We start from the raw sequence: 42,463 nt of genomic DNA on the forward strand, positions 1-42,463 counted from the left end.
CGACGAAACGACAGGTCACCACTCCCGCGGAATCACCGACCCTATGCCCGACCAGCGAAATCGCCGTCCTCAAGACCGGAAAGACAACAGCCACTAAGTCCAGCGCCTTCGACGAGGTGTACTCCAGCTCCGCCTGCTCCGACGCCCCGCAGTACAACAAGCCGCAGGCCAACGGCGAGGGAGTCGGCTACCAACGCTGGGGCGGGGCCTGCGGGGTCGGTCTGGAACGGTCGTACTACACGATCAACACCTCCGGCCTCGACCCGTCCATGACCGTCATCAAGGCGCAGGTGGACGTGAGCACCACCTACGCCGCCAGTCTCGACTGCTCCCACGACCAGCCGATCACCCTGCACACCACCAACCCCATCAACGAGAACACCGACTGGAACCACCAGCCCGACACCCTTGAGGACAAGGGTTACCCGGCCGTGAAGACCACCGTGCCCAGCGGAGCGAACAACAACTGCAGCAACAGCACCGCCCACTTCCGCGTCGACGACCAGGTCCAGAGGATCGCCAACGGCAACAAGAGCACCTGGACGATCGGCCTGTTCGGCAACGAGTCCAAGACCAGCTCCAACGACGACTATCTGCGCATGTCGCAAGTCCTCGCCCTGTCGACGAACTTCGACATCCCACCGGACACACCCACCAAGCTGCACGTCACGCCCAAGCCCTGGGGCGCGGACGGCAACTGCGTCACCGGCAGCGGGGCGATCGGCTGGATCGGCGCGACCACGTACAGCGACGCGGGCAGCAACGTCACCCTGCACTCCACCGTCGTCACGCACATCTCGGGCGAGCACGCCGAGGCGCACTACCACGTCTGGGACCGCACGGACCTCGACGCCGACGGCAACGCGGTGGACAAGGGCACTCCGGACAGCGGCATGGTCGCCTCCGGCCAGGACGCGGACGCACCGATCGGCTTCACTCTCAAAGACGGTCACGAGTACGGCTGGGACGTCTACGCCCAGGACAACTCCTCCCTCAAGATGAAGTCGGCGATCAGCGACCACTGCTGGTTCGACACGGACTTCACCCCGCCGCAGACGCCGACGATCGCCGACAACCCGCACTTCCCGCCCGTCGGCAGCGGAGCGGGCGACACCTACGCCGGCGACAAGACCGTCGCCGACTTCGCTGTCACAGCGGCGGACAACGCTCCGGCCGACACCTGCGATCCCGCGGGCTGCAAGTCCAGCGGCGTGGACCACTTCCTCTGGCAGCTCGACAGCCAGCCCACCGCCACCACCGGCGAGCCGGCGAAGGTGACGTCCACCAACGGCGCCACGGCCTCCGGGACCGTGTCGGTCAAGGTCACCGACTGGGGCGTACACACCCTCTACGTCGCCGCGGTGGACGCGGCGGGCAACATCTCGCAGAACCCGGCGAGTTACACCTTCACCGCGCCCTGGGACCCGAAGACGAAGATCGCCCCCGGCGACATCACCGGCGACGGCAGCCCCGACCTGCTCGCCACCACCAGCACCGGCGACCTCGAACTCGTCCCCGGCGACCACGACCCCGCCCAGGCCCCCGCACCCGCGCAGAACGGCCCTATCGACGCCAACCCGCCCGCGATCAGCGGCCCGGTCATCGTCTCGACCGCCGCCGGCGCACCCACCGGCACCTGGAACGACTACCTGATCGCCCACCGCGGCAACCTGCACGGCGACACCCACGACGACCTGCTGGCATACAACCGCAAGACGCAACAGCTGTACGTCGTCAAGAACGACCTCGACCCCAAGGACGACAGCGCCATCCCGCGCAGCCCCTACTCCACCTTCCCCGGCTTCGTCGGCCGCCGCTACGACGTCGTCACCAAGGACGAATGCGAATCCACGGACGTCGTCCCCGCAGACCGCTGCGCACAGGCGGGTTACGACCCCAAGGCCCCTTGGGGCATCTCCCAACTGGTCGCCGACGGCGACGTGTACGGCAACCCCGACCACCCCGCCGTCATCACGGTGGAGCACAACAAGCTCTGGCTCTACCAGACGTACGGCGCCAACCACCTCGGCAACCCGAGGCTGTTGGGCGACGGCGACTGGTCCGGCCTGACCCTGATCGCGCCCGGACGCGTCGGCGGTACCTTCACCGTGGACGACAACGGCAACGGCAAGGTCACCGGCGGCACCCCCACCCTGTGGGCCCGCGACGACGCATCCGGCACCCTCTACACGTTCCCCATCACCATCGACGCCACCACCACCCTGCCCAAACTGCTGCACGCCCCGGTCCACACCGCGTTCACCTCCGCCGTGAAGACGTCCTCCGGCGGCACGCTCTGCCTGGACGATGCGGGCTCCCACACCGCCGACCACACCAAGATCCAGATCTACACGTGCAACGGCAGCGCGGCCCAGAAGTGGGTCCTGCACGACGACGGCTCCCTGCGCGTCCTCGGCAAGTGCCTCGACGCGACCGACGGCGGCACGGACAACGGCACGCTGCTCCAGCTCTACAAGTGCAACGGCGGCGGCTCCCAGAAATGGACAACGGGCGCCTCCGGCAGCCTGGTCAACCCACAGTCCGGAAAGTGCGTGGACAACCCCGGCGCCGCCACTACGAACGGCACCCAGGTCCGCCTCTACACCTGCAACAACTCCGCCGCCCAGAACTGGACGAGCACCGCCACGGCGGGCTGGAACACCTACCCGGCCACGGCCCTGTCCCCGGTCCTGCCTATGCGCGACTACCCGACCGTCGCCTCACCCGGCGACGTCAACAGCGCCACGGGCGGACCGGACGGCAAGCCCGACCTCTACGCCACCGACACGGCAGGCCAGCTGACCGAATACCCGGGCACCACTCCATCCGGCACGACCGCAGCGTTCTCCGCCCCGGTGTCACTGGGCACGGTGACGGACACGGCGACCCACCGCTGGAACCTCGACGACAAGACGGGCACCAGCGCCGCCGACACCACCGGCAACACGCCCGCCACCCTGACCGGCGGTGCCGCCTGGACCACCGATCCCGACCGCGGCGCAGCCCTGAACCTGAACGGCACCACCGCCTACGCCGCCACGACCGCCCCCGGCGTCGACACGAGCGGCAGCTTCACCGTCTCGGCCTGGGTCAAGCTCAACGCCTTGTCGGGCACCAACTCGACCTTCCTCTCCCAGTCCGACGACCCGTCCGTCGGCGCCGCCAACGGCTTCCAGCTCTACTACTCCTCCGGCGCCCAGGTATGGGCCTTCGGCCGCCACAACGACGACACCAGCAGTACGTCGTTCACCGCGGCCTACGGAGCCAAGGCGGTGGCGGGCAAGTGGACCCACCTGGTGGGCGTTTACGACGCCGACGCCGACCAACTGCTCCTGTACGTGAACGGCCACCTGTCCGCGACCAAGCCGTACGCGGGGACGACCTGGAACGCGGCGGGACCCGTGCAGTTCGGCCGGCGCCTCTTTCAGGGGACGTATGGCGAGTACGCGAACGGACGGCTGAGTGATGTGCGTCTGTACGCCACAGCGCTGCCTCCGGCGGACGCGGCGGCGCCTGGGGGGAATGCGAACCTGGGCCAGCTCAGCTGAGAGAGCGAGCTCCCACGTACCCCGCGACTGAAGACGTTGACATGGCCGGGCTCTTTGGTCCCGGCCATGTAAGCCGCCGTTCCATGAACATCCATGGTGAACCCGTTGCGGTTCCCCCCGAGATGCAGGGTGTGTTGACAGAGGTCAGATGGGACTCTCTGTACCCACCGGCCGTCGCGGAACCTCATATCCACGCCGCTGTACGCCCGGCCCCAGCGGAGACCGGCAGCGTCTCCGCCCTCCTCGCCCTCCGCACCCACAGCGTCACGCAGCACTCACTGTCGACGGCCGGCGGCAAGCGCACTGAGGCGGTCGCCGATGACCGATACACCAGGGCGCGGCTCGGTCGCGTAGTACCAGGGCTTGCGTCGCCGCAGCAGCGCCTCGCCGTGCTCGCTCCAGGTGAATCCGGACTTCCGCAGCAGCTTTCGGAACACGGTGTCGACTGTCTCCGGGTGAGCGGCAGCCAGTCGGCGGATCGGCAGCGGCCCGATCGACTCCTCCCGCAGGTACGTGCGCAGCAGGTCCTGGTGCTGCCTGCGGCCCGCGAGCGCCGGGTCTGCGAAGAGGTCTCGCAGCTTGCCGTAGTCCGCGTAGAAGTTGAGCCCGTCGACCTGGTCGTAGATGACACCGATGGTGTCCGCGCCCGCCAGTTCCGGCGGCAACTCGAAGAAGGGCAGGTCAAGGCCGGGCAGCCGTCTGCCCTGAGCTCGGTCTGGCCGTCCGGCTACAGCGGTCTCTTGGCGGTGGCGGTAGTAGGCGTTGAGGAGGTTCTCAGCTTCGGCAGGCGGAAGCGCCAGTTCGTCGCCACCGCAGAACTCGACGAACGCGGCCCGGTCCTCCCACATCACCTGCCACCCCTGCTCGACCTTCCGGGGATTGCGGAAGACCAGTTCGGGTCGGCTGGTGGCCAGTTGGAGAGCGGCCTGGGCGATCTCGGTCGCACTGGCCCTGGCGTAGCTCGACATCGCCCCGGACACAAGCCACGCCCCCTCAGCCGCGTGGACGGGTACCAGGCAGGTGTGGAGGAAGTCCCCCTTGGACACTCCGCGGAATGCCGCCCGTCCGACGTTCGAGTACGTGCGGTATTCCAGGTCGTCGACCAGGTTCAGCAGAACGACGGCATCCTTTTCCTTGCACTGGATCTCGAAGATGCCCTCGACCGGGTCACGCCAGCCGAGCAGCATGTCCCGGTCGACCGCGGACAAGTCCTCCCGTCCGGCGACGAACCGGTCCACCACCGTCGAACCGTCCGGCAGCCTGTACCGCAGGATGAAGTGGTCGACGATCCGGATCGCCTCGAGCTCGTCCAGCTGCCGCTCGGGCCCTGCGGCGTCCAGCAGGAGCGGCGTCAACCACCGGTCGAAGCGGGAGCTCTGCCCGAAGGCGACCAGCTGCCCTTTCAACTCGGCACTGCGCTCGATGAGGTTGGTCAGCGATCGTTCGCCGACGTCCTTGTGCGTGCCCTGTTCGGCGTCAGCCATGTTCAGCCCTTCACACATCCGGTTTCGCGTGCCTGCGAGTGCCCGGCCTCAACCGGCCCAGTGACGGTACGCCTCGATCCACTGCGCCCCCTCGGGCGCCGGGCTGGGCAAAGGCAGATCGAGGATTCCGATCGACTGCCGCATGCCGCCATGAGAGCACAGAGCAACGATTCTCCCGTCCGGCGCCAGGTCGATGCCGCCCACGGTCACCTCGACGCCGAGGACCACGGTGGCGAAGGGCAGGTCGAGGTGCTCCTCAAGCATGGTGAACAGACCGGTCAGCTGCTCGTCATCGTTGTAGGCGTCGACGGTCGCCTCTTCGATCATGGCCTCGAGCTCGGCCGTGTCAAACGCGCTCATGGGGCAACACTAACGACCCACGTCGGCACTCGCCGTGGTCGGAGGAGGGCCCTATCGCTCTCGGTTGACGTTCTGCGCGTGGTGGGGGAAGTGGTGACCACGGCCCGACGAGGGCGTGCAGTACCCGGAGTTCTATCTGCGGCTGTCAAACGGCGGGCCTGTCGCCAAGGGCGCCCCACGGATGAGGTGGGCGACAACGGCAGCCGCAGCTTCGTCGTAGATGCTGGCCAGCCCGTGCGGCCCGAGGTCGTGCCATCGTTCGCCGGCCGGGCGGCGAGGGGTTCGTTTCGGTAAGGGGCTCTCGAGATCCTCTGTCCTGCACGCTGCGCCGCCCGCTCGTGGCCAACTGGCGAAGGAGCAGGAGCTTCCGGGTATCAGGGATTTCCGGGCAGGCGGCGGCGAAGCTCGATGCCGTGCTGGCTGAGGTGCACGACTCCGTCGCCCAGGCCCTGCTGCTGTTGCTGGTGTGCGCCGCTTGTTGCGGTGCACGAGCGCGGCGGCGCCCGCCGACGCGCAACAGGGACAACGGCGGCCCCGATCCCCCGGCGGCACGCTCCCGTCCCGTTCGCCCGCCGTCCCCTGTTTTCCTTCTGTTCCGGGGCGAGCGCGGGGGTGTGCAGAGGGGGATGTCCGGCTGGCGACCAAGCCGACGAGGGCGTGGTGACCTGCGGGGATGTCATCCGCGGCTTGGGAAGGCGCGCATCAGTTGGCACATCAGTTGCCGGCAGAGATGTCGACTCGGATGTCGCACCTGATCCGGGCGGTGTTGTCGCTTCGTGATCGCGGTCGGGCCTGCCTGGACGCAGGTGTGGTCGGTGTCGGCTGCTGCCGTGACTGATGCGTGCGGCGCCGCACAGGACGGGGCGCCCGTACAGGGGAGGCGGGCCGACGAGATGATCGACGTGGATCCGGGCGGTGGCGACCGGCTGGCGCTGGCCGTGCTGGTGCAGTACCGGATGGCCACCACCGAGCAGATGCACCGGGTGATCGCCCCCGGGGTGCGCATCGAGCAGAGCCGACGGCGGCTGGCCAAATTGCGCAATGAAGGGCTGGTCGAGCGCATCACCCTGCCCCAGGCGGGACGGCTGCGCGCGTGGTTGCCCACCTCCTATGGTGTGCGGTCTGAGTGGCCGGAGTTCCGCGGGCGGCGGCCACCGAAGGCGATCGCCGATCCGACCGCCGGACGGCTGCGGGTGGGACACACGCTGACGGTGACCGAGACCGCGCTCGTCTTCCTCGATGACGCCCGCCGCCGCGGTGAGCTGTGCCGGCCGCTGGACTGGATACCCGAGGTCTACCACTCTCTTGGGGGCGGCGAGGCCGTGATCCCTGACGCCCTCATGTACTACCGGAGTGGCCGTGAGGGCCCGGAGGGGTCGATGATGCGGGCGTTCGTCGAGGTGGACCGGGCCACCATGGGCCCGGAACGGCTGGCGGCGAAACTCACCGCGTACGCCCGCCTGCACGCTTACGTACCGGTGCCTGTGGGGCGCCGCCGCCAGCCCAGCATCGGGCAGCAACCGGTGCAGGAAGAATGGCGACAGGGCTATCCGCTCTTCCCACGCCTGCTGTTCGTGCTGGACGGCACCGGTCCCGTCGGCGTAGCTACCCGCATCAGTGCCCTGAACTTGGCTGCCAGGACTCCGACGCTGGCCCATTTCCTGCGCGAGGTGCCGGTCCTGACAGCGGCACTGACGGACCTGCGCAGCAAGGGTCCTGCCGAGCCCGTGTGGCATCCTGTCCAGGACCCCGACAGGATGGTCGCCTAGAGTCAACGCCGACCCGCCTAGACGGGCTGCGCAGCCACTGCGCAGCGTGCTGGTGGGGTGCCTGCGCAAAGTCCGACCACGGGCCGACCACGGCTGCGCAAGGCCCCGACCATGAAGGCGACCACGGTCGCGCACCCCCCAACCAAGAGCCGACGAAGGCTGCGCAATCCCCAACCACGAGCCCGACCATGGCTCCGACCACAGCCCTGCGCGGTGAACTGCGCAGGGACCGGGTTTATCGCCATGGTCCGGAAGCAGCGGACCGGGTCGAAGCGCTAGGCGCCAGTGGTGGTGTTCATCGCGTCCTTTCGGAAGGTGTCCGGCTGTGCGTACGGCAGGGGTAGATCGTTCTCATGTGTTCTGGTGTGCGGTGCGGTTCACGGCGTCACCCTGTCAGGAGCAGGCAGCGGTCTCAGGGGGCGGTGATCGCTGTGTTGACGGGGTCGGTGAGACGGACCAGGTGGATGCCTGCCGTGCCGTCCATCAGGCCGGCGCCGTCCGGCTCAACAAGCACCTGGACCACCACGGACTACGTTCAGGCAGCGTAGATGCGACGCGAGTTCGTCGTTGAGGCGGCAGCGGCGGCACGGGAGACGGTCTGCACGAGCCCTGCCCAATCGTGGCAGAGGGAGGCATCGGTGAGCTGGGCGAGCTACTGGTCGTCGGCCAGACATCCGACCAGGGCCTGCTCGACTTGCCGTTGCCGGGCACTGTCGCCGAGGGCGAGGCCGGCGAGTTGCTGAGCGCGGGCGATGCCGGGGGTGCCGTAGCACCAGGACGGGCGTCTCGGTCCTGGGCGCTGGAGTTCGCCGCGTCGGTGTTCGGCTCGGGTGATCAGGTCCGGCCACCAGGTGCGCGAGTCGGTGCCGCTGCGCCACCGGTCGAGCCAGTCGCAGATTCGGGTGATGGCTTGCGTCTGTCCGGGCGCCGTGTGGCCGTGTCGCAGGGCCGTAGCCAGCGCCAGCGGTCCGGTGATGCCGTGGGCGAGGCCGAAGTTGCCGTGTCCGCCGGGACCATCGCGGCGTCGGTCGCAGATCGGGGCTGTCTTCCGTCCACCAGCCGGGCAGATGTTGCGCTTCGATGATGATCGGTTCCGTCAACCGCGCCAAGTAGACGAGGACGTCCTGAAGTTCCGTCTTGTGGCCGCGGTGCAGGTGGTACACGCCCAGCCCAGTCAGTCCGCTGATGAGGTCGTACTCGCCCAGGGTGGGCAATCCGCCGTGATCGATGCGGGCGTGTGCCCGCTGGAGTCGTTGGCGTGTGACGTCGGCGAGGTGTGTGTCCAGGCTCGCCAGGGCGCGCGTAGCGGTGTTCGTGTGCGTGAAGCTGAGGACGTACGCGACGGCCGGGGCTCCTCGTACAGACCGCATGCTTCGGCGGCGGCCTGGATAGGGCCCTTGAGCATGGCGGCGGCCCATGGCCGGAGCGCGTCCCTGTCGTCTTCGCCGGTGTGGGCTCTGACGGCGTGCAGCAGGGCGACTCCCGCCGCGCCGGAGTACAGCGACTGGCCCCAGCCGGGCCCGGTGGGTGTGGGCGGCGCGTCGTAGTTCATCAGCGGCTCTCCCAGCCGGAACAGCTTCAGGTCGGTCATCAGCGTCCCCCTCCGTGATCACTTCAGGAGGAGCAATCGAAACCTGGATGCGGTATTCCAGTGGATAACCGTGCGTCGCGCCTGGTCGGGGCGGGGGTTGCTCCCGAAGTCCAGCTGGCCGATTCAGGGCTCGGCCCGTGCGAGCGAGCGGGAGGTCACGGCTGGTCGCAGCTAAGGCGGGAACACATCCGCTCAGGCAACTGCCCACGCGAGTGCGGCTCCTGGCTGCCTGCAGGACCTGTACGCCGAGCTGGACGACGCCCTCACCTGTTTCCCTCGCGACATGCGCGGTATCGGCCATCTCGGCACCGTTGACCTGGAGGTGCGTATCGCCTCGGCAGCCGACCCGGAGAAGGCTGGACCGCTGATCCGGCGGGCGTTCGAGGCGGCCTGACGCAAGAGGAAGTGCGGCTGGTGCCTCGGTTTCTCGATGCACCAGCCGCCCTTGTCCGTCTGCGATCCGTCGACCCCAGTCCGGTCGCTCTCATATTCCTCCGGTCCTGCCAGGACGAAGTCGTCCTTGGTCTGCTCCGCTCGGAGCCTCGCCTCAGCGACATCGGGGTAATGCGCGGACAGCTCGACCCCCACAAACTGCCGCCCCTCGCGCGAGGCGGCGACGCCTGTGGAGCCGAAGTGGCCGTCGATACACCATCTCGGCGGACGGGACCTCTTCATCCCTCCGCCCGATCAACTACTCGACCCCGCCGACAGGTTGGACAAGGCTCATTCTTCGGATGCCTTGTCGGGGCTGAATCCATGGGTCCAGTGAGCTTCGCCCACCACGTACTCGTGCACGTGGAAGCCGTCGGGGTGGTCCCGGAATCCGGGCAGGGTACGCGCCCGCTCGATGCGCTCTTCGGCCCCCCTGCGACTCGAGTACAGGCCGAGGAACGTGAAGCTGTCCTCGCTGTCGTCCCAGAAGAGGGGTTCACCGTCTTCCATGAAGTCGACGCCGGCAGTGGCACCTGGTTCGTCGGCGAAGTGATGCCTGTGCGCCAGAAGGTAGAGAGTCTGGTTCATTGCGGACCTCTCATGTCGGAGTTTAAGGTCGAGTATGAAAATGGACCCGTTCAGTCATGCTGCCGCCCCGCCGGGAATTCGGTGAAGAACCCTTCCCTCCAAAGGTCTTCGTCGACGACCACAGGGGAGATTTCGAAGCAGTCGGGCTCGTCGCGGAAACCTGGCAAACCCTTGGCCACTTCTCTCTGTTTTTCTGCATCCGCCGGGCGTGCATAGATTCCGATGATCCTCCATTCCTCTTCATCCAAGTGGAGACTGCCATCCGGATCTCGATGAATGATCCGTCCCTCCTCTTCTACAGCGAGATGACGCGCATGCCACAGTACATAGAGTTCACTGTCAGAATTCTCTTCGTGTGTCATCGGATGCTTTCCTTGATGAATATGGCGTCCGGGGGTGCGAAGAAAATTCACCCCCGAACGCCATCGGTCGGTCTACTTACTTCCGGTCAAGGTATTTCTTCGCCTTGTTGATTGGACCTCCGGGTCCCTTCTCCCGCTTCGTGGGAGGTCGACCGTATTCCTCCTCAAAGTACTTTATCGCAGACCACTCTGCCGACTTACCGGCGATTTTATGCTTGCCCCTCACGAAACTCGGTGCATCGCTTGCCCGTTCCTTGCCGGATTTCCTGGCTTCCTTCCACAGGATCTGGACCTTGTGGATCGCCCAGCTCTTCCCGTACCACCAGATCAGGGCAATGATCGCCACGACGGCGGCGACGCCGATGATGGTGAGCACCGTGCTGGCGCTCACTCCTCCCACCGCGAGACCGACGAGGGCGATCGCGGCCATTCGTCCGTCGAGGTCGACCATGTTGACCGGGTCGCCGCAGACGTAGTCGTAGCTGTTGCAACTGCCGCCGGCGACCGGGTCGACCTGGAGGAACCGACCGGTGCTGGGGTCGTACAGGCGGACGCCCATCAGCGTGAGGCCGGTGACGGTCTCGGACGAACGCTGCTTGCTGCCCAGCCAGTCGTAACGGGTGGCCGCCTGGCCCGCTCGCGGATTGCCGTACTCGTCGGCGTCGAGGACGGTCGGCGCCGCAGTGGTGTCGACCGGCAGCGCGAGGGTGACGTCGCTGTGCAGGTTCGACAGCAGGAGGACCGTGTCGCCCGTCTTGCTGGTGGTGGCGGCAAGATCGCCATCGGGTCCGTCGACGTTGCGAGTGAGGGCCCCGCCGGCGGTGTCCTCCACGATCCAGCGTGGGTCGTCCCCGTCGGAGTCGTAGTGGTTGAGCTTGGATCCGGTCCGGGTCCAGGTGCCGGAGGCGTTGGACTCGGTGGTCCAGGAACGGAACCGCAGGGCGGAGTCCAGGGTCCAGGTCTGGCGCTGAGTGCCGGCGGTCTGCTGCTGGACGAGGTCGTTGGCGAAGTAGGCCAGCGTGCTGCCCGGCAGTGCGGTGGTGCGGCCGAAGGCGTCGTAGGTGTAGCCGGTGTTCACCAGCCGGTTGGCGCTGTCGTAGGTGTAGGAGGTGTTCGTACCGCCGGTCGTGGTGCAGTCGGTGCCCGGGGTCGCGACGGCGGTCGCGAGCGTTTTGCGGTTGCTGTTCTTGTCGAAGGTGTAGGAGCGGGTGGCGCAGATCGCGTCGGCGCCCGTGTCCTGCACCTGGGTGAGGCGGCCGGCCTTGTCGTAGGCGTAGGCCTGGGAGGCCGTCACGCCGGGCGTGCCGGTGTGGGTGGCCACTTGGCCCTGCACCGTGGCGGTGACGCTGTCGGACACCAGCACGGTGCCGTCGCTGTTGCGGGTGTAGGTGCGTGCGACAGGACGTCCGGCCGGGTCCAGGTCCTGCTGCATGGTGTAGCCACCGGGCAGGCCCTGGCTCGCCACGGTGCCGTCGGCGTCGTAGCGGGCGGAGAAGGTGCCGGCGACGGAGTCGGTCACCGAAGTGGCCAGTCCCCGCGGGTCGATGGCGGTGTCGTAGGTGTACGTGGTGGTCGACGGCACGTTGTCGCTGACGACGGTGGGCCTGTCGAGCGCGTCGTACCGGGTACTGGTGGTACCGCCGTCGGCGTCCGTGTAGGACATCTGACGGCCTAGCTGGTCGAACGTCTTGGTGATGGTGCCCCCGGCCGTGGAGGTCTGCTTGATCTCATCGCCGGTGGCGGGGTCGTACGACGTGGTCGTGGCCGGGACGGCTGCCCCGACCCCGCCGGAGACGGTGACCGTGGTGGGTCGGCCGGCAGCGTCGTAATCGTTCGTGGTGGTGCGGGTGACGCTGTTGGCGGTTTCGGTGATCTTGGTGGTCTGCCCGTACGTGCCGTATTCAAGGGTCTTGACGGGAAGCTGCGTCGGGTTGGAGCCGCCGCCGGTGATGGCCGCGGCGGGGCCGGTCTGACAGACCGCGCCGGCCCATTCGGGCCTGCCGCCGCAGGTGCCGGTGCCGTCGCCGGTGTAGTAGCTGGTCAGGGTGGTTCCCGCGTCGGTGCCGGTGGCGGCGGGGAGCTGGGTCTTGGTGACGCGACCCTGGCTGTCGTACGTGGTGGTCGTGGTCAGCGCCAACCCGTCCGGGTCGGCGGTGGTGCTGGTGGCCACGCCCTTGGCCCAGTCGTAGCCGATGGCCGTGACCTTGGGGTCGGCGGTCAGCGTGGGCCAGGCCCTCAGCTGGGCGCCCACGGTCTGCTTCGTGACCTGGTCCTGCACTGCTGCGGTGCCGTCGGTGGGCCTGCCGCTGTCGTACTCCTTGAGGGTCTGGGCACGGGCGATGACCGTGCTGCCGGCCTGTGCGACCGCGGCTGTGCCGTTCATCAGCTTGGAGGCAAGGACGATCTGGTGCAGCGGCCCGTCTTCTTCGAGTTCGCGGGTGCCGGTGCCGTTGTAGAGGGTGCTGGTCGACAGGAGCTGGGCGCGTTCGGCGGAGGACAGGTTGACGATGCCGAGCGTGGTCAGCCGGGTCCGCTGGTCGGCGGTGGTGCCCAGGGCCAGTTCGCGGTTGCTCGCGCTCAGGCTGCGGACGGTGTCGCCGAACTGGTCGTACTCGGTGACGGTGATGTGGTGGCCCGGGATGACCTTGTCGACCTCACGGCCGGAGGAATCCAGGTAGTGGATGTCCGCCCGGGTGTAGCCGGTCGCGGTCAGGGTGCTGCCGTCGTTGCCCGCGGGCACCTGGTCGGCCGGGAACACCGCGGTGGCGTCGCTGGGCTTGTCGGTCTGACCCCATGAGTCCGTCGCGGAGGAGCCGAGATCCTCCGGGGCGGTCGCGCCGCTCAGCGGGACGCCGTAGACGACGCTGGTGACGGCGGTGCCGTTGGTCTGGCTCGCGGTGCCCGGCGTGAGCGTGGGGCGCGAGGCCTTCAGCAGCATGCCGTCACCAGCCGCCGGGTTGGATCCGGCCTGCCCGTAGGTGAACGTCCACGGCAGCTGACCGGGCGGGGTCAGCGTGCTGACGCGGCCGGAGCCGTCGTAGGTGTAGGCGGTCTTCAGCGCGGGGCTGATTCGCGGGTCCCACTGCTCGCGCAGCCGTCCGTTGCTGTCGTACGCGTACTGCGCGACGGTCTGCGCGGTGCCGGCGGAGGCGCCCGGCGGGGTCGACCACAACTTGATCGACGAGACCTGGTCCTTCACGTCGCCCAGCGCCGACGAGGTCGCGGTGGTGGCCGTTGCGTAGACGAACTCCAGTACGCGACATCCCTTGGTGGACGGAGTCGTCACACAGGTCGACGCGGAGACCGCCGACGTCGGCGCGATGATCATCTTGGGGCGCGAGGTCTTGTACTCGCCCAGCGTCACCGGCTCGACGACCGTGGTCGTCGTGGTGTTGGACAGGCCGTCCAGGTAGGAGGAGGCGGCGCTGTAGAGCGTCGAGCTGCCGCTGACGGGAGTGAAGGTGGTGGCCTCGCCGGCGGAGGTCTTCAGAGTGAAGGTCCCGCCGAAGCTGCCGGTGAGGTCGTAGTCCTCGGAGCCCACCTCGGGGATCCAACCGGTCTTCGCGGCGTTCTGGGTGAAGTCCAGGTGGCTGTCGTCACCGGCCGCGTACACGCTCACCGACGTCGGCGAGGTCTTCGACATGCCCGACCACGGCGTGGAGGTCTGCTCGCTGGAGGCGCCGTAGAGCCATTCCTTGCCGAAGATCGGCGCCTGCTGCCCGTCACCGCCGCCCGCCTGCGGGGAGCGCGACGACGCGGTGCGGTCGACCGAGAGGCCGAAGAACGAGGCGTCGTTGTCGGAAAGGGTGTAGTCGCCGTTCAGCAGGTTCAGCGAACCCGGACCCACCTCCTCGGTGGCGGCGCCGTCAGCGGTGCGGTCCACGACCGCGTCGACCGGGTCGGAGGACGCGGTCGCGCTGTTCGGGCCGGTGAAGTCGGCGCGGATCTGCACGGCGCCGTCGGGGTTGACGGTACTGGTGGCGTTCCAGGTGATCTTGGGACTCTTGCCCGAGGTCAGCGCGACGGGCCAGGCCGTCAGCGGCTGGCCGCCCACCGTCACGTCGCCGGCCGGGACACTCGTCCAGGTGTCCGCGTCACCGCGGCGCCAGGAGAACGTCACGTGGTCGTACTTGGCGCCGTCGGCCTCCGCGGTGAGCGGGAGACGGGCGGCGGTGCGGGTGCCCTCGTCGGGGCTGGTTACGCCGCCGGGGCCGACGTGGAAGGTGTAGGACACCGGCTCGGACTTGTTGTCCGCGCGGTCCGTCGCCCGGACCTGGAGGGTGTTGGTGCCCGCCTTGGCCGGCTTGACGGTGATGTTGACCGGCGTCGTTCCGCTGGTGGCGACCTTGGTCCAGGTGGTGCCGTCCAGCGACCACTCGACGCCGTTCTGATCACCGGACGGCGGCGTCACCTTGAACACGCCCGCCTGGCCGACACCCTTGACCCACGAGTCCGAGGGGTAGTCCGTGGAGGTCACCGCCGTGGGCGCGGAGGGCGCCGAGGTGTCCACGGTGAACGTGGCCCACGCCGACCAGCCCAGGTTGTAGTGGGTGCCGTCGTAGGAGTTGGTGCGGAACTTGTACGTCTTACCGTTGGTGAGCAGCCCGGAGGGGACCGTCACGGAGGCCGGCTGACCGCTGGGCACGTAGGGAGAGACCAGGTAGTTGCCGACCTGCGTGCCAGTGGTGGCGTCGTCAACCTCGAACGTGCCGTCGACCTTGTCGTTGTTCATGTCCACGAACGTGTCGCTCAGCGTCGGTGTGGTCGTGTTCACGAACCACGTCCCCGACCCGTCCTGGAAGAACGGCGGACCGGCCTGCTGGTCGGTACCCGTCTTGGGCCGGTAGTTGTAGGTGACGGTCAGCTTCGGCACGTTGGACGACGCGTTGGCCGAGTTGAACCTCTTCCACTGCATGACCGACGCCGCCGACGTCTCGTCCGGGGCGCGAAGCCCCATCCCGGACGTGGTGTTCTTCGCGGAGGCCCAGCCCTGGACGAGGTCCGTGACATCCGCGTTCACCCAGCCGTCCGGCGCCGAGGCGCAGCCGGGGTTGCCCTTGGTCTCCGTGGACGTGGCCATCTTCTGGTTCCACGCGGGCTGCGAACTCCACCGCGAAGCGGTCGACGCCTTGCCGGCGTCCCACACGTCCCAGGGGTAGGCCTTGCAGTCCGTGTTGCCGGAATGGAAGTTCCACAGCGACAGCTTGGCGCTCGAAACCAGCGAGTCGCTGATGGGCGCGGTGTTCCAGGTGATGAACGACCGCGCGATCCGTGCGGTGCCGTCGGCGTTCTTCGTCCCCGGGTTGCCGGCGTCCAGCTCCACATCGCTGGACCAGTCGACGGTCTCACCCTGCTGGACGTAGGTGTCGAAGACGTTCGACAGCGCGGACGTCGACGGGTCCACGGTCACCGGGAACTCGGTCGCCGGGTCCGCCAGGAACTTCGCGTCCGGCGTGAAGACCAGGCTGATCGTGCCCTTGGACTGCCGCACGGTGAGCTTCACCGGCGCCCGGTGAGTGTGCTCACCCGAAACCGGGTCGACGCGGGCGTCCCACATCACCGGCGCCGGCATGACCGCCTGCTTCTTGCCCTTCTTGTCCGTGAAGAGCAGGCTGCCGTCCTTCTGTTGGACGACCTTGAGACCCTTCGCCCTCAACGGCAGCGTGTACGAGTAACCACCGTCCTGCGGACGGGCATTGATGTTCACGAACTGCTCGAACCCGGTACGCGTCGCCTCCACGACGACGTCGCCACCGCGCACCGCACCACGGTAGGTGGCCCGGTTGCCCTTCAGTTGCGGCTTGGGCAGGTCGCCCTTCCACTGCAGACCGATCTGCCGATCACCCTCACCCAGGGTGACGAGATCCGTCGACGGGCCCGAACGTCCGCTGTCCGCAGACGCCTTGAACCCGGACCGGCCACCGGCCAGCCGCAGCCCCCGCGGATGCGCCTTCGGTGCCACGGAGCCATCACTCGCCTGCAGATCCAGGTCGACGGCACGCCAGTCGTTCCCGTCACGGAATCGCACCGGGCCCGCGGAAAGCTCCGTGGTCAGCGAGCCGTTCGGGTTCACCCACGTCGTCGATGTCTCCGTGCGCTCCCCGAGCGCCTCGACGCGCTTGCCCGACAACCGTGCCAGAACCCGCGCCGACGCCAGGTCCGCGGCCGATGACGGATAGCGCTTACCGCGCTGCGACGAATCCGACTCGGCCTTGTGCCCGGCCGAACCGGTGGCGAACGCCGGTGCCGTGTCCGCGAACGCCGTCACGGCCAGAGCCAGAGCGAGCGAGCCGGCTATACCCCGGCTCCATCCTCGCCCTGACTTCAGCAGGTCGGTTCTACGCCCGACCCACACTCTCTTCCCCACTCAAGCTCCTCATTCACAGAAGCCCCACAGACTGTAGGGCGCAGCGAAACATATCGGAACTCGAAGTGAAACAAACAAGATCAAATCGCCCGACCATGGAGGTAAACTCGTAAATCATTGGCAAAGAAAAAACCCAAAACGGGGAAAAGTCCTCACGCTGGGGAACCTCCGCGCAGCGGAATTCGCGCTCGGGCAGCCTGCTCAGGTCGACTCGCATGAAACAAGACATGGAGAGCGTGGCGGAAAATGATCTTTTCTAGCCCCCCTGATAGCCACGCAGATCGTCGACACCGTGGGTGTGCAGGTCGGCGCAGGCTCGCCGAGAATTGATTTTCATCGCGTGAATCGGCAACGACGCACACAGGGAAGAGGCGCTGATCGGACCCGAGGAGTCTCCCCGCAGTTGACGACAAACCATCCAAAAAGTCTGACCCTGGGCAACCAGGGGTCATTTTTTCCCGGGAGGGCGTCAATCAGCTCGGCTTGTCCGCCTTCAGCCAATATCCGTCGCCGCCTATGACGCGGTTGTCTCTGCGTCAAGTTGGGAACAAGCTCATCGATTTCGGACGGAAACCCGACTCCGGATCGACAACGTGAAGTGGATGCCGACGCCGAGAGTGGTCGAGGGCCGCTGCTCTCGCGAGGGACGGGGCGCCCGCTAAGACCGCACGATGATGTGGGGCTCCCTCACCCCTCTGACGGTACAGCTGGGCCAACGACCAGCACTCTCGCTGGTCATCAATCTTGGCGGCAGACGAGTCGGGCTGTACGCCGGGGAGAATCACCGCAGCGCTATCACCTGCGTAAACACGCAGGATGCAGCTCTCCATGGCTACCTTGATGGCTACTTACGCTGCCCATCCTGCCCCAGGCGAAGGAGCGTCTCCGCCACAAGTTCTGTAGCAGTCGAACCAGCTCAGAGTGTGGCAGACGATACGATTGATCGCTGCTGCGGCCCGATGTGCGCCGTTGATCACCAGGGGGAAATGTCGTGTCCAGCCGTGTTCAGCCAGTGCAGCAGGGCGACCCACGCCGTGTAGGTCCTTACCGCATCGTGGGACGACTTGGCGCTGGCGGCATGGGCACTGTGTATGCCGCGCTCAGCGCGGCAGGAGAGCGGATGGCCGTCAAAGTTATCCATCCGGCGCAGGCTGCGGATGATGAGTTCCGTGCTCGCTTCCGGCGGGAAGTACAGCTCTCGCAGCGGGTCATAGGGCCATGTCTGGTACCGGTCCATGACGCCGACACCGAAGCTGCGACCCCATGGCTTGCTACGCCTTTCATTCCTGGCCCCACCCTCGATCGACACCTGGCGGCCAACGCCCCCCTGGTCGGAGCGCATCTGTACGCGCTGGCAGCCGGCACCGCAGCCGCACTGACTGCGGTGCATGCGGTGGGCATCGTCCATCGGGATGTGAAACCGCAGAACGTAATCCTGGCCCCGTCCGGCCCGCGGGTGTTGGACTTCGGCATCGCCCACGCCCTGGACGGCACTTCCCTCACGCGCACCGGAGTGATGACCGGTACACCGGGCTGGATCAGCCCCGAGCATTACCGAACCGGCGCGGTCAGTCCGGAAGGCGACGTCTTCGCCTGGGGAGCCCTCGTCGCCTACGCCGCGACCGCCCGTCTTCCCTTCGGTAGCGGCGCTGCGGACGCCGTCGCCTTCCGAGTCATGTCAGCCGAGCCGGACCTGGAGGGTATGCCGGCTGACCTTAGACGCCTGGCGGAACAGGCCTTGTCCAAGAAGCCGTCCGACCGGCCGAGTGCCGCCGAACTCGAAGACGCCTGCACCACGTTGCTCGCGGCCCAGGCAACCGCCGTGATCTCCCCGGCCGGCCACCAGCCACCCACGCTGATATCCGATTTGGTGAGCCTGCACTGGGATCTGCCGTCCGAAGACGAACCCGCCTGGCCTGGACCGTCACGCCGTAGCCGTGCCCGGCTGTATCTGGCAGTTGGCGCAGCCGCTGCCATTCTCGGTGGTCTCGGCGGCGCTGTCGCAGCCTTCCAGTCATCCCATGCCTCACGGGAACAGGCTTCTGCACCAAGTAGCAGGCCGACAGCGATAACCGGTACCCCTACTCTTACGGCAAAGCACTCCCCCAGCCGTCCAGGCAGCCCCACGCCATCCGTCTCCGCGGCGCAACTCGCGTCGGAAAACCAGCAAGCTGGCGCCCCGTCACCGGCATATACCCGCAGCGACAGCGCCCAGCCGACCGTCGACGAATGGAACACCGCCCGGCTGCCCGCCACATCTGCGGAGAGGGCCGCCGCTCGACGTCTACTCAAGGACACGTCCTCCATATTTCAGGGGCAGCAGTACTTGGGCGAGAGCGTGACTGTGACCTTCAATCCCAAAGCGCAGACGATGTTCGTCACCTTCGGCCCCGGGACGTACCCGGAGGGGCAGGACTACCACGACGACGCCAACTGGACCGACAACGTCCGCGGCCTGATGTTCGACGGCTGCTCCGAAGCCGCACAGGACTTCTCCAACGACACCACTTGGCCTTACGGCCGCGCAGTAGTCGTCTACCGCGAATCCATGGCCAGCCCCGTCATCGCCGACTTCCGCGACGTCACCCACATCGACAGCTGCCGCGTATAACCACACCGCCAAAACCGCCTGTCTCCGGGATGCGCTGGCTCCCTTGAGTTCATCAATCTCCCAGGCGACAGAGACGGGGCGCGCACCGTCACGCAGACGTGTCAGACCAACTTACGGGCGTCCAGTATGTGGACACCCATTGTGATGTGCGTCACGTACTCGTAGCCGTCGGTGGCATAGGTGAGCTTTTTGGGGGCGTGATGCCCCCAGAAACCAGAATTCCAAGCTGCGGCAGGTCGCCATTCGCCTCGAACGCACTACCGTCCGACATCACTGCCCTGACCAAAGGTAGACGGATTGATTCCGTCCGATCCCCGGTCGCCGTCGGCGGCTCCGCTCGGAGGCGTATCCGAGGGTGGGGCCAGCCCCCCAATTTCCGAGATTGCGGCCGGCCTGGGAGACGGCAGGCTCGCGCCCCTCCCGAAACGGAAAGTGGCCAGAAATGCAGGGCCACATAGGACTATTACGCCTTCGACCGAACCGGAATGGAGGCCCAGGTCTCGTATCCCTCGCCGTCGTCGCGGTGCTGGCCGATGTCGTCGACCAGGCGGTGGACAAGGAACAGGCCCGGCTCCTCCTCGGGGTCCGGCAACGGTCGGCCCATCTCCCCAACGGTGATCAGGACATGGTCGCCGTCATACGAGACGCGGCCGCCCAGGTCGACGCTGGCGCGATGCCGGGCTGTGACATCGACGAGTTCGGTCAGCACGGCAAGCGCCGCTTCCTCAACGGCCTTGGCATTGGGCGCGCCAGCGAGCAGCGCGGGCAGCACCTTCGCAGCGAAGCTGCGGGCGCGGCGCAGGCTCTGGACGGGGGTGTGCTCGGGGCCAAGACGGAACTCGATCGATTTCTCAAGATTGGGCAGCCCGTGCGGCGCGGCCGTGTCGCGGCCGGCCGGGGCGGACTGCAGGCCGGAGGCCCAAAGCGGCGATATGGCGTCAGAGATCGTCACGGCTAGTCCGTCCTGTCGGATGGAACGATGTCGAATATCAGTTCGATAGAGGTGAGTATATGAGGGTTGGGCGCAAGGAATTGGGCCTCCAGCCACTTCAGACGGCAGCCCTCGCACGGCGGCTGGCCTCCGTGTAGCTAGTGGGCGGGAGTACTTCGCGGACGACAGCACAGGTGGCGGTCGAGCCATGAGCCTGCACGATGAAGCGGCTACAGCGGGCGCCAGCAAGCTCCGTGGAGGGCGAGGGCGCATCCGCAATCTTGCTTGAGAGCGCGAGTGTCGCCGTTCTCGTCACGGGGGTATGCCTGGATGCCGCAGCCACCGTGCAGTGGCGATCCGCGCCTCCGTCAAGCGGGCGTGTCGGCAACTGAGTTCCCCTCATGCTGGGGCGGGAGTGGTCAGTGAGGCATATGCATGCGGCTCGTTCCCGCCTGGAAAATTGATTTAACAGTGGCGTAGAGTGATCGCGCAACCCGCTAACGTGCATGGCCCGCCTGTCGGGCACCGCCACCTGGCCTGCGCCGTTGCACGGTTCTCCGTGCCCGCAGCCCCCTTGCATCGGCAGCGGGTTGGGCGCGCACGGTCTAGCTTGGTGCGATGCCCGGGAAGAATGAGTCCTATCCGTGGGGGAGCACAATGGATGACGGGGAGCCCGAACACGAGCCGCGGACCCTGGCCGAGAAGATCGAGTACTTGATCTGCAACGCCTTCCCCCCGGACGAAGCACCCTGGGGCGACAGATCGTCCGACCGAGCCGTCGCAGCGGCCATCAACGGCTATCACCGGCGCGAGGTCATCTCGCACGTCACCTTGGGCAAGGTGCGGTCCGGCACCATCGCCGCGAACACCGGGGAACCGTACGTTCCTGGACAGCCAATCATCGACGCCGTCGCGGAATTCTTCGACGTTGACCCACTGTTCTTCGAGCCACAGCACGAAGTCGTGAAAAGGGTCTTCGAGTCGCTGAACTTCCTGCGCGCAGTGCACCGCGGCGATGTACAGGGGCTTGCTGGCCGTGGAGTCACCAGCGGCCTGTCGGCTGAACTGCTTGCCTACCTCAACGAAGTGGCGGCTGAGCTGTCCGACGACTCGCCACAGTCGTAGCGCGTGAACCGGCCAGCTGTGTCCCGACAAGTGTTCCGGAGCGGACAAGAACCCGCGACTCCCCCACCCCGAGGTGCCCAATGTCTTCCCTGCGTCGGCTGCGCAAGCAGCTCGTAGAAGACCTAGACGGCTTCCCCATCCCTAAACCCTTCAGTATCCCCACCCTGGTCCGCGCGATGGAGGCAGAGCTCGACCGCCGCATCTTCTTGCGGCCCATGCCGCCGGCGCTCACCGCGCCCGGATCGGCGTGCGGTCTACGCGTGAAGATGGCCAACGGGGCAAGCCTGGTTCTGTTCCCTCTACGCAGTACCCCGTACCACCAGGAACACGTCATCCTGCACGAACTTGTCCACGAGTGGTTCGATCACGGCGGCACCATCAGCCCCGACGAGTTCCAGCGTATGACTCCACACGTGGGCACCAACTTGATCAGCCGCTTCACCCGCGGCGTCCCCATCGCGGCACGCACCACGTACGAGTCCGAGCAGGAACTCGCCACGGAGGTCTCCGCCGGCATCATCCGTGATCTTGCCGCGCGCCAGAACCGAGCTACCGACGACCTGGTCGGTCGCCTTGAAGCCAGTCTTTCCCACCCGTTCGCCCGTCGGCGAAGAAGGAAGCAACAGTGAGTATCGCCCCGTACGTCGTCGCCGTCCTTTTCTGGATATCAGCCTTCTGGCGCCTGTCCTCAGCTCTCTGGGGTGATCACCGCCGCCGCGCCCTGTGGGGCATGGTCATCGCCTTCGCCGCGGTCTGGACACTGAAGACCCCGCTCATCGACTACGGCATGGACCACAGCGGAATCAACGACCTGTCGAGCGTCGTAAAGCACGTCATAGCGATCGGTGGAATCTACTCCCTGCTCAGTTACGTCCTCGCCATGTACGGCAGCCAGGACGAGTCTTCGGGCGAACGGTACGTCCGCGTCTCCCGCGCTGTGTCGAAGGTTGCACTCAAAGCGACCGTCGTCACCATCGCCTGCCTGATCTTGCTGTTCGCGTTCGCTATCAACCGCAGTATGCCGACTGAGCATTTCGTCACCGGCCACGCTGGCGAACTCGGCATGACCGTCTACATGTCGCTCGTGTACCTCTACATGGGAGGCGCCTCGGCCGTCGCCGGCTACCAGTGGGGCAGCGCTGTCCGACGTACGCCGAGCACCCTCATGCGCGTGGCGCTCGGCATGATGTGCACGTCCATGGGCCTAGCTGTTCTATACGCCCTGATCCGCACCATGTACGTCTTCTACGCCACTGCGGTTGTCCCGACCGCGCACCTTGCCAACCTGCAGGAGAGCATCACCGAGCCCCTGCAGACGGGCCTCTTCCTCCTGCTGCTCCTCGGTCTCACAGTCCCGGCTTCCCGAGCGCTCGTTGACCGTGCCCGCGCCTTCATAGCCCTCATCCGGCTGCACCCCTTGTGGCGTGACCTCGCCCTCGCTGTCCCCGGCCCGGTCATGCTCAAGCCGTCCCAGTATCGACTCGGTGCCCTGTCCAGCGCCTTCAACTACCTGCGTGACATCTTCCGTTTGGACCAGCCCATCAACGACCGCCTGGCCCGCTATGTCACCGAGATCCGGGACATCACCGCGGAACTGCAGTACTACGCTCCACGCGACCTGTTCGACCGGGCCAAGGAGTACGCCCAGTTGCACGCCACGGCCTCCGCCGAGGAGACCGCGGCCGCCGCCGAGGCATACTGGACGAGTACGGCCCTGGCATACAAAACGCGCGGGGACTCCCCCCAATCGACGCAGGCCGAATTCGTCTCCTCTTCCCGCGGCGACTACGACAGCGAAGTGCCCTGGCTCCAGAAGGTCGCTGTTCACTACCAAACCGCGGGCACCGCCACCCGGGAGCTGCTGGGCGCCCAGGAGGCAGCGAACGTATGACCGCCGCGACCGCTGACCTCGACGTACACCTCATCCTCCGCCACGGCGAAGAGATCCTCCTCGCCCTGCGCGCTGGCGCGGCCTACGGCAGCGGCGAATGGGCCCTGCCCTGTGGCAAAGTCAAACCCGCTGAACCCGACGCACCCGGTGAGTCCGTCGTAGACGCCATCGTTCGGGAAGCCCACGAGGAACTCGGCATCGGGCTAGTCCCGAACGCCCTCGCCATTGGGCAGACGGTCCATGCCCGGCATGGCACCACCGACCACTTCGGAGTGTTCTTCGAGGCCCGCACCTGGACCGGCACCCCGACGAACCGGGAGCCCAACAAGTGCGACGCCCTGCGCTGGTTCCCCGTCACCAAACTGCCAGCGCCGCTCATGGATTACGCCGCCGCAGGCCTGCGCGGTTACTTCACGGACCCCGGGGGGCTGACCATCTACGGCGATGGATTTGAGCCCACGACAGTAGGACCAGCGCCCTCTACAACCGACCGTCATGACGATCACCCATGATCCCACCGTTCCCGTCCAGACCACTCTGGCCCGGCACATCGCGTTCATCGCCGACGGCAACCGCCGTTGGGCCGCTGCCCGGGATGTAGGGGCATCCAGCGGCTTCCGACACGGCGCCCTCGCCGTCCGCCGGGCCCTCGGCCATTGCCGCGAACTAGGCCTCGCAGCCGCCTCCGTGTTCCTCATGTCGAGCCGGAACTTCCAGCGTGACACCGAAGAGGTCGCTGTCCTAGTCGGCGTGATCGCCGAGCTGCTGCACGACGTCGCGGACGAGTCCACCGGGCCTGTCCGTGTCCTGCACAATGGCGCCCTACGGGGCTACGCCACCCCGCAACTCCTGGAGGCGATCGAGTACGCCGAAGCCACCACGGCCCAGCGGGACGGCATGACGGTCTGTCTCGGCATCGGCTACGACGGGCACGACGAGATCCGGCGGGCCGCTCACCAGGCGGTGACCTGTCCGAAGTACGACCCAGCAGTCAAGCTACCGATCGAGCGGTACCTGGCCACGGCTGGCCTGCCCGACCTGGACCTGATCATCCGTACCAGCGGAGAGCGGCGCTTGTCTGGCTTCCTGCTGTGGCAGGCCTGCGACGCCACCCTCCACTTCGACGACCGATGGTGGCCCGACTACGACCGGACCGTGCTTGCCGAGGCTCTGACCGTCCACGCGGAGCAGCGCCGCGCCTTCGGCCGATGAGCAAGGCTCGTCCAGCCCCCGCGGAGGTGGGGCAGGGATGTGATTGAGCGCTCGTTTCGACGTATGGGCGCTTGAGTTGGCGGCGTTCCTCGATAGAGTGGGTGCGAGGCGATCATCTGCGGGATGGGCCGGTTCACCACCGGAGTCGCCACTGTGCGGGAGATACCGGTTCGAGCCCGGTCCGTGGACATTCGGTCCACCAGTAGCTCAATGGCAGAGCGCCCGCGTCTAACGAATGGCGTCTCGGCCCGTACGCAGTTCGTCGAGTGTCATCCCCAGCGGGCGGTAGTACGTGGTGGCGTGCCCTTGCAGCCGTTGCAGGGCCCGCTCCTGGCCCGGGTGGGGTTTGTTGTTCTCGTCCATGACCGTCTTCCCTGGCGTCATGCTGTTGAAGCGCCTACGTCCGTGCCGCGAACCGTCCCGGTAGTCATGGGCGATGACTTGCGCCCACTGTTCCCGCGTGAGCAGCCGCCCGATTCGTGCGTTGATCTCACGGGCGGACTCCTTCGTCACCGCAAGCGTGGCCATGACTTCGGGCCAACGGAGGTCCGGCAGCGCACCGACTCTCGCGTACGTGAACGGTCGTTTGGCCAGCTTTTCCCAGCGCGCCTTCGCCGCCTGCGGAAGCTGACTCCATGTCTGGACCAGTTGGTCGTCGACCTTGCCGGCGCCGTGCATGATGGTGTTCCGCAGCTTCACGCAGAACTTCATGAGATGGTCCGCTGTTGTCTCTGTCTCGCCGAACCTGACCGTCTTCGCCAAGAACGGCACAGCCCACCATTCAGGGCCCTTGTTCTGCGGCCCGATGAGGCCTGGGAAACGCTGGCACTCGACTACCGTGCCGACGCACAACTCGATGTGTAGGGCCACGACTTGCGGTATGGCCAAGAAGGCCATGTCTTCCGTCGCCGTCTTGAAGATCTGTTTCGCGTCTGTCGCCGTCACGTCGAGCCGCTCGGCCTGCGCCACCCCAGCAAGTACTGCGCCTGCTGCGTCAGCCAGGTGCGTAGACCGGGCCATCTCCCGCTCCGCAAGGCCGGCACCAATAGCCAGTGCCACGATGCTGTTATTTGACCGCTCTTGCATCGTCTGCCACGTCCGAAACGCGGGGTATTGGATCAACGCAGTTCCCTTCACAGCAGATCACCTATCCGGACAGGGTAGATGCCGTAGGGAAGGGCCGGCTCGGGAACTCGAGCGGCCACGGCCGGCGGCGGGCGTACTCGGTGCGGTCGGCCTTCCACCGCCCGCTGTTGGGCTTGCGGCGGCGGGGCGTGACGTTCCAGCACATGGGGGTGCCTCTCTGGGCGTGTGGTGGTCAAGCGGCTTTGGTGCCCGGCCGTTGGTCCTGGGCCGGGGGCGGGACGAGCCGGAGGCGGCGCGCGCGGCGGACCTGCTTGCCGTACTGGCGGCCGTAGTCGCGGCTGTATCTGCGCCTGCGGTCCGCGGCCGGGGACTTGTCCTGCCAGCCCTCCAGGGCGGCGAGGAGGTCGGCGCGGTGCTGGGCCTGCTCCTCCGGGGTCCAGGGCCGTATCGGGCGGCGCTCTGGCGGGCGCGGGGGCAGTGGCGGCAGTGGCGGGCGCTGGTCGTGCTCGGCGCGGCCGAACTTGCCGGTGGGCCACAGCTCGGCCATGAGGCGCTCGTCGTCGTACGGCGTCATCTGGCGTCTCCTGCCGGTGCGGGCGGTTGGGGGAAAAGCCGGGGCGCGTTGTGGAACGTCACGCCCCGGCGGGCTGTGTCAGAACAGGCCGGACTGTCCGGCGGCCTCGAGCTCCTGGCGCTGCTCCTCGGCCTGTTGGCGGCGGAGCTGCTGCTTGAGGGGGGCCTGGCGCTTCTCGGCGATGCGCTTGCGTTCCTGCAGCTCCGCGGACGTCGCCCAGCGCACGAGGACCTCGTGGTCGCCGAGTCCGGGAACCTGGCCACGGACGGTGCACTTGACGTGCGGGCTTTCGAGTCGGCCGCTGATCTCGGCGAGGGTCCGGAGCCAGTTCGGGCCGTACGCCCCGGCGACGACGACAAGCGTGTTGTCCTCGTCGCGGTGCTGCCGGGTGGAGAACCCGTCGACGTCGTGTCCGTCGGGGCCGGCCTTCTGCCTGGCCTCGGTCAGCTCGAGGTCGACGAGACCTCCGGCGACCAGGTGGCCGCGGATCGTGTGGGAACGCGTCGCACGCGTCATGGGGGTGTTCCTCTGCTTCGTGGTGGGGGCTCGTGCTCTCGAGCCGCGGAAGGGGTGTTGCGGGAGCTGCTACCGATCGCCGGGGGCGTCCGGGTGCACGGGGCACGGCCCGTAGACGCCGGGACGGCCGGGGATTGCCGGGTGGACGTGCTGCTGACCGGACAGGCCGCACGCGGTCGCCGGGTCCTCGTCGCAGCTCACGACGCACAGGCACGTCCAGTCGCGGGTGATCCACTCGACGAGCGCGGCGTGGTACCGCTGCTGGGCCAGGGTCGCCACGTCGCCCAGGGCGCGGATGGCGGGGTCGTGCAGGCCGATTGCCTCGGCAACCCACGGCACGGCGGCGATCTCTTCGGGCTTCCGGGTGCGCTGCGCGCCCTCCACGGTCTCCACGAGCCTCTCCAGCGGCACAGGGCGCCGGTCCTGGTCGGGGCCGGGCTCGATGATGCTCCGGATGGCTGCGATGGCGTCCACGAGGTTCTGCATCGCCGACAGGGCGGCGCCGTCCTCGGCGTAGATGTGGGCGACGTCCACCAGTTCGCGGACCCTGTCGAACCGTTCGGTGAGCTTGCTGGATACGGCGGACACAGGTTTCTCCTTCTAGGGGTGGGGCCGGGGCGCCCACGGCGGACGCCCCGGAAGACTTCGGAGTCAGGCAGCGAGCAGGAGCTGCGGGTCGTCCGGCAGGGAGTTGAGGAGCTCGTTACGCCAGGCGATGGCGTACTTCGGGCAGTTGCCGCAGTGCACGTGCCTGCCCACGCACTCCGGCATCGGGGCCCGGTTCACGGCGTTGTACGACCAGGCCATGGAGTCGGAGCTGTAGAGCTGGTGGGCGACGCGCCGCAGGCCGGTCTTCTTGAAGCCGAAGCCGTGCAGGCGGATCCCCATCCCCCAGGCCGTTTCGATGATCCGGGCGGCCTCGTCGGTCTGCTGCAGGCGGCACACGGAGCCGATGCCGACGACCGGTTCGAGCGTGAGGTCGACCCCGACCTGGTCGTACAGGTCGATGCACCGCAGGTAGTCGTCGAGCGTGCGGCCCTGGATCACGGGCATCCACGGCAGCTCGGCGTCCAGGGACATCAGGTTCAGGAACGACGCGACCGTCTTGACCTGGTGGTCGGCGATCGTCAGGCCGGTCTTCGCGAGGATCTCGTCCTCACACATCCAGTCCTGAATCGCACAGGCGTCCATCAGGCCGGTCTCGTCGTAGTACCGGCGGGCCGCCTCCGCGTAGTAGTACGGGGACACCGTCCACTGGCCGTACTTCGACAGCTCGGTGAAGCCGCCGGAGTCGAGCATCCACGGGGTCACGGCGCGCGGCAGGGTCTTGCGGCCGTCGAGACGCTGGTGAGCGACGCACAGCGGGATGCAGTCGTTGCCGAACTCTTCGCGGGCGAGCCAAGACGGCTGATGCGTGCCCAGGTACGTCACGCGGTCGACGTCGGCGAACCAACGGCGGTCGGCGTAGACCGAGGCCGGGCGCTTTGCCTTGGGCTTAGCATCCGCCGCAGGGGCGGGAGCGTCGAAGAGGGCGGCAGAAAGCACAGGGTGTTCCTCGCTTCGTGGTCTGTCGGCGGCGCTCTCCGCCAACACCAGGAATAATACACCCAGGGCAAGCTCTAGAGGTAGAGGTCCGCAGAAACAGCGGAGGACGCCCCCCGCCCACGGGGCCGGCTCAGGCAGCCAGGCCGTACAACACGGTCTGACGGTTGCGGTACTTGGTGGCCACAGCCCGCCCGACGTGCTCGGCCATCGCGGTACCCACCGGCGGCCGCGCGGCGGGCCCCTCCGCCTTCTCCAGAGCCGCCGCACGCCGGATGATCTCCGCCATGCTCAGCCCCTTCTTGAAGTCGGCCCCGACCTTGACTTCGGTCCGGGCGAACGCCGCGGCGAGCTTCGGCACGCGCCGCGCGCCGTTCACCAAGTCGTTGTTGCACCCGAGGACACAGAAAACGCAGCTCAGGCGCCGGTTTCCCCAGTCGTACGCAGGGTGGTACGGCAGGCGGGAACGGGCGATCTCCCGCCACACCTTCCGGTCACTCCACGAATGGATCGGCCGCCACGTCGTCACGTGTCGCTTCCCGTTGCTCGCCCCACGGTCGATCTCCACCGCGGCGAGCTTCGCCCGCTGGTCGCTCTCGGCCGCGCGCTGCCCGATGCACGCCAGGATCCGCACGGGGCGGCCCAGGTGCGCGAGTTCGTCCGTGAGCCGCGTGTAGAGGGTCCGGATCGGGCCCCGCTTCAGGTCCGACGTGCACCAGCGCGCTGAACTCGACGGCCAGGCCGGCGGGACCGTCACCGTGGACGGGTCCTCGCCCGCGTCCCGGGCCTCCTTCTCCGCCTTCGCCTTGAGCTTGCCGTAGCGGATCTCGACGCGCTCGAGGAAGTCGGCGTTCGCCGCCTGGACCACCTCGAACCGGCTGACCCCGGCAAGGCGCGCTTGCAGCTCGGCGAGCTCCCGGGTGCCGTCCCACTCGGCCCGGCCCAGGTCCGCGTGGACGACGACGACCTTGTGCAGCATCCCCAGGGCCTTCGCGCGCCGCACGACGTACGACAGCATCGCCTGTGAGTCCTTACCTCCCGAGCTGGATACGACCACCCAGTCCGCGTCCCGGATCAGCTCGTCCGGCACGGTTGTTGACGGCTCGAAGGGCACCGACACGTGCACGGTCCGCGCCTTCCGCTTCGGCTTCGTAGGCGCGGGGGCCACGGGGGCTTCCTGCAGGGTCTGGATGTCGGGGAGGTCGAACAGGGTCGCGGTCTGCATGGCGGGCGTCCTCGAGGGCGTGGAGCGGGCGGAGAGGGGCGATGGGGCCAGGGCGCACCGTGCGGGCTGCGCCCCGGCCGGGGGAGCTGCTAGCCGCCCCAGGCCGCGCGGAAGGCGGCGACGAACTCGGCGGCCGCGGCGGTCGCGCTCGCCGGGTCGGCGTCCGCGTCGCACCGGTGCACGACCACCTCGGCCGCGCCGTTGTTGAACCGGATCTGCCAGGTACCGGCCCAGTGCTCCATGGGCGCGTCGACGAACACCCAGTCCTCATGCGCCTCGTAGACGTACGCGACGAGCTGGGGCGTCCCCACGCCCGGGAAGTCGCTGCCGGTCACGGGGATGACCAGCCACGAGCTACCGGCGTCCTCGTCGCGGTGGGCGGTGATGCCGTACTCGGCGAGCGCCGCGGTCATCCGCTCGCGGGCCGTGGGCGCCGGGGGCGTGAGGATGAGCCGCGCCAGACGCTCCAGGCTGGTGTGGTCGCGCTCCCTGAACTCCTGCACGGTCCAGCCGGCCACGCGGAACAGGTCGGCGTACTCGAGGGTGACGCGCACCCGCTCGGCGCACAGCTCCTCCCGCCCGGCGGACGGCCGGTGTTCGGCGAGGAGCTCCAGGACCACCTCGCCGGTCTCGCGGCGCGGGTCCAGGTAGGCCCCGGCGCCGATGCACCGGTCCCGCCCGTCGAACGCGGCCAGCGGCTGCCCGTCGTGGGTGAGGAGACGGATGGCGGCCTTCACCTGGGGGACGTCGACGCTCCCGGGGAGGCAGCCGAGGGGGCGCGGCGCGGTCTGCTGGGCGGTGGCGGGCTTCGTGGTCATGGCGCGGGGTTCTCCTCGGTGAAGTCGTGGCGTGCTGGGGGGCGGGGCGCAGCGTCGGGGGTGCTGCGCCCCGCCGGGGGTCCGGCTAGAGCTGGGGTTCGCAGACGCGGCCGTCCCGGTACACGAACAGCAGGGGCGCGCCCTGGTCGGTGCGGACGGCGGCGGTGTGGGCACGACCGGGGCGGGCGCTCATCTCGGCGTGGGCGCGGCTGACGACGTCCTCGCGGGCCATGTCGTCGGGCAGTTCGGCCACGGTGTCCTGACGGACGTTGGACCAGTTGGCGTAAAGGTCGATGCGCATGGGGTTCCTCTGCTGGGGCCGAGTGAGGCGGGGAGGATGCCGGGGCGCGGCGCGTACGGTCGCGCCCCGGCGGAAGGGACCGGACCGGTCAGGCGACGTCGGTGACGTCGTAGTAGGCGGCCGCGCCGCGACCGACGCGCTTGGCGTCGACGGGGACGGACGGCCGCTCGGCCTCGATGCGCACGGCGTGCTCGTAGACGGCCTCGATCACCGCGCGGGTTTCGTGGTCGGCGACGTACCACTTGCCGCCCGGGGTGACCGTCCAGAAGTCGAGGGCGTACCGGGTCCGCAGCGTGGCGGGCTCGATGTACTCGACGAGTCGGATGGTCAGGGCCCAGGACCCGTCCTCGGCGCGCACGCCGGACTCGCGCAGGACCTTGCCGCCCGCGATGTTGAACGCGTACGCCGCATGCTGCTCGCGAGGGACGGAGGACGAGTAGAGGCGGTGGTGCATGACCGTGCGCGGCTGGCCGTACTGCTCGGCCAACTCCCACCAGGGCTTCACTGCCAGGGCAACGCTCATATGGGTGTTCCTCCTTCGTGGTCTTGGCGGGTGCTCTCCCGCCAACGCAAAGAATAGTACACCCAGGACAATCACGGGTAGGGGTTCCCCAGGAAAACCCGTAAGTGAGGGCCTGGCGATTCGCTGCGGCTGGTCATTCGTCAGGCTATGAGCGTGACTCCCCCGATGGTCTTCGCCCGCAGGATGCGCGGGGCCCCACCGGTAAGCCGCCTCGGCTGCGGCTTCGGCAGCTCCCGCACGGGCGTGCCCACCATGCCGACCCGGCCCGTCAGTTGCGTGAACCGCTCCTCGAACTTCGGGCGCTGCTTGTCGTGCACCCCCTCCGGCGCGGCCACCAGGTACGCGGACGCCGTGGGGTAGGAGTCGCCGTCGGTCATGTAGTGGGCCCGCTCCACGCCGGAGTGCTCGCCCCGCTCAAGGCGCATGCCGTGCTCGGCGGCCACAGCCCACACGTACGCCTCGGCCCCGGCCCGCGTCCCCTCGTACACGGTGCGCACCGACCGCCACGCCTGCCCCTTCTTCGTCTCCCCCCGGCACTCGTCGTCGCCGGAGCACCACGGCTCGAACCGCCCGGCCGGGTGCGCGTCGACGCAGTAGCCCGTGCGGGCCTGACGGCACCACCAGCGCGGAGAACGGCAGCTCTTGCCGTGCCACGCCTTGCAGTCCGGCCTACGGGCCGCGTGGTAGATCCGGCGCACCTCGTACACCGCGTGCGGCGCCTGCTCGAGGGACAGGGCGAACGCGTCGAGTACCGCCGCGTTCCGGCCGTCCTGCGTGAGCCGACCCCGGAGGGACTTCTCCCCGTACAGCCCCTGGCGCTCGTTCAGGGCCTGCGACACGTACTCCATGCGCAACACGTCCGCCGCGACGTGCGGATGCGCCCTCAGCCGCTCCTCGTGCGCGTCCCTCGAGGCACAGACGCCACTGAACGGGCACTGCGCGCAGTAGCTCTTACGGATCTTCTCTCCGACCCGCTCGAGGACGTACGCCTCCACGGCGGCCCGCCCCATGCGCTCGTGAATCAGCGGGTAGTACGGCTCACAGATCGTGCGCCCCGCCTCCTCGTTCAACTCGCGCTGGATCTCGGAGTCAACCTCGGCCCGGTCCATCTCCCCCGCGTGGTATCCGATGACCCGACGGAACGACGACGTACCGAACTCGGCGGCCGCCCACTGGTCCAGGCACCATCCTTTGAACTTGATCGAACACGTCCGCTTGCCCCGCGCCATCTGGGGGACGGTCCCGGCCGCTCGCAGCTCGTCGGACAGCCTCCACGGGCCCTGAGCGAAGATCCGGCGCGGCGCCCGGGAGTCGTCGAGGATCACGACCCCGTCGGCATCCTCCGGGCCCCCACGGGCGATCTGAACCAGGCGCACCCTGGCGGTCCGAAGCAGGGGGAGCACCAGGCGCTTGACGAAGTCCAGGGAATCCGGCCACTCGTCGCCGGTCACGGAGTGCACGACCACCAGATCCGACAGGTCCGCCCGCAGCCCGTACCGCTCCGGGTTGGCGAGGAACCGAAGCAGGATCGCCGTACTGTCCGCGCCCAACCCGTACGACAGAACGGTGATGCCGGACGGGCGGAACGTGGCAGGCGCAGCCGCAGTGCTCACCGGGGCGGCGGGCAGGTCGAACAGGGCAGGGGCAGACACGGGGGATCCTTCAGCGAGGGTGGAACAGGGCGGGGGAGCTGCGCGGGATGCGGCGGCCGGCTCAGCGACGGAGGAGACGGGCCAAGAGGCAGGGGCGACGCCCACGACGCCCACGGCGCCCGTACGCGCGGATCATCGAGGCCACGACCGCGGGGTCCGGCGAGTGATGCCACTCAAGCCGCATGGACACGCCCTCGCGCAGCTCCCCGTACGGGCGCTCGAGGAACAGCGCGGCCCCGCCCTCCCTGTGCCGCCACACCATCCAGACGTGGTCCGTGTCGTAGCTCCGCTCGTACACCTCGGCGGGAGGAGCGGGCGGCAACTCGAGCAACCGGGCCACCTCGTCCGTGAACGAGACGAACGTGTGCGTGGACGGCTCGACAGCGAGCCGAGACTGAAGCCAGGGGGGAAGCATGACGGGCCGTGAGCCTTCCTGAGAGCGGCGCGCGGCGTCCGGACGCACCGGACGACCAAAGGGCGCCTGCAGAGCCGGGAGAGCGGGGTTTCTGGACTTTCTGGACCGTCCACACGCGCGCGTGCGCGTATGGGCCTCGAGAGCGCCGCCCGACCCGTTCAGCCGGGCGGCTCCGGGGCCGGGGTCAGACCCGGCGGTCGAGGGCGTACTCGACGGGGACGGCGACGCGGAACAGGGCGCCGATCACCCGCCGGGCGTTGACGGTGGCGTCCTCGCGGCCGTCCCGCTTGCGGAACGTCTCCGCGAGCGGCGGGTGCGCGGGGATGAACCCCAGGGGCGTGTCGACTCCGGCGGTGATCGTGGCGGTGACCTTCCAGCCGGTCCCATTGTCGCTGGCGCAGTGCACGCGCACCTGGGGCGTGCCGGTCTCGACGGCGGACAGCTCCTCGGGCGTGCTGCCGACGGCGTTGTACGCACGGGCGGCGGCGCGGATCTCCTCGGCCGTGGCGGGCACGTCGGTGCCGTGCATCCGGTGGGCGTGCGGGGCGACGGCCAGGATCACCGCGCGGGCCCGCTCCACGGCGGTACGGGCCTTGTCGAACGCCGCGTTGCGGGCGGTGAGCCCCCGGGCGGCGCGCAGCGCCTCCCACGCCTCCTCGACGTCCCCCTGCGCCTCCACGATCTCGAGGTGCTGCGCCGTGGGCGCGACCTTCCCGAGGGCGAGCAGGTGGTGCGCCAGGTCCTCGAGGTCCCGGGGCGCGGAGCTGAGCGCGGCGTGCGTGGCCGACTCGTACGCGGCGAGAGCGACGAACAGCGGCGCCTCGGCGGCTTCCCGACGGCGCGCACCCTCGCGCACGACGTCCTCGGCGTCCCCGGCGGGCGGCAGCAGGACCAGGTGCGATCCGTGGTACCCGGTCTTGCCGTACTCCACGAACCAGTCCTGCGCCTCCAGCGTCTCCGTGTAGGCGTCGAAGAACGTGTCGAGCGTGTCACCGGTCCGCTCGTTGCCGTTCTCGTCCACGGCGTACAGGCACACCGCGTTGTGGTTGGTGCGGAAGAGGACCCCGACGGTGTGTCCGCCGGTCTCCAGCACGGCGCGGGCGCGCTCCTCGATGACCTGGTTGGTGGCGAGCTTCTGCGCCTCGAGGCGGTCCATCTCCGCGCGGGCCGTCTTGGCGGCGGCGGTGCGGATGCGGTCGGCAGCGGCTGCGAGGTCCTCCTGGGTGGCCGGGCGCAGTACGACCGTGCCCCGGTCGTCCTTGTAGACGATGCGGGCGCTCGAGCGGGCGGCGGACATCTCGCGGACGTCGCGCTTGCCCTCCATCTGCGCGGTGTTCATCTCGTCCAGGGCATCGCGGGTGGGGATGATCTCGGGGGTGCCGCCGTTGGCGATGCGGACGTGCTTCCGCTCCTCGGCGGCCGGCTGCGGGATGAACCGGATCCCGGCGGCGGTGATGGTGCCGTCGTCGCTCTGGTGGCTGGACTGTCCGGCTTCGCGCCGGAGGGTGATCATGTGGCGGACGTCGTCGGCGGGGATGTCCTTGTGCCGGTCGTTGTGGCTGTCGATGACAGCGTGCGGGGCGTCGACGACGTCGTCGGCCGTGGGACCGGTGACGATCACGGGGGCGTAGCGGCGATCCTCAATGCAGATGGCCTTGTCGTCGTCCTGGTGGACGAGGTGGCCCCGGAAACGCCGGTTGCTGACGATCTTGCGGACGTGCGCGGCGAGGATGCCCGGGTGGACCTTGCGGCCGTCGACGAACACGGCGTGCAGGGCGTCGACGACGTCCTCGGGGAGGGGCGCAGTGTCGCGGGCGTACTTGTTGGAGTCGTGGCCCATGCGCTCGACTGCGGCGGTGACGTGCCGCAGGGTGCGCACCTTGCGGTGGCTGACGGTGCCCCAGGCGGTGGCGTTCTCGAGGCGGCCACGGCCGCCCTTGTTGGGCTTGGTCCAGAGCATGACCAGGGTGTCGGAGGCGATGGCGCGGCCCAGCTCGGTACCGGCGTAGGCGACGGGGACCGGTATTGCGAGGCGCACCACGTAGCTGGTGATGGTCTCGCGGTCGGTGGTCTCGACCGTCACGGTCAGGCCGTACGCGGCGGCGAGGGTGATGATCTCGTCCGCGTTCTTGATACCGGTCTTCTGGGGCTCAGCAGCCATCGGGTGCTCCTCGGTTCGTGGTCCGGCCGGGATGCTCGTCCCGACCCCGCCTTAGTGGCGTGTGCTGAACATACAGCCACCCCGAATAATATGCAACCCAGGTATATCTACGGGCAGTGTTGCGAGCAATCGAAGCGGCTTTCACCTGCATTGTTCGGCGAATCTCCGATGACAGGGTTGCGCAAGATTGGCGTTGGTGTACTGTTCTTCTTGGCGGTTCACCCCGCCGCCCCGGAGAGCACCGGGGCCGGACCACGAAGCGAAGGAACACCCCATGGCAGGCGTGACCCTCGACAAGACCCCGCAGCTCCTGTTCTTCCTGGCCGTCGTCGCCCACCCGGGCACCGAGGACGCGAAGGTGCACAACCTCGTGCTCACCCAGGAAGAGGACAGCTACGACAAGCGGCTCGCGGAGCTGGACCTCCAGGCCCGCGCGATCGAGGGCGGCGAAATGCACATCGTGATTGCCGGGGACCACTCCGCCGCGTACGCCGCCGCGCTCCAGGGCGGCACCAGTGAGGAACTCCTCGACCAGTGGCTCGGCCAGATCGGCGCGTAACCCACAGACCGCACCGCCCGCCGCCACCCCCCGGCGGGCGGTGCGCCCCGCCCCCGAGGCCGGCTCACTGCCGGAGCGGGCGCAGGGCGCACCGCCCACGGTCCCGGAGAGCACCGGGGCCCACCACGAACGAGGAGCACCCCATGCCGCGCATCCGCCGCTTCCCGGCCCGTCGCCCCCGCCCCGCCGCGATCCTCGCCTCCGGCGCCGCCGTGATCATCCTGGGCACCCTGGGCACCATCGGCGCGTCCGACGCCACCCCGGACGACTTCCGGCCCACGACGGACTGCAGCGCGGACATCGTGACCGCGTACAACGCCGGTTGGAAGGCGGGGGTGCGCGACCTCGGCAACGGGACCGCGCCGACATACCCGGACGTCGTCGGCGACGCGAACACCCCCGGCACCGTCGCGTGGGCCGACGGCTGGATCGACGGGCAGGCCGACGCCCTCGGCGACGACAACCGCGACGGCCGGATCGAAGAGGACGAGACCGGGTGGGACTGCCACCGCATGGGCAACCGCGTGAGCGGCCCGCAGCGCGACGCAAGCCACACCAGCCGCTGACCTACCCCACCGTCCCCCGCCGGGGCGCCCACACTGCGCCCCGGCCCCCTGAACCGCCGAGAGAGGCTCCCCGTGTCCCTGCCCCGCTATATCCCCGCCAAGTACACCAAGCAACTCCAAGACGCGCTCACGGCCGCAGGGGTCGACTTCGACCCCACGCTGAAGCCCGGCAGTCGCCTGACGCACGGGGTCACGCACCTGGGCCGCACGTGGGAGCTGCGCTACACCCTCCAGCACAGCGGCGAGGCTCTGTGGAAGCTGATGGGCGCCGGACCCGACTACGAGTGGGGACCGGGCCGCCTCACCTCGGAGTGCGTAGAGGCGATCACCGCGCCCGTGGAGGAGCCGGAGCCCGAGCCGGTCGACCCGCACCCGGACTCGCCCCGTACCCACCTCGGCTTCGACGTGCCGGAGTTCGTCCGCGCCGAGTGGGGCTCCGAGCGCGCGCAGTGGTGGTGCCTCGGCATCGCTACGGCCGTCGGCAAGCTCCCCGCCAACCGCGTCCGCTGAACACCCGCAGGGGCGCACCCCGCGCCCCTGCCCGCCCCGCAGCATCCCGAGACAGGAGTAACCCCGTGAGCACTGCCACCAGCCCCCAGGGCATCGACTGGTCGACCATGCAGCGCGCCGACTTCGACCCGGGCGCGCCGCTCGCCCTGGTGGACGACCGCGCCGTCACCCGCCGCGTGCAGGCCGTGGCGCACACGAACGGCACCGAAGCGCTGTTCGGGGACGAGCCGACCGGCCGCCGCGCCGCCCGCACCCGTGGGCCGGCTGTCGCGTCCGCACCGCAGGACGACGCCCTGTTCTGAGCGCCAGAACGGTACGCCAGAGGCAACGCCCCCAACTCTCGACGACGAAGTGGGGAGCGCTCTCATCTGTGGAAACTTCAATCTGATCGGATCATGCATTCCCCCTTATGTTGCCCTTGGTGTACTATTTTCTTGTTGGCGGAGAGCACCGCCGACACGGACCACGAACAGCAAGGAACACTCGATGGCCACTGCCCGCACCCGCCGCGCTTCCGTCCTCCAGACCCGCATCCGCGCTCAGCGCGAGATCCGCAACGCCGTCAAGGCCGTTGCCGCCGGTCCCGCCCCCGCCTCCGCCCACCTGATGGCCGGTGGCGTCGCCCCGCTCGTCGCCCACAACTACGCGGCGACCATCACGAAGAAGGCCAAGGGCCTGGACCGTGAGGCAGGCGAGGGCACCACGACGAAGAAGCGCCCCGGGAAGAAGGGCCTGACCGTCTCCCGCTCCGGTGACCTCGCCCGCAAGAAGCGGCACCGCGTCGTCGCCTGCGCCCTGTGGACCCGCGAGGACCTGCGCGCCGTGGCCCTCTCCGGCTTCACCCCGAAGAACGACCAGGTGGCCGACTTCCTCGCCGCGCTCCGTCTCGGCCGCCCGGCCGCCGCCCGCGCCGCCGCCTGACCCTCCCCGAACCGCCGGGCGCGGCCCTCCCCCGCCGCGCCCCGGCCCCCCTCGACATCCCAGAGACGGAGACACCCCGTGACCACCACCGCCCCGTTCATCGACCAGTACCGCCAGGCCGCCCAGCGGGCCCGCGTCGTCGCCGAGATCGCCCGCGACCGGTACACCACCGATCCCGGCATCCGCGCCGCCCTCCACGGCATCGCTGAGCGCCTGGACGCCGCCGCCCGGGAGTTCGAGGCCGTCCCGCCCGGCGCGTACGAGGAGCTGCCGACCGAGGCGTGCGAGGAGCTGTTCATGGCCGAGCAGATCGCCGTGGACCACCCGGCCGCCCGCTTCCCCGCCGAGCTCGGCGAGTACGTCCTGGTGCCGCTCGTCGACCGCGAGCTCCCGTTCCCCCGCCGCCTGAACCCGGTCAACCCCACGTTCGCCAAGTTCGCCCAGCGGGAGACCGAGCAGGCGCACGCGCTGCACCTGCTGCACGACGACAACGACCACCAGTGGCAGCGCACGGACGACTGGCTGCGCCAGGTCTTCAAGGTCTGGGAGAAGCACCTGCGCCTTGAGGCCGAAGTCCGCGTCGACAACGGCCGCCCCGACAACCAGCGCTGACCTGCACGGCCGGGCGGGGGCGTCACAGGATGCGCCCGCCCGGCGTACTACCCGGCGAGAGCACGCCGGGCCACCACGAACCGGAGGAACACCCCGTGGACGACATCGCCCAGGACCCGGGCGCCACTTCGGCCGCCAAGCTCGCCGAGGGCGCCCGCCCCGCCTGGGAGCTGTACGCCGCCGCGCACAACGGCCTCACCATCGCCGACCTGATCTCCGATCTCGCGCACCTCGCCGACCACCTGCCCGAGCAGGACCTCGACGGACAGGCCACGCTCGCCCGCGCTCAGCGCGACTACGACGAAGAGCGCCCGTAGAGCAGTCGCGCCCCGGGGCCCGGACGTACGAGCCGCCCCGGGGCGCGACGCAAGCACCACCCGCACCACCCAATACCCCGGCCGGAGAGCACCGCGCCGGAACTGACCACGAACCGGAGGAACACTCGATGCCGCTGTCCACCCTCGCCGACCCGGAGACCATCCCCGGCGCGTTCGGCCAGTCCTTCACCGTCACGCCCGGCCGCATCGACGACACCGCGCTCCAGGCGTTCACGTCCGGCCAGTGCCACGCCCTGGCGCGCGCCGTCTCGGACGCCACCGGCTGGCCCATGGCCCTGATCGTCGACGACGAGTGCTCCTACGACCCGGACATGTGCTGCGACGACGACATCGCCGAAGGGCTGTGCGCGTGCCAGCTCCGGCACGTCGTCGTGGTCCACCCGAGCGGCCAGCTCGTCGACATCACCGGCGCGCACGCCCCGGGCACCGTGCCCGACTGGGAGGGGCTCCAGGCCGTGCTCATGACCGAGGACCTGTGGCAGCACATCGCCGACTCCCCGGACTGGCGGACGCCCGCGCTGGACGTCGCCCGCACGTTCGTCGCTCCGCTCATCGCCTCTCTGCCGTAGCCCACCACCGTTTTGCCCCTGCCCGGCCGGAGAGCACCGCGCCGGGCGCACACCCGAAGCGAAGGAACACCCGTGATCACTGCCGTCTCCCACGCCGAGACCGCCGCCCCGCTCGCCGCACTACTTCCCGCCCGCCGGGGACAGGCGTGGAAGGTGGGCCCCGCCGCGTACGGCATCCGCCCGAACGCGGCCACCTCCCGCATCACCGAGGGCCGCCGCGCCCTGATCGTCGTGGAGCAGGCGGGCCTCATTGAGGTCTACGCCGACCGGCCCGACACGTTCCCCGTCATCCCCGACGTCACGGTCGACGCCACCGGCCCGGACCCCGTCGCCGCCCTGGCCGCCCGTGTACTGCGCACCGTCCTGCCCGCCCTGGACCAGGAAGCCGCCGCCGAGCTCCACTACGCCCGAGGCCGCGACGCGGCGTTCAGCGCCCGCGCCGGAGACCTGCAAGAGGTTGGCTTCGCCCTGATTGACCAGGGCGCCGCCGTCGACGTCGTGGAGGGCGCCGCCGGGCCCGGCCTGATGTGGACGACCGACCAGGGCGCCGCCTGGGGCCTGTGGCTGTACGGGCTGAACCCGAACCTGACCGTCACCTACGAAGGCCCCGTGTCTGGCTTGTATGGGCTCCTGCCGCTCCTGCTGCCCCCGTTCGACGGCCCGGCGCTCCCGGACGTCACCAGTAGCTTCACCTGGCACCTGACCGACCGGTTCCCGCAGCTCCGCGCCGTCGACGCCGACGAGGTCGAGTTCGGCCGCCACTCCGAGCCGACAGGGTTCATCGCGCTGCCTGCCGCGTCCGCCCGGCGCGCCCACACCGAGGACACGGCGCCCGTCGCCGCCGAGGTCGGATCCGTTGGCGCCGATCTGCTGCTTGCTGCCGTCACGCACCTGGTCTGACCCCTGCCGCCCCGCCGCGCCCCGCTCCCGCCCAGGGGCGCGGCCCCCTCGAAAGGCCCCACGACATGAGCACCGTCACCGCACCCTCCCGCCCCACCTGCCCCGCCCAGACCCTCGCCAAGCACGTCGCCGCGCTGCTGCCCGAGCGGGCCGGCTCACGTTGGACCGTCGAGCCGTACACCGCCTGGTGGACCGTCCGGTACCCCGCCGCCCGCCTGGTGCAGGGCACGCGCGCCCTGGTCCTGGTGGCGCGCACCTGGGACACCGAGATTGGGTGGCAGCTCCCCGACCGTGAGCCGACCCGCCCGGACCTCCGCATCGACCGCACGGCCCCGGACGTCATCGCGCGGGAGGTCCTGCGCCTGGTGCTGCCCGTCGTCGACGACGAGGCCGCCCGGACCCTCGAGGACGGCTCCCGCGCGCGCCTCGAGCTGCTCTACGAGATCGGGAACGCCATGCGCGCCCAGGGCGCGGCCACGTACGAGCGGGCCGGTCTGCTGGTGAACACGTCCGGCATCACCTGGTCCTCGAGCGGCTCGCGCTATTCGGCCACGCTGCACGGCACGAACCCCGTCGCTGACGTCCAGATACAGGGCCCCGTGCGCGCCGTCGAGCGGGCCGTCGCCCACTTCCTGCCCGAGGCCGAAGCGGGCCGCCCGTCCGTGCCCGCCGGGATCCGGGGGCGCCTCGAGCGGCGCATGGCCCAGGTCCTGGCCCGGCACGGGCACGTCGAGCAGATCGAGGAGAAGGGACTCGCGTTCGGTACCGGGCCCGGCCCGTACGGGCACGTCGCCCCCGCGCCCGATCCGGCCGCCCGCGCGCACGACACCACCCCGGCCTCCGTCGACATCCACGGGGTCGGCGTCGACTTCCTGGTCTCCCTCGCCCCGCACCTCGCCCGCTGACCCGCCCGCGCCCCGTGAGCCGGCCTCCGGGGCGCACCCCCCTCGAACCGCAAGGACGACACCTGTGGACACGGCCAACCTGACCCCGATCAGCGCGTTTGATGACGCACGCGCCAAGGCCTGCGCCGCGGCTGGCGCGATGATCCCGCTCGTGGCGCGCACGCTGCACGCCCAGTACCCCACCGGCCGGTACCTGGTCCTCACCCGGCCGACCGGCGACTACGACGACGAGTGCGTGAACCTGCACTCCGTCCGTGACGCCCAGGGCGAGATCGTGCGGGAGTTCAACCCGTACGCCCTGGCGTCCGAGCGGCTGCCGGACGTCCCGGAGGAGATCGCCGCCCTGTGGGGGGCTGTCGACCCCCGGATGCCCGAGGCAGTCCAGGGCCTGATCCAGGCCGTCGACGACGTCGCCCCGTACGAGTTCCTCGATTTCCTGCCCGCGGAGTTCCGCACGGACGAGGAGATCGAGGCGGAAGACGAGGGGGGGCGTACGCCGCTCGGTATCCCGCTGCCGTGTCCGTGCGGGTCCCCCGGCGGGGAGTGCGCGCCGTGCTGCGACTCCAAGGACGCATGCCCGACCGTGTGCTCTGGCTGCACCCTGTGGCGGCCGGAGTGCTGACGCCCGCCACGCCCGAAGAGCTCGCCGCCCTGGACCAGGCGCTGCGCCCCGCAATCCCGCCGTCGTTCTCGCTCGCCCTGGACGCTGCGGAGGTGCACGGCGACACGGTCGCCAGTCGGTACACGACGGAGGGACTCGGCCGGTACTGCCGTACGGGCCTGCCGCTGCTGCTGCGCCGCCTCCTGGCCGTCGAGACCGAGTACGCGGTGCTGCGCGGCAAGGTCGCCGGGCACGTCGCCGCCCCGGACCAGGGCCACGACCCGACCCTTGGGGAGCTGCTCGCGGACCTCAAGCGCGCCGGGATCGACCTGCGGGCCGACGTCGAGTCCGCCGCCGCGGTGCTCGAAGCCCAGGCGCACGCCGCAACGTTCGTCTGACCAGCCCCACACCACAGGGAAGAACGCCGTCGCCATCCCGGGAACCGTGCATGGTGCCAGCAAGGGGCCGAGGTCAGTCGGTGCGGTCACCGTGGTCGGCGCGCGGCGACTAGTAGGACTCCGTTAGGTTGCTCTGGATCTTGGGTTCTGGCTGGTGGTGGGTGTTCTGGGCAGGGGCTGGTGGCAGGTGGTGCAGGTGCCGGTCCAGCAGTTCAGCAGGTCCTGGATGGCGTCGAGGATCTGGTAGAGGGTGAGTCCGGCGTATCGGCTTTTGGGGCCAGGCGCTGTTCGGTGAGGAATGCGTGGGCGGCGGTGACCAGGGTGACGTGGTGGTGCCAGCCCGTCCAGGAGCGGCCCTCGAAGTGGTCCAGGCCGAGGCCGTGCTTGAGTTCGCGGTAGTCGTGCTCAATCTGCCAAGCACACTGCACCTATGAATGGGTATCAGGTAGGTGATGTGCCGGTAATCGGGCGTGAGGGGCTGTTGCGGCTGGTCGCGGTGG

The 42,463-nt window shown here is 69.0% G+C and carries 40 protein-coding genes and 2 pseudogenes; 20 read left to right on the top strand and 22 right to left on the bottom strand.

Annotated features, from left to right (window positions below; all coding sequences use genetic code 11):
- Positions 1-116 precede the first annotated feature (116 nt).
- Positions 117-3,548, top strand: a complete 3,432-nt coding sequence (locus ABZ453_RS44990; protein ID WP_359024920.1) for a LamG-like jellyroll fold domain-containing protein — start codon at positions 117-119, stop codon at positions 3,546-3,548.
- A gap of 275 nt (positions 3,549-3,823) precedes the next feature.
- Here the strand turns inward: ABZ453_RS44990 and ABZ453_RS44995 are convergent, their stop codons facing one another.
- Together ABZ453_RS44995 and ABZ453_RS45000 are read right to left on the bottom strand one after the other, a co-directional pair.
- A complete protein-coding gene (locus ABZ453_RS44995) occupies positions 3,824-5,032 on the bottom strand; it encodes a hypothetical protein (protein ID WP_359024922.1) in 1,209 nt (402 codons plus the stop codon).
- Between the two features lie 48 nt (positions 5,033-5,080).
- Positions 5,081-5,392, bottom strand: coding sequence for a calcium-binding protein (locus ABZ453_RS45000; protein WP_359024924.1), 312 nt, complete (start codon positions 5,390-5,392; stop codon positions 5,081-5,083).
- Between the two features lie 830 nt (positions 5,393-6,222).
- On the opposite strand from ABZ453_RS45000, the gene ABZ453_RS45005 reads away from it, so the two are divergent.
- Positions 6,223-7,161, top strand: a complete 939-nt coding sequence (locus tag ABZ453_RS45005) for a replication-relaxation family protein (RefSeq protein WP_359024926.1) — start codon at positions 6,223-6,225, stop codon at positions 7,159-7,161.
- 652 nt (positions 7,162-7,813) lie between these two features.
- On the opposite strand, the gene ABZ453_RS45010 is transcribed toward ABZ453_RS45005, so the two are convergent.
- The 6 genes and pseudogenes from ABZ453_RS45010 to ABZ453_RS45035 all read right to left on the bottom strand — a co-directional run bounded on the left by ABZ453_RS45010 (position 7,814) and on the right by ABZ453_RS45035 (position 16,402).
- Complete coding sequence (locus ABZ453_RS45010) at positions 7,814-8,230, bottom strand: lanthionine synthetase LanC family protein (RefSeq protein WP_359024993.1); 417 nt, start codon at positions 8,228-8,230, stop codon at positions 7,814-7,816.
- 105 nt (positions 8,231-8,335) lie between these two features.
- Complete coding sequence (locus ABZ453_RS45015; protein ID WP_359024928.1) at positions 8,336-8,752, bottom strand: hypothetical protein; 417 nt, start codon at positions 8,750-8,752, stop codon at positions 8,336-8,338.
- A 489-nt stretch (positions 8,753-9,241) separates the two neighbouring features.
- Positions 9,242-9,382, bottom strand: a pseudogene (locus ABZ453_RS45020) (site-specific DNA-methyltransferase); the annotation flags it as partial.
- Positions 9,383-9,475: 93 nt separating this feature from the next.
- On the bottom strand, positions 9,476-9,772 hold the full coding sequence (locus tag ABZ453_RS45025) for a hypothetical protein (RefSeq protein WP_359024930.1): 297 nt from the start codon (positions 9,770-9,772) through the stop codon (positions 9,476-9,478).
- Positions 9,773-9,822: 50 nt separating this feature from the next.
- Positions 9,823-10,134: a hypothetical protein gene (locus tag ABZ453_RS45030; RefSeq protein ID WP_359024932.1), complete on the bottom strand. Its 312-nt coding sequence runs from the start codon at positions 10,132-10,134 to the stop codon at positions 9,823-9,825.
- Positions 10,135-10,210: 76 nt separating this feature from the next.
- On the bottom strand, positions 10,211-16,402 hold the full coding sequence (locus ABZ453_RS45035) for a DNRLRE domain-containing protein (protein WP_359024934.1): 6,192 nt from the start codon (positions 16,400-16,402) through the stop codon (positions 10,211-10,213).
- Positions 16,403-17,513: 1,111 nt separating this feature from the next.
- Between ABZ453_RS45035 and ABZ453_RS45040 the strand changes: the two genes are divergently transcribed.
- Positions 17,514-19,112 carry a serine/threonine-protein kinase gene (locus ABZ453_RS45040; RefSeq protein ID WP_359024995.1) on the top strand — a complete coding sequence of 533 codons (1,599 nt, stop codon included), beginning with the start codon at positions 17,514-17,516 and terminating at the stop codon, positions 19,110-19,112.
- A gap of 463 nt (positions 19,113-19,575) precedes the next feature.
- Here ABZ453_RS45040 and ABZ453_RS45045 read toward each other — a convergent pair whose 3' ends face one another.
- Entirely contained in the window at positions 19,576-20,064 is a 489-nt protein-coding gene (locus tag ABZ453_RS45045) for a hypothetical protein (RefSeq protein ID WP_359024936.1), read from the bottom strand.
- Positions 20,065-20,700: 636 nt separating this feature from the next.
- Between ABZ453_RS45045 and ABZ453_RS45050 the strand changes: the two genes are divergently transcribed.
- The 5 genes from ABZ453_RS45050 (at position 20,701) to uppS (ending at position 24,271) form a co-directional block, all read left to right on the top strand.
- Positions 20,701-21,168 (top strand): hypothetical protein, encoded by a 468-nt coding sequence (locus ABZ453_RS45050; RefSeq protein WP_359024938.1) that lies wholly within the window; start codon positions 20,701-20,703, stop codon positions 21,166-21,168.
- Positions 21,169-21,248: 80 nt separating this feature from the next.
- Positions 21,249-21,797: a toxin gene (locus ABZ453_RS45055; RefSeq protein WP_359024940.1), complete on the top strand. Its 549-nt coding sequence runs from the start codon at positions 21,249-21,251 to the stop codon at positions 21,795-21,797.
- Positions 21,794-23,059, top strand: a complete 1,266-nt coding sequence (locus tag ABZ453_RS45060) for an MAB_1171c family putative transporter (protein WP_359024942.1) — start codon at positions 21,794-21,796, stop codon at positions 23,057-23,059. Before ABZ453_RS45055 ends, ABZ453_RS45060 begins: the two co-directional genes overlap by 4 nt.
- Positions 23,056-23,571, top strand: coding sequence for an NUDIX domain-containing protein (locus ABZ453_RS45065; RefSeq protein WP_359024944.1), 516 nt, complete (start codon positions 23,056-23,058; stop codon positions 23,569-23,571). The genes ABZ453_RS45060 and ABZ453_RS45065 overlap by 4 nt, the downstream gene beginning before the upstream one ends.
- Positions 23,555-24,271, top strand: coding sequence for a polyprenyl diphosphate synthase (uppS, locus tag ABZ453_RS45070; protein WP_359024946.1), 717 nt, complete (start codon positions 23,555-23,557; stop codon positions 24,269-24,271). Before ABZ453_RS45065 ends, uppS begins: the two co-directional genes overlap by 17 nt.
- Before the next feature lie 228 nt (positions 24,272-24,499).
- Here the strand turns inward: uppS and ABZ453_RS45075 are convergent, their stop codons facing one another.
- The 12 genes from ABZ453_RS45075 to ABZ453_RS45130 form a co-directional block, all read right to left on the bottom strand.
- Positions 24,500-25,240 carry a hypothetical protein gene (locus ABZ453_RS45075; protein WP_359024948.1) on the bottom strand — a complete coding sequence of 247 codons (741 nt, stop codon included), beginning with the start codon at positions 25,238-25,240 and terminating at the stop codon, positions 24,500-24,502.
- Between the two features lie 349 nt (positions 25,241-25,589).
- Positions 25,590-25,931 carry a hypothetical protein gene (locus ABZ453_RS45080; protein WP_359024950.1) on the bottom strand — a complete coding sequence of 114 codons (342 nt, stop codon included), beginning with the start codon at positions 25,929-25,931 and terminating at the stop codon, positions 25,590-25,592.
- Between the two features lie 78 nt (positions 25,932-26,009).
- Positions 26,010-26,447, bottom strand: coding sequence for a hypothetical protein (locus ABZ453_RS45085; RefSeq protein ID WP_359024952.1), 438 nt, complete (start codon positions 26,445-26,447; stop codon positions 26,010-26,012).
- A gap of 69 nt (positions 26,448-26,516) precedes the next feature.
- Positions 26,517-27,035, bottom strand: coding sequence for a hypothetical protein (locus ABZ453_RS45090; RefSeq protein WP_359024954.1), 519 nt, complete (start codon positions 27,033-27,035; stop codon positions 26,517-26,519).
- A gap of 63 nt (positions 27,036-27,098) precedes the next feature.
- Entirely contained in the window at positions 27,099-27,992 is an 894-nt protein-coding gene (locus ABZ453_RS45095) for a hypothetical protein (protein WP_359024956.1), read from the bottom strand.
- A gap of 130 nt (positions 27,993-28,122) precedes the next feature.
- Positions 28,123-29,214 carry a phosphoadenosine phosphosulfate reductase family protein gene (locus tag ABZ453_RS45100; protein ID WP_359024957.1) on the bottom strand — a complete coding sequence of 364 codons (1,092 nt, stop codon included), beginning with the start codon at positions 29,212-29,214 and terminating at the stop codon, positions 28,123-28,125.
- Positions 29,215-29,303: 89 nt separating this feature from the next.
- Positions 29,304-30,032, bottom strand: coding sequence for a hypothetical protein (locus tag ABZ453_RS45105; RefSeq protein ID WP_359024959.1), 729 nt, complete (start codon positions 30,030-30,032; stop codon positions 29,304-29,306).
- Between the two features lie 85 nt (positions 30,033-30,117).
- Entirely contained in the window at positions 30,118-30,333 is a 216-nt protein-coding gene (locus ABZ453_RS45110; RefSeq protein WP_359024961.1) for a hypothetical protein, read from the bottom strand.
- Between the two features lie 88 nt (positions 30,334-30,421).
- Positions 30,422-30,856 (bottom strand): hypothetical protein, encoded by a 435-nt coding sequence (locus ABZ453_RS45115; RefSeq protein ID WP_359024963.1) that lies wholly within the window; start codon positions 30,854-30,856, stop codon positions 30,422-30,424.
- A 140-nt stretch (positions 30,857-30,996) separates the two neighbouring features.
- Positions 30,997-32,508 (bottom strand): hypothetical protein, encoded by a 1,512-nt coding sequence (locus tag ABZ453_RS45120; RefSeq protein WP_359024965.1) that lies wholly within the window; start codon positions 32,506-32,508, stop codon positions 30,997-30,999.
- 61 nt (positions 32,509-32,569) lie between these two features.
- Positions 32,570-32,923 (bottom strand): hypothetical protein, encoded by a 354-nt coding sequence (locus ABZ453_RS45125; protein WP_359024967.1) that lies wholly within the window; start codon positions 32,921-32,923, stop codon positions 32,570-32,572.
- 184 nt (positions 32,924-33,107) lie between these two features.
- Complete coding sequence (locus ABZ453_RS45130; RefSeq protein ID WP_359024969.1) at positions 33,108-35,084, bottom strand: hypothetical protein; 1,977 nt, start codon at positions 35,082-35,084, stop codon at positions 33,108-33,110.
- 274 nt (positions 35,085-35,358) lie between these two features.
- Here ABZ453_RS45130 and ABZ453_RS45135 point away from each other — a divergent pair, with 274 nt between their 5' ends.
- The 12 genes from ABZ453_RS45135 to ABZ453_RS45190 all read left to right on the top strand — a co-directional run bounded on the left by ABZ453_RS45135 (position 35,359) and on the right by ABZ453_RS45190 (position 41,963).
- Positions 35,359-35,643, top strand: a complete 285-nt coding sequence (locus ABZ453_RS45135; protein WP_359024971.1) for a hypothetical protein — start codon at positions 35,359-35,361, stop codon at positions 35,641-35,643.
- Positions 35,644-35,786: 143 nt separating this feature from the next.
- Entirely contained in the window at positions 35,787-36,209 is a 423-nt protein-coding gene (locus ABZ453_RS45140; protein WP_359024973.1) for a hypothetical protein, read from the top strand.
- A 72-nt stretch (positions 36,210-36,281) separates the two neighbouring features.
- Positions 36,282-36,719 (top strand): hypothetical protein, encoded by a 438-nt coding sequence (locus ABZ453_RS45145; RefSeq protein WP_359024975.1) that lies wholly within the window; start codon positions 36,282-36,284, stop codon positions 36,717-36,719.
- A 65-nt stretch (positions 36,720-36,784) separates the two neighbouring features.
- A complete protein-coding gene (locus tag ABZ453_RS45150; protein ID WP_359024977.1) occupies positions 36,785-37,021 on the top strand; it encodes a hypothetical protein in 237 nt (78 codons plus the stop codon).
- 184 nt (positions 37,022-37,205) lie between these two features.
- Positions 37,206-37,640 (top strand): hypothetical protein, encoded by a 435-nt coding sequence (locus tag ABZ453_RS45155; protein WP_359024978.1) that lies wholly within the window; start codon positions 37,206-37,208, stop codon positions 37,638-37,640.
- Between the two features lie 78 nt (positions 37,641-37,718).
- On the top strand, positions 37,719-38,252 hold the full coding sequence (locus ABZ453_RS45160) for a hypothetical protein (protein WP_359024980.1): 534 nt from the start codon (positions 37,719-37,721) through the stop codon (positions 38,250-38,252).
- Between the two features lie 95 nt (positions 38,253-38,347).
- A complete protein-coding gene (locus tag ABZ453_RS45165; RefSeq protein WP_359024982.1) occupies positions 38,348-38,569 on the top strand; it encodes a hypothetical protein in 222 nt (73 codons plus the stop codon).
- A 128-nt stretch (positions 38,570-38,697) separates the two neighbouring features.
- Complete coding sequence (locus ABZ453_RS45170) at positions 38,698-39,159, top strand: hypothetical protein (RefSeq protein WP_359024984.1); 462 nt, start codon at positions 38,698-38,700, stop codon at positions 39,157-39,159.
- A gap of 72 nt (positions 39,160-39,231) precedes the next feature.
- Entirely contained in the window at positions 39,232-40,059 is an 828-nt protein-coding gene (locus ABZ453_RS45175) for a hypothetical protein (protein WP_359024986.1), read from the top strand.
- A gap of 65 nt (positions 40,060-40,124) precedes the next feature.
- The gene (locus tag ABZ453_RS45180) at positions 40,125-40,964 is read left to right on the top strand and encodes a hypothetical protein (RefSeq protein ID WP_359024988.1); all 840 of its coding nucleotides are present in this window, start codon (positions 40,125-40,127) and stop codon (positions 40,962-40,964) included.
- Between the two features lie 64 nt (positions 40,965-41,028).
- Positions 41,029-41,586: a hypothetical protein gene (locus ABZ453_RS45185; protein WP_359024989.1), complete on the top strand. Its 558-nt coding sequence runs from the start codon at positions 41,029-41,031 to the stop codon at positions 41,584-41,586.
- Positions 41,538-41,963 (top strand): hypothetical protein, encoded by a 426-nt coding sequence (locus ABZ453_RS45190; protein ID WP_359024991.1) that lies wholly within the window; start codon positions 41,538-41,540, stop codon positions 41,961-41,963. The genes ABZ453_RS45185 and ABZ453_RS45190 overlap by 49 nt, the downstream gene beginning before the upstream one ends.
- 212 nt (positions 41,964-42,175) lie before the next feature.
- On the opposite strand, the pseudogene ABZ453_RS45195 reads toward ABZ453_RS45190, so the two are convergent.
- A pseudogene (locus tag ABZ453_RS45195) lies at positions 42,176-42,379 on the bottom strand (IS701 family transposase); the annotation flags it as partial.
- Positions 42,380-42,463 lie beyond the last annotated feature (84 nt).

The sequence above is a fragment of the Streptomyces sp. NPDC005799 genome, from assembly GCF_040630525.1.
GTDB lineage: Bacteria > Actinomycetota > Actinomycetes > Streptomycetales > Streptomycetaceae > Streptomyces > Streptomyces griseorubiginosus_B.

Coding starts and splice junctions, on each gene's coding strand:
- ABZ453_RS45080 (WP_359024950.1), bottom strand. CDS start 25,931: ATGACGCCGTACGACGACGAGCGCCTCATGGCCGAGCTGTGGCCCACC.
- ABZ453_RS45015 (WP_359024928.1), bottom strand. CDS start 8,752: ATGACCGACCTGAAGCTGTTCCGGCTGGGAGAGCCGCTGATGAACTAC.
- ABZ453_RS45190 (WP_359024991.1), top strand. CDS start 41,538: ATGCCCGACCGTGTGCTCTGGCTGCACCCTGTGGCGGCCGGAGTGCTG.
- ABZ453_RS45155 (WP_359024978.1), top strand. CDS start 37,206: ATGGCCACTGCCCGCACCCGCCGCGCTTCCGTCCTCCAGACCCGCATC.
- ABZ453_RS45025 (WP_359024930.1), bottom strand. CDS start 9,772: ATGAACCAGACTCTCTACCTTCTGGCGCACAGGCATCACTTCGCCGAC.
- ABZ453_RS45000 (WP_359024924.1), bottom strand. CDS start 5,392: ATGAGCGCGTTTGACACGGCCGAGCTCGAGGCCATGATCGAAGAGGCG.
- ABZ453_RS45100 (WP_359024957.1), bottom strand. CDS start 29,214: ATGCAGACCGCGACCCTGTTCGACCTCCCCGACATCCAGACCCTGCAG.
- ABZ453_RS45030 (WP_359024932.1), bottom strand. CDS start 10,134: ATGACACACGAAGAGAATTCTGACAGTGAACTCTATGTACTGTGGCAT.
- ABZ453_RS45085 (WP_359024952.1), bottom strand. CDS start 26,447: ATGACGCGTGCGACGCGTTCCCACACGATCCGCGGCCACCTGGTCGCC.
- ABZ453_RS45115 (WP_359024963.1), bottom strand. CDS start 30,856: ATGAGCGTTGCCCTGGCAGTGAAGCCCTGGTGGGAGTTGGCCGAGCAG.
- ABZ453_RS44995 (WP_359024922.1), bottom strand. CDS start 5,032: ATGGCTGACGCCGAACAGGGCACGCACAAGGACGTCGGCGAACGATCG.
- ABZ453_RS45055 (WP_359024940.1), top strand. CDS start 21,249: ATGTCTTCCCTGCGTCGGCTGCGCAAGCAGCTCGTAGAAGACCTAGAC.
- ABZ453_RS45170 (WP_359024984.1), top strand. CDS start 38,698: ATGCCGCTGTCCACCCTCGCCGACCCGGAGACCATCCCCGGCGCGTTC.
- ABZ453_RS45180 (WP_359024988.1), top strand. CDS start 40,125: ATGAGCACCGTCACCGCACCCTCCCGCCCCACCTGCCCCGCCCAGACC.
- ABZ453_RS45140 (WP_359024973.1), top strand. CDS start 35,787: ATGCCGCGCATCCGCCGCTTCCCGGCCCGTCGCCCCCGCCCCGCCGCG.
- ABZ453_RS45125 (WP_359024967.1), bottom strand. CDS start 32,923: ATGCTTCCCCCCTGGCTTCAGTCTCGGCTCGCTGTCGAGCCGTCCACG.
- ABZ453_RS45110 (WP_359024961.1), bottom strand. CDS start 30,333: ATGCGCATCGACCTTTACGCCAACTGGTCCAACGTCCGTCAGGACACC.
- ABZ453_RS45105 (WP_359024959.1), bottom strand. CDS start 30,032: ATGACCACGAAGCCCGCCACCGCCCAGCAGACCGCGCCGCGCCCCCTC.
- ABZ453_RS45050 (WP_359024938.1), top strand. CDS start 20,701: ATGGATGACGGGGAGCCCGAACACGAGCCGCGGACCCTGGCCGAGAAG.
- ABZ453_RS45135 (WP_359024971.1), top strand. CDS start 35,359: ATGGCAGGCGTGACCCTCGACAAGACCCCGCAGCTCCTGTTCTTCCTG.
- uppS (WP_359024946.1), top strand. CDS start 23,555: ATGACGATCACCCATGATCCCACCGTTCCCGTCCAGACCACTCTGGCC.
- ABZ453_RS45065 (WP_359024944.1), top strand. CDS start 23,056: ATGACCGCCGCGACCGCTGACCTCGACGTACACCTCATCCTCCGCCAC.
- ABZ453_RS45130 (WP_359024969.1), bottom strand. CDS start 35,084: ATGGCTGCTGAGCCCCAGAAGACCGGTATCAAGAACGCGGACGAGATC.